Origin of the sequence: Pseudonocardia sp. MH-G8 (assembly GCF_002262885.1) — a bacterium.
Classification (GTDB): domain Bacteria; phylum Actinomycetota; class Actinomycetes; order Mycobacteriales; family Pseudonocardiaceae; genus Pseudonocardia.
This window is the reverse complement of the sequence record NZ_NKYF01000023.1, coordinates 1-55,692: the sequence shown is the minus strand read 5'-3', so window position 1 is coordinate 55,692 and position 55,692 is coordinate 1. Positions and strand designations below refer to the sequence as shown.

The 55,692-nt window shown below is 73.6% G+C and carries 59 protein-coding genes (1 of these 59 only partly in view); 30 read left to right on the top strand and 29 right to left on the bottom strand.

All coding sequences use genetic code 11. From position 1 onward, the window contains the following. On the top strand, positions 1-264 hold the 3' portion of the coding sequence (locus tag CFP66_RS34755) for an amidohydrolase (RefSeq protein WP_094929577.1). The gene continues 975 nt to the left of window position 1, outside the view; 264 of the gene's 1,239 nt are visible here — the last part of the coding sequence; the start codon falls outside the window, past its left edge; its stop codon occupies positions 262-264. A gap of 106 nt (positions 265-370) precedes the next feature. Here the strand turns inward: CFP66_RS34755 and CFP66_RS34750 are convergent, their stop codons facing one another. Next, positions 371-1,774 carry an NAD(P)H-quinone dehydrogenase gene (locus CFP66_RS34750; protein WP_094929576.1) on the bottom strand — a complete coding sequence of 468 codons (1,404 nt, stop codon included), beginning with the start codon at positions 1,772-1,774 and terminating at the stop codon, positions 371-373. A gap of 74 nt (positions 1,775-1,848) precedes the next feature. Here CFP66_RS34750 and CFP66_RS34745 point away from each other — a divergent pair, with 74 nt between their 5' ends. Continuing rightward, positions 1,849-2,298 carry a gamma-glutamylcyclotransferase gene (locus CFP66_RS34745; protein WP_094929668.1) on the top strand — a complete coding sequence of 150 codons (450 nt, stop codon included), beginning with the start codon at positions 1,849-1,851 and terminating at the stop codon, positions 2,296-2,298. Between the two features lie 63 nt (positions 2,299-2,361). Here the strand turns inward: CFP66_RS34745 and CFP66_RS34740 are convergent, their stop codons facing one another. After that, positions 2,362-3,372 carry a hypothetical protein gene (locus tag CFP66_RS34740; RefSeq protein ID WP_094929575.1) on the bottom strand — a complete coding sequence of 337 codons (1,011 nt, stop codon included), beginning with the start codon at positions 3,370-3,372 and terminating at the stop codon, positions 2,362-2,364. A gap of 303 nt (positions 3,373-3,675) precedes the next feature. On the opposite strand from CFP66_RS34740, the gene CFP66_RS34735 reads away from it, so the two are divergent. Then, positions 3,676-4,035 (top strand): hypothetical protein, encoded by a 360-nt coding sequence (locus CFP66_RS34735; RefSeq protein ID WP_143517461.1) that lies wholly within the window; start codon positions 3,676-3,678, stop codon positions 4,033-4,035. Positions 4,036-4,039: 4 nt separating this feature from the next. Here the strand turns inward: CFP66_RS34735 and CFP66_RS34730 are convergent, their stop codons facing one another. From CFP66_RS34730 to CFP66_RS34685, 10 genes are all read right to left on the bottom strand, one after another. Further along, the gene (locus tag CFP66_RS34730) at positions 4,040-4,822 is read right to left on the bottom strand and encodes an ESX secretion-associated protein EspG (RefSeq protein ID WP_158228322.1); all 783 of its coding nucleotides are present in this window, start codon (positions 4,820-4,822) and stop codon (positions 4,040-4,042) included. 131 nt (positions 4,823-4,953) lie between these two features. After that, positions 4,954-5,433: a hypothetical protein gene (locus CFP66_RS34725; RefSeq protein ID WP_143517460.1), complete on the bottom strand. Its 480-nt coding sequence runs from the start codon at positions 5,431-5,433 to the stop codon at positions 4,954-4,956. A gap of 268 nt (positions 5,434-5,701) precedes the next feature. Next, positions 5,702-6,184, bottom strand: a complete 483-nt coding sequence (locus CFP66_RS34720; RefSeq protein ID WP_369805238.1) for a GNAT family N-acetyltransferase — start codon at positions 6,182-6,184, stop codon at positions 5,702-5,704. 64 nt (positions 6,185-6,248) lie between these two features. Further along, positions 6,249-8,021 (bottom strand): acetyl/propionyl/methylcrotonyl-CoA carboxylase subunit alpha, encoded by a 1,773-nt coding sequence (locus CFP66_RS34715; RefSeq protein ID WP_094929570.1) that lies wholly within the window; start codon positions 8,019-8,021, stop codon positions 6,249-6,251. Between the two features lie 206 nt (positions 8,022-8,227). Next, on the bottom strand, positions 8,228-9,079 hold the full coding sequence (locus CFP66_RS34710) for a TIGR04222 domain-containing membrane protein (RefSeq protein ID WP_094929569.1): 852 nt from the start codon (positions 9,077-9,079) through the stop codon (positions 8,228-8,230). Between the two features lie 103 nt (positions 9,080-9,182). Then, positions 9,183-9,644, bottom strand: coding sequence for a SufE family protein (locus CFP66_RS34705; protein ID WP_094929568.1), 462 nt, complete (start codon positions 9,642-9,644; stop codon positions 9,183-9,185). Then, entirely contained in the window at positions 9,641-10,531 is an 891-nt protein-coding gene (locus CFP66_RS34700) for a sulfurtransferase (RefSeq protein WP_094929667.1), read from the bottom strand. Before CFP66_RS34700 ends, CFP66_RS34705 begins: the two co-directional genes overlap by 4 nt. A gap of 85 nt (positions 10,532-10,616) precedes the next feature. Beyond that, positions 10,617-12,197 carry a Na+/H+ antiporter gene (locus CFP66_RS34695; protein WP_094929567.1) on the bottom strand — a complete coding sequence of 527 codons (1,581 nt, stop codon included), beginning with the start codon at positions 12,195-12,197 and terminating at the stop codon, positions 10,617-10,619. A 145-nt stretch (positions 12,198-12,342) separates the two neighbouring features. Continuing rightward, entirely contained in the window at positions 12,343-12,975 is a 633-nt protein-coding gene (locus CFP66_RS34690) for a nucleoside triphosphate pyrophosphatase (protein ID WP_094929566.1), read from the bottom strand. Positions 12,976-13,302: 327 nt separating this feature from the next. Then, entirely contained in the window at positions 13,303-15,051 is a 1,749-nt protein-coding gene (locus CFP66_RS34685) for a hydrogenase maturation protein (RefSeq protein WP_094929565.1), read from the bottom strand. 552 nt (positions 15,052-15,603) lie between these two features. On the opposite strand from CFP66_RS34685, the gene CFP66_RS34680 reads away from it, so the two are divergent. The 4 genes from CFP66_RS34680 to CFP66_RS34665 are packed head-to-tail and all read left to right on the top strand — an operon-like array spanning position 15,604 to position 18,959. Beyond that, on the top strand, positions 15,604-17,604 hold the full coding sequence (locus CFP66_RS34680; protein ID WP_094929564.1) for an ATP-binding protein: 2,001 nt from the start codon (positions 15,604-15,606) through the stop codon (positions 17,602-17,604). Beyond that, the gene (locus CFP66_RS34675; protein ID WP_094929563.1) at positions 17,601-17,999 is read left to right on the top strand and encodes a roadblock/LC7 domain-containing protein; all 399 of its coding nucleotides are present in this window, start codon (positions 17,601-17,603) and stop codon (positions 17,997-17,999) included. Before CFP66_RS34680 ends, CFP66_RS34675 begins: the two co-directional genes overlap by 4 nt. Positions 18,000-18,001: 2 nt before the next feature. Continuing rightward, positions 18,002-18,361, top strand: a complete 360-nt coding sequence (locus tag CFP66_RS34670) for a DUF742 domain-containing protein (RefSeq protein WP_094929562.1) — start codon at positions 18,002-18,004, stop codon at positions 18,359-18,361. Next, entirely contained in the window at positions 18,351-18,959 is a 609-nt protein-coding gene (locus CFP66_RS34665) for an ATP/GTP-binding protein (protein WP_369805237.1), read from the top strand. The genes CFP66_RS34670 and CFP66_RS34665 overlap by 11 nt, the downstream gene beginning before the upstream one ends. A gap of 38 nt (positions 18,960-18,997) precedes the next feature. Here the strand turns inward: CFP66_RS34665 and CFP66_RS48155 are convergent, their stop codons facing one another. The 3 genes from CFP66_RS48155 to CFP66_RS34650 form a co-directional block, all read right to left on the bottom strand. Then, entirely contained in the window at positions 18,998-19,237 is a 240-nt protein-coding gene (locus CFP66_RS48155) for a hypothetical protein (RefSeq protein ID WP_094929561.1), read from the bottom strand. Between the two features lie 136 nt (positions 19,238-19,373). Next, the gene (locus CFP66_RS34655) at positions 19,374-19,637 is read right to left on the bottom strand and encodes an acyl-CoA carboxylase subunit epsilon (protein WP_369805236.1); all 264 of its coding nucleotides are present in this window, start codon (positions 19,635-19,637) and stop codon (positions 19,374-19,376) included. A 29-nt stretch (positions 19,638-19,666) separates the two neighbouring features. Further along, entirely contained in the window at positions 19,667-21,304 is a 1,638-nt protein-coding gene (locus CFP66_RS34650) for an acyl-CoA carboxylase subunit beta (protein ID WP_094929560.1), read from the bottom strand. Between the two features lie 279 nt (positions 21,305-21,583). Between CFP66_RS34650 and CFP66_RS34645 the strand changes: the two genes are divergently transcribed. The 4 genes from CFP66_RS34645 (at position 21,584) to CFP66_RS48150 (ending at position 24,173) form a co-directional block, all read left to right on the top strand. Beyond that, positions 21,584-22,390 (top strand): biotin--[acetyl-CoA-carboxylase] ligase, encoded by an 807-nt coding sequence (locus tag CFP66_RS34645; protein ID WP_094929559.1) that lies wholly within the window; start codon positions 21,584-21,586, stop codon positions 22,388-22,390. A gap of 54 nt (positions 22,391-22,444) precedes the next feature. After that, positions 22,445-22,924, top strand: a complete 480-nt coding sequence (locus tag CFP66_RS34640; protein ID WP_094929558.1) for a PH domain-containing protein — start codon at positions 22,445-22,447, stop codon at positions 22,922-22,924. A gap of 14 nt (positions 22,925-22,938) precedes the next feature. After that, positions 22,939-23,856, top strand: coding sequence for a hydroxymethylglutaryl-CoA lyase (locus tag CFP66_RS34635; RefSeq protein WP_094929664.1), 918 nt, complete (start codon positions 22,939-22,941; stop codon positions 23,854-23,856). Positions 23,857-24,023: 167 nt separating this feature from the next. Then, positions 24,024-24,173 carry a hypothetical protein gene (locus CFP66_RS48150; RefSeq protein WP_158228321.1) on the top strand — a complete coding sequence of 50 codons (150 nt, stop codon included), beginning with the start codon at positions 24,024-24,026 and terminating at the stop codon, positions 24,171-24,173. 21 nt (positions 24,174-24,194) lie between these two features. Here the strand turns inward: CFP66_RS48150 and CFP66_RS34630 are convergent, their stop codons facing one another. Together CFP66_RS34630 and CFP66_RS34625 are read right to left on the bottom strand one after the other, a co-directional pair. Next, a complete protein-coding gene (locus tag CFP66_RS34630; RefSeq protein WP_233159961.1) occupies positions 24,195-24,632 on the bottom strand; it encodes a ribonuclease domain-containing protein in 438 nt (145 codons plus the stop codon). Further along, complete coding sequence (locus tag CFP66_RS34625) at positions 24,629-25,099, bottom strand: barstar family protein (protein WP_198961863.1); 471 nt, start codon at positions 25,097-25,099, stop codon at positions 24,629-24,631. The genes CFP66_RS34630 and CFP66_RS34625 overlap by 4 nt, the downstream gene beginning before the upstream one ends. A gap of 319 nt (positions 25,100-25,418) precedes the next feature. Between CFP66_RS34625 and CFP66_RS34620 the strand changes: the two genes are divergently transcribed. Together CFP66_RS34620 and CFP66_RS34615 are read left to right on the top strand one after the other, a co-directional pair. Further along, positions 25,419-25,601 (top strand): hypothetical protein, encoded by a 183-nt coding sequence (locus CFP66_RS34620; protein WP_094929556.1) that lies wholly within the window; start codon positions 25,419-25,421, stop codon positions 25,599-25,601. Positions 25,602-25,661: 60 nt separating this feature from the next. Then, positions 25,662-26,825, top strand: a complete 1,164-nt coding sequence (locus CFP66_RS34615; protein ID WP_094929555.1) for an LLM class flavin-dependent oxidoreductase — start codon at positions 25,662-25,664, stop codon at positions 26,823-26,825. Positions 26,826-26,828: 3 nt separating this feature from the next. Here CFP66_RS34615 and CFP66_RS34610 read toward each other — a convergent pair whose 3' ends face one another. Both CFP66_RS34610 and hisN read right to left on the bottom strand, forming a co-directional pair. Next, the gene (locus CFP66_RS34610; RefSeq protein ID WP_094929662.1) at positions 26,829-27,275 is read right to left on the bottom strand and encodes a MaoC family dehydratase; all 447 of its coding nucleotides are present in this window, start codon (positions 27,273-27,275) and stop codon (positions 26,829-26,831) included. A 5-nt stretch (positions 27,276-27,280) separates the two neighbouring features. After that, positions 27,281-28,072: a histidinol-phosphatase gene (gene hisN, locus CFP66_RS34605; RefSeq protein ID WP_255413914.1), complete on the bottom strand. Its 792-nt coding sequence runs from the start codon at positions 28,070-28,072 to the stop codon at positions 27,281-27,283. A gap of 21 nt (positions 28,073-28,093) precedes the next feature. On the opposite strand from hisN, the gene CFP66_RS34600 reads away from it, so the two are divergent. The 3 genes from CFP66_RS34600 to CFP66_RS34590 all read left to right on the top strand — a co-directional run bounded on the left by CFP66_RS34600 (position 28,094) and on the right by CFP66_RS34590 (position 31,018). Continuing rightward, positions 28,094-28,750, top strand: a complete 657-nt coding sequence (locus CFP66_RS34600; protein WP_094929554.1) for a response regulator transcription factor — start codon at positions 28,094-28,096, stop codon at positions 28,748-28,750. Positions 28,751-28,765: 15 nt separating this feature from the next. After that, entirely contained in the window at positions 28,766-30,034 is a 1,269-nt protein-coding gene (locus CFP66_RS34595) for an ATP-binding protein (RefSeq protein ID WP_094929553.1), read from the top strand. Positions 30,035-30,103: 69 nt separating this feature from the next. Beyond that, entirely contained in the window at positions 30,104-31,018 is a 915-nt protein-coding gene (locus CFP66_RS34590) for an alpha/beta fold hydrolase (RefSeq protein ID WP_094929552.1), read from the top strand. A gap of 13 nt (positions 31,019-31,031) precedes the next feature. Here CFP66_RS34590 and CFP66_RS34585 read toward each other — a convergent pair whose 3' ends face one another. After that, entirely contained in the window at positions 31,032-31,541 is a 510-nt protein-coding gene (locus tag CFP66_RS34585) for a GtrA family protein (RefSeq protein ID WP_094929551.1), read from the bottom strand. A gap of 57 nt (positions 31,542-31,598) precedes the next feature. Here CFP66_RS34585 and CFP66_RS34580 point away from each other — a divergent pair, with 57 nt between their 5' ends. The 3 genes from CFP66_RS34580 to CFP66_RS34570 all read left to right on the top strand — a co-directional run bounded on the left by CFP66_RS34580 (position 31,599) and on the right by CFP66_RS34570 (position 34,705). Continuing rightward, positions 31,599-32,837, top strand: a complete 1,239-nt coding sequence (locus CFP66_RS34580; RefSeq protein ID WP_255413913.1) for a 5-(carboxyamino)imidazole ribonucleotide synthase — start codon at positions 31,599-31,601, stop codon at positions 32,835-32,837. Further along, positions 32,830-33,333 (top strand): 5-(carboxyamino)imidazole ribonucleotide mutase, encoded by a 504-nt coding sequence (gene purE, locus CFP66_RS34575; protein ID WP_198961862.1) that lies wholly within the window; start codon positions 32,830-32,832, stop codon positions 33,331-33,333. The genes CFP66_RS34580 and purE overlap by 8 nt, the downstream gene beginning before the upstream one ends. 379 nt (positions 33,334-33,712) lie before the next feature. Further along, complete coding sequence (locus CFP66_RS34570) at positions 33,713-34,705, top strand: hypothetical protein (protein ID WP_198961861.1); 993 nt, start codon at positions 33,713-33,715, stop codon at positions 34,703-34,705. Positions 34,706-34,788: 83 nt separating this feature from the next. Here CFP66_RS34570 and CFP66_RS34565 read toward each other — a convergent pair whose 3' ends face one another. Then, a complete protein-coding gene (locus tag CFP66_RS34565) occupies positions 34,789-35,466 on the bottom strand; it encodes a TetR family transcriptional regulator (RefSeq protein WP_094929549.1) in 678 nt (225 codons plus the stop codon). Positions 35,467-35,525: 59 nt separating this feature from the next. Here CFP66_RS34565 and CFP66_RS34560 point away from each other — a divergent pair, with 59 nt between their 5' ends. After that, entirely contained in the window at positions 35,526-36,683 is a 1,158-nt protein-coding gene (locus tag CFP66_RS34560) for an acyl-CoA dehydrogenase (protein WP_094929548.1), read from the top strand. A gap of 19 nt (positions 36,684-36,702) precedes the next feature. On the opposite strand, the gene CFP66_RS34555 is transcribed toward CFP66_RS34560, so the two are convergent. Both CFP66_RS34555 and CFP66_RS34550 read right to left on the bottom strand, forming a co-directional pair. Further along, positions 36,703-37,422, bottom strand: a complete 720-nt coding sequence (locus CFP66_RS34555) for a TIGR03089 family protein (RefSeq protein ID WP_094929547.1) — start codon at positions 37,420-37,422, stop codon at positions 36,703-36,705. Positions 37,423-37,452: 30 nt separating this feature from the next. Further along, positions 37,453-39,150, bottom strand: coding sequence for an LCP family protein (locus tag CFP66_RS34550; protein WP_094929546.1), 1,698 nt, complete (start codon positions 39,148-39,150; stop codon positions 37,453-37,455). Between the two features lie 165 nt (positions 39,151-39,315). Here CFP66_RS34550 and CFP66_RS34545 point away from each other — a divergent pair, with 165 nt between their 5' ends. The 5 genes from CFP66_RS34545 (at position 39,316) to CFP66_RS34525 (ending at position 43,931) form a co-directional block, all read left to right on the top strand. Beyond that, the gene (locus CFP66_RS34545) at positions 39,316-40,143 is read left to right on the top strand and encodes a glycosyltransferase (protein ID WP_094929545.1); all 828 of its coding nucleotides are present in this window, start codon (positions 39,316-39,318) and stop codon (positions 40,141-40,143) included. Between the two features lie 51 nt (positions 40,144-40,194). Next, positions 40,195-41,046: a lipopolysaccharide assembly protein LapB gene (locus CFP66_RS34540; RefSeq protein WP_094929544.1), complete on the top strand. Its 852-nt coding sequence runs from the start codon at positions 40,195-40,197 to the stop codon at positions 41,044-41,046. A gap of 106 nt (positions 41,047-41,152) precedes the next feature. After that, positions 41,153-41,929: a glycosyltransferase family 2 protein gene (locus CFP66_RS34535; protein ID WP_094929543.1), complete on the top strand. Its 777-nt coding sequence runs from the start codon at positions 41,153-41,155 to the stop codon at positions 41,927-41,929. Between the two features lie 14 nt (positions 41,930-41,943). Further along, complete coding sequence (locus CFP66_RS34530) at positions 41,944-43,014, top strand: sugar phosphate nucleotidyltransferase (protein WP_094929658.1); 1,071 nt, start codon at positions 41,944-41,946, stop codon at positions 43,012-43,014. Positions 43,015-43,019: 5 nt separating this feature from the next. Next, positions 43,020-43,931 carry a DNA-3-methyladenine glycosylase gene (locus CFP66_RS34525; RefSeq protein WP_094929542.1) on the top strand — a complete coding sequence of 304 codons (912 nt, stop codon included), beginning with the start codon at positions 43,020-43,022 and terminating at the stop codon, positions 43,929-43,931. A gap of 48 nt (positions 43,932-43,979) precedes the next feature. On the opposite strand, the gene CFP66_RS34520 is transcribed toward CFP66_RS34525, so the two are convergent. Genes CFP66_RS34520 through CFP66_RS34505 form a run of 4 tightly spaced genes read right to left on the bottom strand, consistent with a single transcriptional unit; the run spans position 43,980 to position 48,960 of the window. After that, positions 43,980-44,876, bottom strand: coding sequence for a carbohydrate ABC transporter permease (locus CFP66_RS34520; RefSeq protein WP_094929541.1), 897 nt, complete (start codon positions 44,874-44,876; stop codon positions 43,980-43,982). A gap of 4 nt (positions 44,877-44,880) precedes the next feature. Beyond that, positions 44,881-45,816: a carbohydrate ABC transporter permease gene (locus CFP66_RS34515; RefSeq protein ID WP_094929540.1), complete on the bottom strand. Its 936-nt coding sequence runs from the start codon at positions 45,814-45,816 to the stop codon at positions 44,881-44,883. Next, positions 45,813-47,126: a sugar ABC transporter substrate-binding protein gene (locus CFP66_RS34510; RefSeq protein ID WP_094929539.1), complete on the bottom strand. Its 1,314-nt coding sequence runs from the start codon at positions 47,124-47,126 to the stop codon at positions 45,813-45,815. Before CFP66_RS34510 ends, CFP66_RS34515 begins: the two co-directional genes overlap by 4 nt. A gap of 19 nt (positions 47,127-47,145) precedes the next feature. Continuing rightward, positions 47,146-48,960 (bottom strand): glycoside hydrolase family 127 protein, encoded by a 1,815-nt coding sequence (locus CFP66_RS34505; RefSeq protein ID WP_094929538.1) that lies wholly within the window; start codon positions 48,958-48,960, stop codon positions 47,146-47,148. A gap of 128 nt (positions 48,961-49,088) precedes the next feature. Between CFP66_RS34505 and CFP66_RS34500 the strand changes: the two genes are divergently transcribed. The 4 genes from CFP66_RS34500 (at position 49,089) to CFP66_RS34485 (ending at position 53,218) form a co-directional block, all read left to right on the top strand. Beyond that, positions 49,089-50,096 (top strand): LacI family DNA-binding transcriptional regulator, encoded by a 1,008-nt coding sequence (locus CFP66_RS34500; RefSeq protein WP_233159960.1) that lies wholly within the window; start codon positions 49,089-49,091, stop codon positions 50,094-50,096. Positions 50,097-50,365: 269 nt separating this feature from the next. Then, positions 50,366-51,358 (top strand): 2-phospho-L-lactate transferase, encoded by a 993-nt coding sequence (cofD, locus tag CFP66_RS34495; RefSeq protein WP_094929536.1) that lies wholly within the window; start codon positions 50,366-50,368, stop codon positions 51,356-51,358. After that, complete coding sequence (locus tag CFP66_RS34490; RefSeq protein ID WP_094929535.1) at positions 51,351-52,685, top strand: coenzyme F420-0:L-glutamate ligase; 1,335 nt, start codon at positions 51,351-51,353, stop codon at positions 52,683-52,685. The genes cofD and CFP66_RS34490 overlap by 8 nt, the downstream gene beginning before the upstream one ends. Next, entirely contained in the window at positions 52,679-53,218 is a 540-nt protein-coding gene (locus CFP66_RS34485; protein WP_233159959.1) for an NUDIX hydrolase, read from the top strand. The genes CFP66_RS34490 and CFP66_RS34485 overlap by 7 nt, the downstream gene beginning before the upstream one ends. A gap of 318 nt (positions 53,219-53,536) precedes the next feature. Here the strand turns inward: CFP66_RS34485 and CFP66_RS34480 are convergent, their stop codons facing one another. After that, the gene (locus CFP66_RS34480) at positions 53,537-54,310 is read right to left on the bottom strand and encodes a site-2 protease family protein (RefSeq protein WP_198961860.1); all 774 of its coding nucleotides are present in this window, start codon (positions 54,308-54,310) and stop codon (positions 53,537-53,539) included. A gap of 165 nt (positions 54,311-54,475) precedes the next feature. On the opposite strand from CFP66_RS34480, the gene CFP66_RS34475 reads away from it, so the two are divergent. Further along, positions 54,476-54,808, top strand: coding sequence for a WhiB family transcriptional regulator (locus CFP66_RS34475; RefSeq protein ID WP_233159958.1), 333 nt, complete (start codon positions 54,476-54,478; stop codon positions 54,806-54,808). A gap of 16 nt (positions 54,809-54,824) precedes the next feature. Here the strand turns inward: CFP66_RS34475 and CFP66_RS34470 are convergent, their stop codons facing one another. Beyond that, a complete protein-coding gene (locus tag CFP66_RS34470) occupies positions 54,825-55,307 on the bottom strand; it encodes a metallopeptidase family protein (RefSeq protein WP_094929534.1) in 483 nt (160 codons plus the stop codon). Positions 55,308-55,692 lie beyond the last annotated feature (385 nt).

The following is a 55,692-nucleotide window of genomic DNA, read 5'->3' as shown; positions in this document are numbered from 1 at the left end:
GAGCTCAGCGCCGGCATGCTCGCCGACGCCGCCGTCACCGTCCGCGGCCCCGACGCCTCGGCGAGCACCGAGCAGTCCAGCGGGGGCGAGGACTTCGCCTGGTACCTCGAGCACGTCCCCGGCTCGATGGCCCGCCTCGGCGTCTGGTCCGGCCACGGCCCGATGCGTGACATCCACCAGCCCACGTTCGACCTCGACGAACGCGCCCTCCCCTTCGGGGTCCGCGTCCTCACCCAGGCCGCCCTCACCGCCCTGACCAGCTGACCCCTGCTCCCCGACCCCGCGAGTCGGGGTCTGCCCCGCGCGAGTCGGGCTCCCCATCCCGCGAGTCGGGGCTTGGGTGCGTACGTGTTGCGGCGGGATGTGGCAGTCAGTCCAGGTCGCCGTGGCGCATGAGCTGCCGCCCGGCCTCGGTGATCGAGCCCGACAGCGACGGGTAGACCGAGAAGGTGTGGGCGAGGTCTGCGACCGTCAGCCCGTTCTGCACCGCGAGGGCGATCGGCAGGATCAGCTCGCTCGCGACCGGTGCCACCACCACACCGCCGACCACCACTCCTGTGGCCGGGCGGCAGAACAGCTTCACGAACCCCCGCCGCAGGGCCTGCATCTTGGCCCTGGGGTTCGTGGAGAGCGGGAGCATGATCGTGCGCGCCGGCACCTCGCCTGCGTCGATCGCGCGCTGGCTGATACCGACGGTCGCGATCTCCGGCCGGGTGAACACCGCCGCCGCCACGGTCTTCAGCTTGATCGGTGCGACCCCCTCGCCGAGGGCGTGCCACATCGCGATCCGTCCCTGCATCGCGGCGACCGAGGCGAGCATCAGCACTCCGGTGCAGTCGCCCGCCGCGTAGACACCGGGCACGGAGGTGCGCGACACCCGGTCGACCGGGATGAACCCGCCCCGCCCGGTCTCGACACCGATCTTCTCGAGCGCGAGGTCGCTGGTGTTGGGTACCGAGCCGACCGTCATGAGCGCGTGCGAGCCCGTGATCGTGCGGCCGTCGGAGAGCGTGACGACCACGCCGTCACCGTCACGCTTCACCGAGTCGGCGCGAGACTGCGAGAGGATCTCCACGCCGCGATCGGTGAAGACGTCCTGCAGGACGGCTGCGGCATCGGCATCCTCGCCGGGCAGGACGCGGTCGCGGCTGGACACGAGGGTCACCCGCGCGCCCAACTCGACGTACGCCGACACGAACTCGGCGCCGGTGACACCCGATCCCACCACCACGAGGTGCTCGGGAAGCTCCTCCAGGTCGTAGAGCTGACGCCAGGTGAGCACGCGCTCCCCGTCGGGTTCCGCATCGGGCAGCACCCGGGGCGTGGCGCCGGTCGCGATCAGGACGACGTCGGCGGGCAGCTCCTCGCGGCCGCCGTCGGGTGTACGGGCCACGACGAGGTGGGGCGCGCGGGCAGCAGGCTCGTCGGTGAACTCGGCCGTGCCCCGCACGATCCGCACGCCTTCCCGCTCGACGCGCGCCCGCACGTCAGCGGACTGCGCCAGCGCAAGTCCCTTGACCCGGGCGTGCACGGTGGGCAGGTCGACCCCGATCGCGTACGGATCGGCGGTGACACCGAGGTCCGGTGCCTGGTTCATCTCGACGCGGATCCCGGCCGACGAGATGAACGTCTTCGACGGCACGCAGTCGTCGAGGACGCAGGCGCCGCCCATGCCGTCACGCTCGACGACGGTGACATCACTTCCGTGCTGGGCCGCTACGAGGGCGGCCTCGTAGCCCGCCGGTCCGCCACCCATGATCACGATCCGCGTCACCGGGCTACGCCCCCTTCGTGTCCGATCCGTTCCCCGAGCACGGTACGCGGCGGAGCTCGCTCTACTCTGTTCCGGTGCCGCTCTACGCCGCCTACGGGTCGAACATGGATCCCGCCCAGATGAAGGAGCGCGCTCCGCACTCGCCGATGGCGGGTACCGGGTGGCTCATGGGCTGGCGCCTCACCTTCGGGGGTGAGGACTACGGCTGGGAGGGCGCGCTCTCCACGGTGGTCGAAGAGGCGGGCTCGCAGGTGTTCGTCGTGCTCTACGACGTGTCCGAGCTCGACGCCCCGCAGCTCGACCGCTGGGAGGGCGGGGAGCTCGGCCTGCACAAGAAGCTGCGCCTGCGGGTGCACACGCTCGACGGCGACGTGCTCGCCTGGATCTACGTGCTCGATGCCTACGAAGGTGGCGTGCCGAGCGCGCGCTACCTCGGCGTACTCGCAGATGCCGCAGAGCAGGCGGGCGCCCCCGATGACTACGTCGCGGCGCTCCGCAGCCGTCCCAGCCGCAAGTCCCTCTGACGCCGCGGTTCTCGCGCCGTCCGTCCCGGTGTGGGCGCCCGACGCGGATTCGACTGACGGAGATCAGCCCGGGCGCAGTACCGGAGCTGTGGATGCCGGGGCGGCGCGCCGCGGGCGCTTCCGCTCACGTAGGTCGCGGTGCGGGCGGCCCTGGAGGACGCGGGGTGTCCGCCTGCCCATGTCCACACCGCGCCGGCGGAACGCGTCTTCGAGCAATCCCTCGAAGTGGCCCGGATGAGCGAGGTCGTCGACCGCCACGGTGATGACGATCCAGCCTCGGCGCCGGAGGTCCTCGGCACGTGCCGCGTCTTCGGCCTCCCGCCCGACGTGGTAGGCGTAGCCGTTGTACTCGATGGCGATGCGCAGCTGGGGCCATGCGTAGTCGAGCCGGAAGAGCTCGTGCCCGTCCGGGCCCACCAGCGACCAGTTGACCTCGGGTGGAGGAAACCCGTTGTCGACGACCGTCCAGAAGAACCAGCTCTCGGCCGGCGATGCGGCCTTGCCGGTGGCGACAGCGAGGAGCCGGGCGGCACGCCGCGTCCCCCGGCGGTCCAGCCGACGCTCCACCCTTCGCGTGATCGCAGCGCGGCAGGCAGCACGCTCACCGGGTTGTGTCCTGGCGAGGACCTCATCGATCAGCGCCAGAGCATCAGACGGTCTGCTACGGCACAGCATGTCGGCGAGCACGCGGTGGAGGCAGAGCACCGGCAGCTCCTCGCGGACCTCCCGATCCGCACGAAGCTCCGCACCGTTGTGCACGACGAGCCCGGGGCGGGTGCGCAACCAGTGCCCGTACGGGACGATCAGGTGCACGGGAAGGGGCTCGACGGAGCGGCACCCGTGCAGATGGGCGGCTGTGGGACCGGCCAGCAGCGCGTCGTCGCCGCCGAGGAGCACCGCTGCCGAGGCGATCGTGAGCGGGTCCGTCGTCCGCGCCGCCTCGACCAGCAGGCCCGGCCAGAGGGCGTGCCACCTGCCCGACTCCTGCCGGCGCCGCACCTCCTGCTCGCCGAAGCGGGTGATGGCGTCCTTGCGGGAGAAGGCGCCATGCCGCCCGGCGCTCGTCGTGTCCATCCATTCACGATCCGGGCGTCCCGCGGCCGGGAACAGATCGACCGCGAACTTGTGGATGGACCGATCGTGAGGTGGACAACCACGCGCGATCGTGCCGCGCGCCGACCTGGGGCATGATCTCGCGACTCGCGCGCGGGAGCGCCCGACTGGCGGGGAGGGGGCCCCGATTCGTGGGGAGGGGGGCGCGATTCGCGGGGAGGTGGGTGCGACTCGTGCGCGCCCAGAGCTCGACTCGCGGGATCGGGGGCCGGGTCGGGGGGAACCCTGATGGCTGCGGGGCTGCTCGCGCGGACGATCGGTGCCATGACGATCCTGCCTGCCACCTCGCGTGTGCCCACGAGCGCCGTCCTGCTCGCCGGGCTCGGCGCGCAGTTCGTGGACGACGTCGCGTACTTCGTGCTGCCGCCCACTGCGGTGATCGCTCCGCTGAGCGGGTTGCTCGCGATCCTGCTGACGGCGGCGGCCGCCCGTTACGTCTCGCGGAACCGGACCGGGGCCGCGGTGGCGCGCACCGGCCTCGCGATCGGCGCGACCTCGGCGGCGCTCGGCCTGCTCGCCGCCGGCCTCGGGTGGTTGACGATCCTGCTCGCCGGGCTCACGGTGCTCGCCGGCGTGGCCGGTGCCGTGGCGGGGCGCGGGCTGACCGCGCGCGTGGACCGGTAGCCGGTCACCCCGCGGCGGTCGCGTTCGCGGTGGCCAGCAGCTGCGTGATCCGGTGCCGGAGCTCGCGCGTATCGGCGGGGGCCACCGTCACCCACTCGGTGCCGTCGTCGCCGGCGCTGCGTGTGAGCAGGTAGCGCCCGCGCGCGCCGTCCAGTACGCCGAGGACGCCTCCGGCGCGCCGCAGCACGCCCCAGCGGTCGGCGGCGAGCGCCACGACCTGGGCGCGCCGGTCGGTGTCGGTGAGCATGCGGACGAGCAGGCTCGCCTCTGCGGCCGGGACCCCGTGCCGCAGCAGCGCCGGGCGGGCGTCGGCCACGGGCACACCGGCGAGCGCGGCGGTGGGCGCGGTACAGGCGCGGCCGGCACCGCGGCTCGCGGGCGGGAACGCCGAGACCAGCGCGGCCGGCAGCGAGCCGCAGGCCGTGACCGTGACCGTGCCTTCGGTCCGGTGCCCGAGCGCGGCGACCCCGGCGCGCCCGGATCCCAGCACCCGGACCTCCCGTCCCCACACGGCGCGCAGTTCGAGCTGCTCGGTGGGCCGGGCGAGCAGGTGCAGGAGCCGCACGAGCTCGGCCTCCGGACCGTCGGACCCGGCGAGCCCGCGTGCCCGAAGCCCGCGCCAGGCGTCGGCCTGCACGGCGCGTCGTTCGAGATGGCTGCGGCCGGGTGAGGCGATCTGCAACACGACCGGGGTGGGCCCGAGGCCCAGCCACTCCCACAGCACGTCGAACTCGACCGCGGTGAGGACGTGGCGGGGCGTGTCGAGGACGGAAGCGGGTTCGGTCACGGGCCGGACGGTAGGCGTCGCGCTCCGCCTCGTGGGCCGGTTCGGTGAGAACGTGTGCAGGTGTGAACGGTGCGGACACACCGGTGGCCGGTGCTGCTGCAGTCAGCACCGGCCACCGGTGAGGCACCTGGTCAGCTCGTGTGGGCCAGCGTCGTGTTCGGCGTCCGGCACCCCGAGAGCGAGCAGAGGGTCGTGCAGGTCATCCGGGAGTGCAGCGCGGCGTCGCCGAGGGTGCTGGCGAACGGCCAGTCCCCGGTGAAGCGCTGCAGGTACCAGTAGAGGAACAGGTAGTCCGGATCGGCGGTGTCGGCGACGAACACCGGACGTCCTGGCAGCCGCTCGAGCCACCGGACGTAGGAGTTCATCGCGAGGGCGGGTGGACGGCTGGCCCGGCGGGTGGAGAGCCAGTCCTCCGCCCGTCGCCTCCAGGACTGGAGGGCGACCGGGTGCAGGGTGGCGCCGGGCAGCTCGCGGACGTTGACGGTGAACACGGATGTCGGTCGTCCGCCGCCGCCCGGGTGGGCCGCGGAGACGAGGGTGAGCAGGGAGTGTGGGCCGGGTATCGGCCCGTCGGTGTGGATGTGGCTGGTCACGTGAATATCGGGGGGCATGACGGATCCTGGGTCGCCGATGGATGGTGGCGTGTTCGCGGCGCGGCTGGGCCGGCGTGGCGAACGGATCCGCGGCGCGGTGTTCCGCGTGGCGGGATCACCGGGCCCCGTGGACGGGTGGACACACGGGTCTTCACTGCTATCCGCTATGCACTTGTCCAGCACGGTGCGGGTCGCTGTGGATTCACCTGGCGTGATGACGTTAATTCGGTGTGTGGTCGACCGTCAACGATCTGTCGCCAGGTGGTGCATCGGGCACTCGGATCTCTCAGCTGTCGGTCGCCAGCCGTGCGGCGATGTGCACGTCCACCCGCCGCCCGTCGACCACCCACGCCGCGCGCTGCCGGCCCTCGAGCGCGAAGCCGCACTTCTGCGCCACCCGTCCGGACGCGTCGTTGCCGTCCGCCCAGGCGTACGTCACGCGGTGCAGGTCGAGCCCGCCGAACGCGAAGCGCAGCACGGCGGCGAGCGCGGTGCTCGTCATCCCGCGCCCGCGCGCGGCCGGGAGCGCCCAGCACGCGACGTCGGCCGTGCCGTGGCAGAGGTCGAGCTGGGCGAGCTCGACCTCGCCGAGCATCTCCCCGGTGGTGGGCTCGCACACCGCCCACGTGCACCGCTCGTCGCGGTCCCAGTCGCCGGCGCGGCGGCGGACGTAGGCCTGCGCCTCGGCCGGGTCGGCGGGCGGCCGGTGTCGCCACCGCAGGATCTCCGGGTCGAGGCTGGAGGCGACCACCGCAGGCCGGTCGTCCACCCGCTCGTCGCAGCGCAGGGCGCGCAGGTACCAGAGACCTGCGTTGATCTCGACGGGTTCCAGGTCAGTCCTTGATCTCGCAGAGGACGGTGCCTTGCGACACCGGATCGCCCTGACCCGCGGCCAGTCCGGTGACGGTGCCGGCCTTGTGGGCGGTGACCGGGTTCTCCATCTTCATGGCCTCGAGGACGACGACGAGGTCGCCCACAGCGACCGAATCGCCGTCGGACACCGCGACCTTGATGATGGTGCCCTGCATCGGCGCGGTGACCGCGTCACCCGACACCGTCGCGCCGCCCTTGCCGCCACCTCGCTTCCGGGGCGGCGCCTTCGCCGCTGCCGCCGGCCCGCCGCCGCCGAGGGCGAGGTCGCCGGGGAGCGAGACCTCCAAGCGGCGGCCGCCGACCTCGACCACGACGTTGTGCCGCGGCGCATCGTCGGTGTCGGCGCCCTCGCCGCCGGTGAAGGGCTCGACGGTGTTGTCCCACTCCGTCTCGATCCACCGGGTGTGGACGGTGAAGCCGTCGACCTCGGTGGCCGCGAACGCGGGATCCGCGACGACGAGCCGGTGGAACTCCAGCACCGTGGCCATGCCCTCGACCTGGAACTCGGCGAGTGCCCTGCGGGAGCGTTCCAGCGCCTGTGCGCGGTCGGAACCGGTGACGATCAGCTTGGCGAGCAGCGAGTCGAACTGCCCGCCGACGACGGAGCCGGCCTCGACGCCTGCGTCGACCCGTACGCCCGGGCCGGCCGGGAACGAGATCGCGCTGACGGTGCCGGGGGCGGGCAGGAAGCCGCGCCCGGCGTCCTCGCCGTTGATGCGGAACTCGATGGAGTGGCCCCGCGGCTGCGGGTCCTCCAGGAGGTTGAGCACCTCGCCCTCGGCGATGCGGAACTGCTCGCGCACCAGGTCGAGCCCGGAGGTCTCCTCGGAGACCGGGTGTTCGACCTGCAGTCGGGTGTTGACCTCGAGGAACGAGATGAGCCCGTCCTGCCCGACGAGGAACTCCACGGTGCCGGCCCCGTGGTAGCCCGCTTCCTTGCAGATGGCCTTCGCCGACTCGTGGATCGTGGCGCGCTGCTCGTCGGAGAGGAACGGCGCGGGGGCCTCCTCCACGAGCTTCTGGAACCGGCGCTGCAGGGAGCAGTCGCGGGTGCCGACGACGATGACGTTGCCGTGGGTGTCGGCGAGCACCTGCGCCTCGACGTGGCGCGGCTTGTCCAGGTAGCGCTCCACGAAGCACTCACCACGGCCGAACGCGGCGGTGGCCTCGCGCACCGCCGACTCGTAGAGCTCCCGGATCTCCTTGCGCTCCCGCGCGACCTTCATGCCACGCCCGCCGCCGCCGAACGCGGCCTTGATGGCGATCGGCAGGCCGTGCTCGTCGGCAAACGCCTCGACCTCCTCCGGCCCGGACACCGGGTCCGGTGTGCCGGGGACGAGCGGGGCACCCGCACGGGTGGCGATGTGGCGGGCGGTGACCTTGTCCCCGAGGTCGCGGATGGCCTGGGGAGTGGGACCGATCCACGTGACACCCGCGTCGATCACCGCCTGCGCGAACTCGGCGTTCTCGGACAGGAATCCGTACCCGGGGTGGATCCCGTCCGCGCCTGCCTGCCGCGCCGCCCCGATCACCTTCTCGACGTCGAGGTAGGACTCCGCCGCGGTGCTGCCGCCCAAGGCGAACGCCTCGTCGGCCAGCCGGACGAACGGCGCGTCGCGATCGGGGTCGGCGTAGACCGCGACACTCGCGATCCCGGCGTCACGGCAGGCACGGACGACGCGGACGGCGATCTCCCCGCGGTTGGCGACGAGGACCTTGCTCAAGCGCGGCACGGTCGGCCTCCTGGAGTGGCGTCCCGGGGACCGTGCCCCGGTGCAGTGGTTACCCGGGAGTTTAGGGCCGCACGCCAGGCCCGGCGGTGTGGCATGAGCGACGCTGGTCACTGTGCGACGCGCTCCGCCTACACCTCGCTCCCGCAGCTCCGCCACCCCTCGAGGCGGCCCTGCGGGAGCGAGGGACTCCGGCCGGCGTGGCCTGATCAGCCCCCGTCGCCCCCACCGCCGACGGCGGCGGCGCCCCCGCCACCCGCGATCGCGCGCGGCGCAGCGATCGTCTCGGCGAAACCGGGGTCGGATGCCCACACCGCGCGGGTACCGAAGATCCCGATCCCGAGCGCCGCGGCGGCCGGGCCCTGCACATGCCAGTCCGGCTCCGTCTCCGGCGCGAGGCCCTCGTGCTCGGCGCGCAGCCCTCGCAGCACGCGGTCCCCGTGGCGGCTGCGCCGCGGGGCGCGGTGGAACTGGACCACCGCCACTGCTGTGACCACCAGCAGCGCGACGACCAGGAGCCCCACCGGCCGGGCCTGCGCCACGACGGCCAGTACCCGTACCAGCCCGAGCAGGGCGACGGCGAGCATCCACGCGCCCACCCTGCGGATGTGTCGCCGTCGCTCCTCGGAGAGGAGGAAGCCACCGACGACCAGCCGGTCCTCCGCCACGGTCAACGCGGTCTGCACGGGCCGGTGGAACAGCAGCCGCCTGCGGGCGACGCCTCCCGCGGCGGTGGTGTGGATCGCCCGCTCGAGCGCGTCGGCGTCGGGGCCGAGGCGCCCGACCGCCCGCACGCTCCCGCGCGCCGTGGTGATCGCGCCGCGCAGGTGCATCGCGCAGAGCGCCCCGTAGACGGCCAGCTCGCCGCCGCCGTGCAGGTAGGCGACGTCATGGGGATGCTCGAGGAGGTCGTCCACCGGTCTCGGGGTCTTCGGTTCGGCGAGCGCGCGTCTCTCCCGCGCAGCTGCCACGCCGACCGCGGTCGCGATCAGCAGGTAGGCCAGCAGGAACGTCGGTCCGCTGATGCCCCAGGTGTCAGCGGTCGCTGCTGCTCGGGCCATCGAACACCTCCTGAGCCGTCCTCATGAGACGGCTCACAGTGTCGCGGCCCACACCCGGTAGGGGGAACGTTCTTCACCAGGACTTGAGGTTGTGCACTCTGCGTCAGGTGGTAGTGGCCGTGGCCGCCCGCACCTGCTTCTTGATCCGCGCGAGCATGGCGGCCATGCCGCGCAGGCGCAGCGGGCTGACCGCCTCGCCGAGCCCCAGCGCGGTGTAGAAGTCGTTGGGCACGGCCAGCACGTCAGCGGCCGGCTCACCGTCGAGGCCGGTGTGCATGATCGAGGCGAAGCCGCGGGTGGTGGGGGCCTCCGGCGGGGCGGAGAAGTACAGGTGCACGCTCCGCTGCGCGTCGGGGTCGACCTCGACCGCCAGGAACAGCGGCGACTGGCACTCGTGCACCTGCTCCATCGAGTCGGCCGCGTCGGCGTAGCGCTCGGGGAGCTCGGGCAGCTCCCGCGAGAGCTCGAGCAGCAGCTGCAGACGCTCCTTCGGGCCGACGTCGGCGAAATCCTCGACGAGCTCCGCGAGCTGCGGGGGCAACGTGCCCGCTGTCGGTTCGGTCATGCCGACCCGCGCTCCGATCCCTGCACGATCGGCACGCGCACCGCGTTGCCCCACTCCGTCCAGCTGCCGTCGTAGTTGCGGACGCGGCCGAAGCCGAGCAGGTGGGTGAGCACGAACCAGGTGTGGCTCGAGCGCTCGCCGATGCGGCAGTAGGCGACCACGTCGTCGTCGGGGGACAGACCCTGCTCCTGCAGGTAGATCGCCTCGAGGTCGGCGCGCGACTTGAACGTGGCGTCCTCGGCGGCGGCCCGCGCCCACGGGACGCTCGCCGCGCCCGGGATGTGCCCGCCGCGAACGGCGCCCTCCTGTGGGTAGTCGGGCATGTGCAGCAGCTCGCCGGAGTACTCGCCGGGCGAGCGGACGTCGACGAGGGGCCGGCCGAGGTGAGCGAGCACGTCCTCCTTGAAGGCCCGGATCGTGGCGTCGTCGCGCTCCACGACCGGGTACTCGACGGGCGTGGGCTTGGGCTGCTCGCTGGTGAGCTCGCGGCCCTCGGCCACCCACTTCGCGCGCCCGCCGTCGAGGATCCGCACGTCCGGGTGCTCGAACAGGGAGAACACCCAGAGCGCGTACGTGGCCCACCAGTTGTTGCGGTCGCCGTAGAAGACGACGGTGGTGTCGCGGGTGATGCCGCGCTCGCCGCAGAGCTGCGCAAAGCGTTCGCCAGCGACGTAGTCGCGGGTGACGGGGTCGTTCAGCTCCGTGTGCCAGTCGACCTTCACCGCGCCGGGGATGTGGCCGGTGTCGTAGAGCAGCACGTCCTCGTCGGACTCCACGACGACGAGACCGCCGGTGTCCAGGTTCTGGGCGAGCCACTCGGTGGTGACCAGACGCTCGGGGTGCGCGTACTCGCTCAGCTTCGGGTCGGTGTCGTTCGGCAGGGCCATGCTCGCGAGGTTAGTCGCGGCCTCCGACAGCTGCAGCGGTGCCGTCGTGCCGCTCGCCAGGGTCGGCGTGATTTGTTCGCTCCGCTCAGTCCAGGAGGACCGCGCGCAGGTCCAGGCGCCGCAGCACACGGTCCGCCGCCTCCGGGTCGACGCCTGGCTCGCGGCGCGCCGCCAGTACCTCCTCGCGGGCGGCGGCGAGCGCGTCGGCCTGCACCTGCACCGCGATCCGCCGGCCCCGCCGCAACGCCTCGAACCGGTCCCGCTCGTCGGACGTGGCCGGTTCACCGCGCAGCACCGCCTCCAGCCGGCCCATGCGCTCGTGCAGCGCGGCGACCGCCTCCTCGGGCAGGTCGTAGCTGCGCTCCTCCGCCGTCATGCGCGCCAGCGCGGCCTGCCGGGCGCGCTGTGTGAGCGCCTTCTCGGCCCTGTGCTCGGTGTCTGCGTCGGCCTGCACGCCCAGCGCCCTGACGAGGAAGGGAAGCGTGAGTCCCGGCCCGATCAGCGTCACCACCAGCACCGAGCACGCGATCACGACCAGCTCGGCGCGCGCAGGGAACGCGCCGTCGAGCGTGGTGGTCGGGAGGGCGAGCGCCAGCGCCAGCGTCGCGAGCCCGCGCATCCCGCACCAGGTCATGACGACCGTCTCCCGGCCGGTGCGCGGGGCCGCGGAGGCGTCGGTGGAATGCCGCATCAGCAACCACGCGCCCGTCAGCCAGAGCGCCCGCACCCCGATCACCACGCCGCAGACGACGGCGGCGTGCGCGAGCATCCGCGGCAGGTCGGGCCCGGCCGCGTCGAGGACCTGGCGCAGGTCCAGCCCGATCAGGCCGAACGCCACACCCGTGACGAGCAGCTCGACGACGTCCCAGAACGAGCGCTGCACGATCCGGTCGGCGGCCTCGTCGACGGCGCTGGCCGAGCGCAGCTGCAGGGCCACCACCACGACGGCGACCACACCGGACGCGTGCAACTCCTCGGCGGCGAGGTAGACCGCGAACGGCAGGACCAGGGTGAGCGCGCTGCGGCCGGCCGCCTCGGTGACGCGGTCGCTGACCCAGCGGGCCGCGCGGGCGAACACGATCCCCAACGCCACGGCCGCGGCTGCCCCGACCACGAACCGCAGTACCAGGCCGGGGGCGGACAGCTCGTGGCCCTGCACGGTCGCGAGCACGGCGGTCTGGAAGACCACCAGGGCGGTGGCGTCGTTGAACAGGCCCTCGCTCTGCAGCACCGACAGCAACCGGCGTGGCATGCGGACCGGCCCCGCGACGGCCTCGACGGCCACCGGGTCCGGAGGCGCGACCATCGCCCCGAGCGCGACGGCCGCGGTGAGGGTGAGGCCGGGGACCAGCGCGAGCGCGGTGCCGGCGACCGCTGCGATCGTCACGGCGACCAGCGCGACGGCCAGCAGCGCGATGCTGCGCCAACGCGCCCGGAACAGCGCCCACGACGTGCGTTGCGCCGTCGCGAACAGCAGGGGCGGCAGGAACAGCGGGAGGATCAGCTCGGGATCGAGCTCGAACGCGTCCGGGAGGCCGGGGACGGCGGCGACCGCCACGCCGAGCAGCACCATCAGCGCGGGCCACGGGAGCCGAAGCCGATCGCCGATCCCGACCAGAACGACGGCCGCGAGCATCAGCCCGACGACGAGCAGCAGGACCTCCACCGTCCCAGGGTGCCCTGCCCCTCCACCGCGCCCACCACGACCCGCGGGTGCTGGGGCGCGACTCGCGGGTGGGCGCCTCCCGTCCGCGAGTCGGGGTCTGAGTGCACGCGTGTCGCGACCTGGGGTGGTTGTGTCGCGGGGCGGGTCAGCCTCCGGCCGGGGTGCCCCAGAGGTCGGTGACCTGGATGTCGACGCTCCTGAACAGCGTGCGTACGAGCGGGAGGCTGATCCCGATGACGTTCGACGGGTCGCCGTCGATGCCCTCGACGAACCAGCCGCCCAGCCCGTCGAGCGTGAACGCGCCGGCGACGACGAGCGGTTCGCGCGTGGCCAGGTAGGCCTCCAGCTCCGCCTCCGACGGATCGGCGAACCGCACGGTGGTGACCGCGTGGCCCTCCGCGACGCGGTCGATCTCGCCGTCGGCGAGGCGGAGCACCGCGTGGCCGGTGACGAGCTCGCCGGTGCCGCCCGCCATCGCCTTCCAGCGGCGGCGTGCGGTGTCCGGGTCGCCGGGCTTGCCGACCAGCTCGCCGCCGATGTGCAGCATCGAATCGCAGCCGATCAGCACGGCGTCGGGGTGAGCTTCGCCGATCCGCCGGGCCACGGTGGTGGCCTTCGCCGCGGCGAGGTGCGTGACCTTCTCGGCGGGCGTCGCCTGCGGCATCGCCGCCAGCAGCGCCTCCTCGTCGACGTCGGCGACCTCGACGAGCGGGTCGACGCCCGCGGCGCGGAGCACGGCCAGGCGGGCGGGGGAGGCGGAAGCCAGCACGACGCGCACGACCGGTCAGCCTACGAGATGCCGCCCTGTGCACGCGGAACCCTACGACGAGCCCGCGCCGGGGCGTGCGGTGATCGATCTGATCAGTACCTGGCGGCGGGCGCTGTGACGGTGGCGTACTTGCCGGAGTGATCACGGCCTGGTGATCGGTCCGAGCAGTGCGTGGGTGTTGTCGCGGCGACGGTCAGGTGCTTCTCGCTGCGATCACCGTCCGGCGGCCCGATCCGGCACACACGCTCGATCCGTCGCACCCGCACCACTCTCGGCGGTCATGACGGCGGTTCAGGCCGCCGCGTGTCGCAGCCGGCAACGCGTGTGGCCAACGCGCTAGAAGCCCGCGCTGCGGGTGAGCAGGGCGGCGTGGCGCCCCGGCCCGGCGGCGTGGCGCGCGGGCGGCGCGGCGGGTGAGGGCTGCTTGGTGACGAAGGCGTGGCGTGCGGCCGCGAACCCGTGGCGGTCGTCGAAGATGTCGCGGCTCATCTCGGCCAGTTCCCGGACGCGGTAGGTCTCGAGCGGCCGGCGCTGCTCGTCGGCGGCCCGGGCGGCCGCCTTCGCGGCGAGCTGCTGTGCCAGGCCGGCGTCCGTGGCGAGCCGGGCGGCGCGCTCCAGGACGGCGGCGTCGAACTCGTCGGGGGCGGCGGGCAGCACGGCGTCGGCGAGGCCGATGGCGAGCGCCTCGGCGGCGCCGATCGGCAGGCACTCCCCGGTGATCCGTTCGGCCTGGGCGGCGCCGACGCGGCGCGGCAGCACGTAGGTCCAGTACTCCGAGCCGGTGAGGCCCATCGTCCGGTAGTGCGGGTTGAGCACCGCGCCGTCGCGCAGCAGCACCTGGTCGGCGCCCAGGCCGAGCATCACCCCGCCGGCGCCGGCGTTGCCGCCCACCGCCGCGACGACGAGCTGGTGCGTGCAGGTGATGATCTCGCGGCAGACGTCGTTGATCGCGTTGATGTTCCGCCACGCCTCCGTGGACGCGTCGGGTCGTGCGTCGATGACGTTGAGGTGGATGCCGTTGGAGAAGAACTGCCCGCCTCGCAGCACCAGCACCGACGTGTCCTGGGCCGCGGCGGCCCGCAGCGCGGCCGCGAGCCGCTGGCACTGGGCCGTGGACATCGCGCCGTTGTAGAAGTCGAAGCCGACGACCCCGACGGGGCCGTGCCGCTGGTAGGAGATCTCGTGGTGGGCGGCGTCCGGGCGGTCGTGCGCCGTGGGGTGCCCGAGCGGCTCGAGGGCCTCCGGGACGCCGGCGACCCGGTCGCCGAGCAGCGTCGTGGCAGGCAGCTTGATCCGCGGCCCGCCGTCGGCGTCGACGCGGCGCAGGTGACCGATCCACAGCGCGCCGTCGCCGGTGCGGACGAGCACCGCGCCCTGCCTGCGCAAGGCGATCGTGCCGGGATCCCCGGGTGTGGCGGTGCCGCGGTGCGCGTCGAACACCGAGACCGGCACGCCGGCCAGCTCGGTGCGGACGCCGGGTGAACCGTCCGAGGCCCGGATCCGCCGCAGCACGTGCTCGGTGGGGTCCGACCACGAGAAGGCCCGGTCCGCCTGCCGCATCGTGGGGCGGAGGCGCCCGTGGACACCGGGACGGGAGTAGTCGAGCGGGCGCGGGACGAACCTCGGGTCAGCCACCTTCGCCACCACCTCGCGCGCCAGCGCGGCGGCGGCGTCGGTGACCGGCCCGGCGTAGAGCGCGCTCTTGCGGGGCGGGTCGACCGGCATCCGGAACGTCCGCGTGCCCCAGATCGGGCCCGCGTCCATCTCGTCGATCGCGCTGAGCGCCGTGACCCCCCACTCCGGCTCCGCTTCGCGGATCGCCCAGTCCAGCGAGGACGGGCCGCGGTCGCCCTCCGGCCCGGGATGGATGATCACCGTGGGCCGGGAGCGCCACACGTCCTCGGGGACGCGTTCCTTGAGGAACGGGCAGAGGACCACGTCCGGGTCGGCGGCGGCCACGGCGCCCCGGACCGCGGCGTCGGAATCGGCCGTCTGCATGGTGACGTCGTGACCGTCCGCCCGCAGGTCGGTCCAGATCCGCTGGGTGAGGCCGTTGAACGACGAGCACAGCAGCAGGATTCTCACGCAGATCTCCGTTGTCGGAATTTCCTCGGACGCGCTCGATTAGCGGGCCGCCGGAAACGGCCCGTTCGAATGCGCGCCCGCGATCGGCTCGACCCTGACGGTCGCGGTTTCGGGCGCACCTCCCCGGCGCGTCGGTCGTTGAGGGGACGGGGAGCGGTGCGTGATTGAACTGTAACCGCTCTCGGCGGCAGCCTGCACCATCTAACGGCCGCTCTGCGGCGGCCGTTTGCCGTACCTTAGTTACTCCGTTTGGCCGCAAACACGCACGGTTGCCCGCGTGGCGCCCAGTGGCCGTCCTCCGGCGCTCAGGGGCCCGTCGTCGTGACTCTCTGCGCTCAATCGCCTTCGAGGCGTAGTTGATCCTGGACTTCTCCAGTCAATTCCCCTGGTGGTTGAGGAGCCGAGCGGGGGAGTGTCGGAGGCGAGCGGCCAAGTGGTTACGCCGTTTCCCGTATCGCCACCATGATGGTTTCCGTGGAGCCCCTGCCGCCTTGTACTGTCCGCCCACTACAAGTACGGAACGGTGACGGCGACCGGACGGAGCAGACCTCCATGCAGATCAGTACGCCGATCGGTCCTCCCGTGGAGGGGGTCGACGGAGAGGGCCGGGCGGTGAGCCGCCTGCTGGCCTACCTGCCGCGCGGCAACACGCTCGACGACCGGTCGTGGCAGCGCAGGCACCGGCTCCTGCAGTGGGTCCTGCTGCTACACCTGCCCGGCATGGCAGCGCTGGGGCTGTTCCTCGGGAACACGCCGCTGGTCGTCGGCTACACGCTGATCGCGCCGGCCGTCTTCCTCGTGCTCGGCCACGTGCTGCGCACCAGGAGGCTTGCGTCGTTCAGCGTGACGGGCGGCCTGGTGTTCTGCTCCGCGGGCCTGGTGGTCCTCACCTCGGGCACGATCGAGGCGCACTTCCACTTCTTCATCATCATCGGGTTCATCGCGCTCTACCAGGACTGGGTGCCGTTCCTCTGGAACGGCACGTTCACCTTCGTCAGCCACGGCATCGGCACGATCTGGCTGGGTGACCTGATCTTCGCCCACGCGGCGGGCCAGGCGAACCCGTGGCTGTGGTCGGCCATCCACGGCATCGCGGTGATCTTCGCCTGCGCCGGCATGGTGATCTTCTGGCGCATCACCGAGGACGAGCAGACCGAGAAGGAGGCCCTGGGCCGCCGCCTGGTGACCGCCGACGCGGAGATCAACCGCCGCCGGTTCACCTCGGACATGCTGGTGAACCTCGCCCGGCGCAACCAGAGCATGCTCTACCGCCAGCTGGACATCATCAACCAGCTCGAGGAGAAGGAGCGCGACCCCGACACGCTCTCCGACCTGTTCACCCTCGACCACCTCGCCACCCGCGTCCGGCGCAACGCCGAGAGCCTGCTGGTGCTCGCAGGCGAGCAGCCGCCGCGCACCTGGACGGCACCGGTGCCGCTGCGCGACGTCGTGCGGGCCGCGATCGCCGAGACCGAGGACCTGGACCGCGTCGTGTTCGCCATCGACGACCGCGTGGCGGTGTCCGGGCAGGCCGTTGCCGACTTCACCCACCTGCTCGCCGAGCTCACCGAGAACGCGGTGCGCTTCTCGCCACCGGACACCGCGGTGACGATCCGCGCCCGCCCCGACCGGCGCGACGACGGCGGGTACCTGCTGACGATCGAGGACTGGGGCGTCGGGATGCCGCCCGACGACCTCGACGCGGCCAACGAGCTGCTCGCGGTCCCCCGCGAGGTCGACCTCGCGGTCGCGCAGCGTCTCGGCTTCCACGTCGTGGCGCGGCTCGCCGCCCGGCACGGCATCGGCGTCTCGCTTGGCAACACCCCGGGTTCGGGCGTCACGGCGATCATCACGCTCCCCGCGGCGCTCTTCGCCGGCTCGACGGTCGACGTCGCGCCGCCGCAGGCGACGCAGGCCGAGGCGCGCCCGTACGTCACCGGTCAGGTCAGCCGCCGCGAGGCGCGCGTCGAGCAGCCGGCCGACGGCACGGGCTGGGTCGAGCCGATGTCCACCGCGGCGCCGGCACCGGCCACGAACGGAGCGGAGCACGCTGCCGCCCCGGCAGGCCACCCCCACCGGGCCGAGGCCGGCGGGTGGCGCGGGTGGTGGAACCCCGAGTCCGCGGCTGCCGGATCCCGCCCGCCGGACGGTGTGCCGCACGACGGTGTGCCACACGACGGTGAGCAGCCCGAGGCGCCCTTCGAACCCGCCCGGCGCCGGCCGCTGCCGGACGCGACCGAACCCGCCCCCGCACCGCAGGCGAGCCCGTCGCCCAGCCCGTCGCCGCGACCGCGGCCTGCGGAGTCCGACATCCCGGCGCCCCGGCACGGCGCCGAGCAGCCGGCGCCCTCCGGGGAGGGCCGGCCGGGCCTGCGCCGTCGCGTGCCGCAGGCGCACCTGGCGCCCGAGCTGCGGCACCCGACGGCCGAAGAGCCCGACTTCTCGATGCCGGCCGACGGCGGTGCGGCGAGCGCGTTGTCGCGCTACCAGGCCAGCAGGCAGGCCGCGCAGGCCGTCGTCGAAGGCGCCGGGCCGGACGGGGCGAGGTCGTGACGCGTTCGGGACAGCTGGACTGGCTGCTCGCGGAGTTCGTCCGCGACGTGCCGGGCGTCGTGCACGGTGTCGTCGTCTCCGGCGACGGGCTGCGCCTGGCGACGTCGCCGGACGTCGGCGTCTCCCTCGGCGACCAGCTCGCCGCGGCCGCGTCCGGGATCGTCAGCCTCGCGCGGGGCACGGCGCACCTGCTCGCTGCCGGCGCCGTCAGCCAGACGATCCTCGAGATGGCGGGCGGCTACCTGTTCGTCACCTCGATCAGCCAGGGAGCCACCCTGGCGGTGTTCGCGCAGCGCACCTGCGACATCGGCATGGTGGGCTACGAGATGACCATGCTCGCGTCCCGGGTGGGGCATGCCCTCACCCCCGCGCCGCGGTCGAGCGCGGGAGGCTAGAGGTGAGCAGCCCAGATCCGGGCGGGCGGGTGGTACCGGTCTACGCGCTCACCGGTGGGCGCACCCGCTCCAGCACGGGCTCCGACATGCCCGTGGAGACCCTGGTGACGGTCACGCCGGCCGGCGGTCGCGCCACGGACCTGCACCTGGAGTACCGCGCCACCGTCGAGCTCGCGGCGCGCCCGATCTCGGTGGTCGAGATCGGTGCGGCGTTGAGGGTGCCGGTCGGCGTGGCCAGGGTGCTGGTCAGCGACCTCGTCGACGGGGGATACCTGACCGTGCACCTGCCCCCGTCCTCGAACGGTGAGGGGCCGGGCCCCGAGATCCTGGAACGGTTGTTGGAGGGACTACGTGCACGCTGAGCGGAGCTCTGCGGAGCGGGCGGACGACTCCGAGGCGGACGAGCTGATCCCGCTGAAGGTGCTGATCGCCGGCGGGTTCGGGGTGGGCAAGACGACACTCGTGCGTTCGCTGTCGGAGATCCCGCCGCTGCTCACCGAGCAGGCGATGACGGCGGCCTCGATCGGTGTCGACGAGGCGGGCGCGGTGCCCGACAAGCAGACGACCACGGTGGCGATGGACTTCGGCCGCCTGACCGTCGACGACTCGCTGATCCTCTACCTGTTCGGGACCCCGGGGCAGTCCCGGTTCTGGTTCATGTGGGACGAGCTCGCCCGTGGGTCCGTGGGTGCGGTCGTGCTGGTGGACCTGCGCCGGATCGACGACTGCTTCCCCGCGATCGACTACTTCGAGAACCGGCGGCTCCCGTTCGTCGTCGGGGTCAACCGCTTCCCCGGTGCCGACGACTACGACGAGGAGACGGTGCGCGACGCGCTGGCCCTGCCCGCGGACTGCCCTCTGGTCTGGATGGACGCGCGTGATCCGGCGTCGAGCCAGGACGCGCTGGTGGCGCTGGTCGAGCACGCGCTCGCGCGCACCACGATGGCCCGGGCGGGCTGAAGGGCCGGCGACACCACGGTGCCGCCGGCCCGCTCCGGCTAGCCGCAGCCGCCGCCGCCCCCGCCGCCGCCGCCGTCTCCGCAACCACCGGAGCCGCCGCCATCACCTCCGAAACCGGCCGCGAAGATGCCGGAGTCGGGGCTGCCGGAGTTGCCGGAGTGGTGGCGTGCGCCGACGCCCGTGCCCTTCCTGCTGCCGCCGCCGCCCGAGCGGTCGATGGCCACGAGTGTCGCGATCACGGCGAGTACGGTGATACCGACCCAGACGATGTTCTCCATCTCGATCGCCTCCTCTCGGCCGCGGCGCACCGTCCCCCCTGGACGCCGATCACCACGGCCTCGCGTCGAGTGTGAGGGGCGCCACGCGTCGGCGGCCAGGCTTTTGAGGAGGACTTGAGGTGCCTCCGAGCGCGGCTCAGCGGGGCCAGGCGGAGGCGCGCCAGGCCCCGGGACCCGGGTGCAGCGGGGCCCGGAACCGGGCAGCCGGGTCCGACCAGCGGTCCTGCGTGACGGGCGGTGCGGGCGCGGGGCCTGCGGTCGCCGCGGCGAGCACCGCGGTCAGCGCGGCGAGCTCCTCGTCGGTCGGTGCACCGCGGACGACCCGGAACGCCGCCCGCCGCTCCTCGGGGGTGCCCGTCCCGGTCACGGCGCCGACGGTGTCTCCGCTCCGCTCCGTCACAGCGCCGAGGGTGCCTCCGCTCCGCTCCGTCACAGCGGGATGTTCCCGTGCTTGCGCGCCGGTACGGCCTCGCGCTTGGTGGCCAGCATCCGCAGCGCGCGCCCGACGTAGCCGCGGGTGTGCGAGGGCGGGATGACGCCGTCGATGTAGCCGCGGTCGGCCGCGATGTAGGGGTTGGCGAGCGTGTCCTCGTACTCCTGCTGCAGCTCCGCGCGGCGGGCGGCCAGCTCGTCGCCCTCCAGGCCGCGCAGCTCCTTGCGGTAGAGGATGCTCACCGCGCCTGCGGCACCGGTGACGGCGATCTGGGCGGTCGGCCAGGCCACGTTGACGTCGGCGCCGAGATGCTTGGACCCCATCACGTCGTACGCGCCACCGTAGGCCTTGCGGGTGATCACCGTGATCTTCGGGACGGTGGCCTCGGCGTAGGCGTAGATCAGCTTCGCGCCGCGGCGGATGATCCCGTTCCACTCCTGCTCCGTGCCCGGCAGGAAGCCCGGGACGTCGACGAACGTCACCACCGGCACGTTGAACGCGTCGCAGGTGCGCACGAACCGCGCGGCCTTCTCGGAGGCGTCGATGTCGAGGCACCCGGCGAACTGGGTGGGCTGGTTGGCCACGACGCCGACCGACCGGCCCTCGATCCGGCCGAACCCGACCACGATGTTGGGCGCGAACAGCTCGTGCACCTCGAGGAACTCGCCCTCGTCGAGCACGCGGTTCACGACCTCGTGGATGTCGTAGGGCGTGTTCGGGGAGTCGGGGACGATCGCGTCCAGCTCGAGGTCGGTGTCGGTGAGGCCCTCGGCGATCGCGCCCGCCGTCGGCTCGGGCGCCGGGTAGGCGGGCGGCTCGGACAGGTTGTTGGACGGCAGGAACGACAGCAGCTCCTTGACGTAGGAGAACGCGTCCTCCTCGTCGCCGGCCAGGTAGTGCGCAACCCCGGACTTCGTGTTGTGGGCCCGGCCGCCGCCCAGGTCCTCGAAGTCGACGTCCTCGCCCGTGACGGTCTTGATGATGTCCGGGCCGGTGATGAACATGTGGCTGGTGCCGTCGACCATCACGGTGAAGTCGGTGATCGCGGGCGAGTACACCGCGCCCCCTGCGCAGGGGCCCATGACCAGCGAGATCTGCGGGACGACGCCGGAGCTGCGCACGTTGCGCACGAAGATCTCGCCGTAGAGCCCGAGCGCGACGACACCCTCCTGGATGCGCGCGCCGCCGCCGTCGTTGATGCCGATGACGGGGCAACCGATCTTGGTGGCGAGGTCCATCACCTTGACGATCTTCTCGCCGTACACCTCGCCGAGCGCCCCGCCGAACACCGTGGCGTCCTGGCTGAAGATCGCTACCGGACGGCCGTCGATGGTGCCGGTGCCGGTGACGACGCCGTCCCCGAACGGGCGCTTGTCCTGCATGCCGAAGTTGGTGGACCGGTGGCGCGTCAGCGCGTCGAGCTCGACGAACGATCCGGGGTCGAGCAGCTGGTCCACGCGCTCGCGGGCGGTCTGGCGTCCCTTCGCGTGCTGGCGCTCGACGGCGGCCTCGCTGCCCGCGTGCACCGCGCCCTCGATGCGCAGGTGCAGGTCGGCCAGTTTGCCCGCGGTCGTGTGGATGTCGGGCTCGGGCTCGTCGGCACCGGACGCGAACGGCTCCGTTGCAGCGCTCATGGGCCGGAGCCTAACGCCGTCGGCGCGACCCGCACCGCGACGATCGTCACCCCGGAGCGCGACACCCGTGCGCCCAGGCCACGACTCGCGGGGGTGGGGGCGCGACTCGCGGGAGTGGGGGCGTTCTTCCGCGAGTCGGGGTTTGAGTGCACGGGTGTCGCGGTCCGGGGGTGCGCTCGGCGCGGTCGTGCGCGCGTCCGGCGACCGCAGGGCTCCGTCCGTCGCGAGCCGTGCGCGAGGTGGGCGGCGGGGGAGGGCGCGCCGGTAGCGTGCCGAGACATGAACCGGACCGTCCAGCCGCTGGACGCCGACGCGCTGCGCGCGGCGCTCGGCGGTAGATGGGCCCAGGTCGACGTCGTGGAACGCACCGGATCCACCAACGCCGACCTGCTCGCGGCCGCGGCCGACGGTGCCCCGGACCGTTCGGTACTCGTGGCCGATCACCAGGAGGCGGGCCGCGGGCGGCTCGCGCGCAGCTGGGTCGCTCCCCCCGGCTCCGGCCTCGCGGTGAGCGTGCTCCTGCGGCCCACGGGCGTGCCCCCGTCGCGGTTCGGCTGGCTCCCGCTGCTGGCCGGGCTCGCCCTGCTCGACACCATCCGCGCCGTGACCGACGTCCCCGCCGGTCTGAAGTGGCCCAACGACCTCCTGCTGGGCGCCGGGCAGCGCAAGGCCGCCGGCATCCTCGCCGAGGTGGGCGACGCGCTGCGCCCCGCGGTCGTGATCGGGATCGGGCTCAACGTCGCCGCCTCGCCGCCGGACCACCCCGGCGCCACCTCGCTCGCCGCGGAGGGTGCCACCGTCGACCGCGGCCAGGTGCTCACCACCCTGCTGGGCTGCCTCGCCGAGCGGGAGTCGGCGTGGCGGGAGAGCCGCGGCGACCCGGAGGCCACCCGCCTGCGCGCCGACTACCGCGCGGGCTGCGCCACCCTGGGCTCGGAGGTGAAGGTCGAGCTGCCCGGTGGCGCCGCGCTGCACGGCATCGCGGAGGACGTCGACCGGGACGGGCGGCTGCTGCTGCTCGAGCCGGCGGGCCGCCGCCGGGCCGTCGCCGCGGGCGACGTGGTGCACCTTCGCCCGTCCCCGTAGGCGTCCCCCGGTCGGGACCGGACGCGGCGCGGATCGAGCGCTTACCGTGGTGACGTGGCCTTCCCGGACGAGCTGCTCGTGGAGGACGAGCAGGTGGTCGTGCACAAGCACCCGCACTGGAAGATGCTGCTCGGGCCCGTGTTCGTGCTGCTCCTCGTGGTCGGTGTAGCCAGCTTCCTGGCCGCGCTGGTGCGCACCCAGGCCTGGGCGCCGTGGGGGTGGGCCGGGCTCGCCGCCGCCGGGCTCGCGCTGGTCGGCCGGTTCACGGTGTTCCCCGTCGTGCGGTGGCGCACCACCCACTTCGTGGTCACGGACCGACGCGTGCTCGTGCGGGAAGGCGTGTTCAGCCGCCACGGCATGGACATCCCGCTGCGCCGGATCAGCAGCGTGCGGGTTCGCCACACCCTGTGGGAACGGATGCTCGGCTCGGGCACGCTGGTCGTCGAGTCGGACTCCGACGAGTCGCTCGAGTTCGACGACGTCCCCGGCGTGCAACGCGTGCACGCCCTGCTCTACCTGGAGGCCGCCCCGTGACGCGAGACCTGCCGATGTCCGTGCCCGCTCCCGGGCTGCCCGAGCGCGTGACGATCTACGAGGTCGGCGCGCGGGACGGCCTGCAGAACGAGGACGCCGTCGTCCCGGTGGAGGTGAAGGCCGAGTTCCTGCAGCGGCTCGCGGCCGCCGGGCTGACCGTGCTGGAGGCCACGAGCTTCGTGCACCCGAAGTGGGTGCCCCAGCTCGCCGACGCCGCCGACCTGCTGAACCGGCTCGTGCGGGCCGAGGGCGTCGACTACCCGGTGCTGGTGCCCAACGAGCGCGGGCTCGACCGCGCGCTGGAGGCCGGCGTCTCGCACGTGGCGATCTTCGGCAGCGCCACCGAGACGTTCGCGAAGCGCAACCTCAACCGCACCCTCGACGAGCAGTTCGCCATGTTCGCCCCCGTGGTGCAGCGCGCGCTCGACGCGGGCTTGCGGGTGCGCGGCTACGTGTCCATGTGCTTCGGCGACCCGTGGGAGGGGGCGGTGGCACCCGAGCAGGTGGCCTCGGTGGCGCGACGGCTGGTGGAGATGGGCTGCCACCAGCTCTCGCTGGGCGACACGATCGGCACCGGTACCCCGGGGCACGTCGAGGCGGTGCTGGACGCCTGCGTCGCGGCGGGCGTGCCCGTCCGGCAGCTCGCCGTGCACTTCCACGACACCTACGGCCAGGCGCTCGCCAACACCCTCGCGGCGCTGCGCCGCGGTGTCGCCACGGTGGACGCGAGTGCGGGCGGCCTGGGTGGGTGCCCCTACGCCGAGTCGGCCACCGGCAACCTCGCCACCGAGGACCTCGTCTGGATGCTCGACGGGCTGGGCATCGGGCACGGCGTGGACCTCGATGCGCTGGTGGGCACGAGCGTGTGGATGGCCGAGCAGCTCGGGCGGCCGTCGCCGTCGCGGGTGGTGCGGGCGCTGGGCGGCGCGTGAACGCGGGTTTGTCGGCGGAGGCCAATGATGTTGCCGTTCCCACGGGAGCTGATGACTCTCGACGAGTGGGACGCCCTGCCCGAGGACAACTCGGCGCACTACGAGCTGCAGGAGGGCGTGCTCGTCGTGTCGCCGAAACCAGCAAGGAGAGACATCAGCGCGCGCTCGTGGATCCGCCGGCCGCCTCGATCACCGTCTACGGCCTCGGCGCCCCGGGTGACGGCTACGAGGAGAGTCGGACGGCCACGGGTGAGCTCGTCGTGCCGGAACCGTTCGGGATGCGGATCGACATCGTGGTGCGCAGGGACGGCTCCTGACGGGCTCGCCCGCCGCGCGGATCAGGGCGCGAACTCGCAGAAGCTCTCGTAGTGGTCGCCGGTGTAGAACCAGTGTTCGGGCGCGCGCTCGTCCGGGCCGCCGGTGACGATCCGGCGGGCGCCGCGGTGGTCCAGCCCCGGCGTCTCCACGGTGAACTCGCGGTAGTAGCCAGGGTCCTCGTCGGGGAGGATGCCCTCGCGGTTCTCGAACTCCACCCCGTCGTTGCGCGGGTACTCGTAGGGGCCACCCGCCTCGATGTCCGCGACCACCTCGTCGGCCTCGGCGGGCAGCGCCTCGACGCATGCCGGGATGGCGCCGGCGGACGCGGGGGTCGCTGCCGGGGATGCCGTCGACGCCGGGGCGGCGGGAGCCGGTGCGGCCTGGCAGCCCGCCAGCACGAGCCCGGCCAGCAGCAGCCCGACGACCGTCCGCGCGCGGTTCAGGACGGCGCGCTTCACGATGAGGCCTCCGCGATCGTGCGCACCCCGTGACGCTCCACGAAGGCCACAGTCTCGAACTGGCGGTCGCCGATCCGGCCGCCGGGGCCGAGCTCGGATGTGGCGGTTCGCAGGATCTCGGTCAGGATCAGGAAGCCCGGCAGGTCGGCGTCGACCAACCGGCCGGCGTCGTGCCAGAGCAGGACCACGCGCTCGTCCTCGGGCCACCAGACGGCCAGGTCGCGCAGCGCGTCGACCAGCGCGTCGAGGTTGCGACCCCCGCTCTCGGGTAGCCGCAGCGCCCGGGCGATCGCGGCCTGCGCCGTGCGCATCGCGTCGGTTGCGCCCTCCACCTCGGCCAGGGCGACGCCGTCGGCGGCCAGGTTCGTGCGCACCGCCTCGACGTCGGCCGGGCTGGCGAGCAGCACACCTCGACCGGTCAGGCCGGGGACGAGCCGGCTGACCGGCGTTCGTTGCCTCCCACTCACCGGGCCATCGAACCACCGCTCGGTGACCGGGCCGGTACGGGGCGTGGAACTCGCCGCTCCCGCCCGGTTGCGCCAGGCTGTCGGAGGCACCTACCACCCCTGCAGCGATCGGACAGGAGGACGTGCGACGGCCATGCCGCTGCACCGAGATCTGATGACGCTCGAGGAGTTCGTCGCGCTGCCCGAGGACAACTCGGGCGCGCTACGAGCTGCAGGAGGGGGTGCTCGTCGTCGGAATCGTCTCGCCCGGCTCCCGCAACGTCGGCCTGCACCCGAAGCCCTTCGAGTACGCCGATGCCGGCATCCCGCACTACTGGGGGTGGTCGACCTCGATCCGCCGGCGCCCACGATCACCGTGTACGAGCCGGGTGCTCCGGGTGACGGTTACGTCGAGAGCCGGACGGTCGCGGGCGAGCTCGTCGTCCAGGAGCCGTTCGCCATGCGGATCGACATCGCCGCCCTGGTCGCGCGCCGGGGCGGTGCCAGCCGAACGGAGGGGTGACCGGGAGCACCGGTCGTGCTTACTGTCGAAGCTCCCCGTCGACGACGACTGGAGCTCCGCATGACGCGTCTGAGGTTCGGCATCTTCCTGGCTCCCTTCCACCCGGCGGGTGAGAACCCGACTTCGGCGCTGCAGCGCGACCTGCAGCTCGTCGAGCACCTCGACGTGCTCGGGTACGACGAAGCGTGGATCGGGGAGCACCACTCCGCGGGATCGGAGATCATCGCGTCGCCCGAGATCTTCATCGCGGCCGCGGCGGAGCGCACGCGACGCATCCGCCTGGGCACCGGCGTGACCTCGTTGAGCTACCACAACCCGCTCTGGGTGGCCGAGCGCATGGTGCTGCTCGACCACCTGACCAGGGGCCGGGTGATGCTGGGGGTCGGGCCAGGGTCACTGCCCACCGACTCGGCCATGATCGGGCTGAACCCCACCGACACCCGCGAGCTGCTCGACGAGAACCTCGAGATCGTCATGCGGCTGCTGCGCGGCGACGAGCCGGTCACGGCCACCACCCGCACCCACCGGTTGATCGACGCCCGCCTGCACCTGCGCCCCTACTCGGACCCGCTGTTCGACGTCGCGGTCGCCGCGGTGGCCTCGCCCACCGGGCCCCGGCTCGCGGGCCGGCACGGCGTCGGCCTGCTCTCCATCGGCGCCACGCTCACCCAGGCGGGTTTCGACGCGCTGGCCCACCACTGGGACGTGGTGCAGGAACGGGCCGTGGCGCACCAGCGGGGTGTGGACCGGGCCTCGTGGCGGCTGGTCGGTCTGATGCACGTGGCGGAGACCCGGGAGCAGGCCTACCGGGAGGTCGAGCACGGCATCGAGCAGTGGTTCCGCTACTTCCAGAAGGTCGCCGCGTTCCCGCAGATGGCCGTGGAGGGCGGCGACGTCCGGGAGATGATCGAGTTCATCAACGAGGCGGGCATCGGCGCGATCGGCACGCCGGACGACGCGGCCGCGCAGGTGCAGCGCCTCGTCGACCAGTCCGGCGGGTTCGGCGCCATGCTGCTGCTCGCCCACGAGTGGGCCGACCCGCAGGCCACACGCCGGTCCTACGAGCTGATCGCGCAGCACGTCATGCCGCGCTTCCAGGGGCACGCGCAGCCCACGCTCGACGCGAAGGCGCGGGCCACGCAGACCCGCTCCGGCCACGCGGAGCAGCAGCTGGCGGCCGTCGCGCACATGACCGAGAAGTACGAGAAGGAGCGCGGCGCCTGACCCTCAGCCGCGCGCGCCGAACATGCCGGTGAAGCTCGCGCGGTAGACCTCCACGTCGGCGCGGTGCAGCCGGCCGCGCAGCCGCACCAGGCCCAGGCCCGGGCGGCTGCGCGAACGGCGCGCCTCGAGCACCTCCATCGAGGCGGCCAGTTCGTCGTCTGCGAACACGGGAGCGGGCCACGCGATCTCGTCGCCGCCGGGGGAGCCGAGCGACGTGGCCCGCGCCAGCACGCCGTCGGCGTAGGCGCGCATCCACAGGCTCGCGGTGAACCATCCCGACGCGGCGAGCGCGCCGAAGATCGAGGCCTTGCCGGCCTCCTCGTCGACGTGGAAGGGCTGGGGGTCGAAGCGGCGGGCGAAGGCGAGCATCTCGTCGCGGTCGACGACGGTGGTGCCGAGGTCGAAGACACGGCCGACGGTGAGGTCCTCGAAGGCGAGTTCCGGGGTCATGTCGCTCACCGCCCCACCATCGCCAGCGCGGCCTTGTGGACCAGGCCGTTGGAGGCGAGCCCGTCCCCGCCGGTGAACGTCGCCGCGCCGGAGAGGTCGGTGAGCGCGCCGCCGGCCTCGGTGAGCAGGGGGACGAGGGCGGCGAGGTCCCACGGGTTCGCGGCGGCGTCCACGGCGAGGTCGAGCACGCCCTCGGCCACCAGGCAGTACTGCCAGAAGTCACCGAAGGCGCGCGTCTCCCAGCAGGCGTCGACCAGCCGCAGGTAGTCCTCGCGACGGCCGAGCTCGGCGAAGGTCTTGACGTCGGTGGTGGACAGGTAGGCGTCGGCGAGCTCGCTCACGCCGGAGACGGCGATCCGCCGCGTGCCCTGCGCATCGGAGGTCCACGCGCCCTCGCCGCGCGCGGCCCACCAGCGCCGGCCCAGCGCGGGCGCGCTCGCCACGCCCACGACCGGTTCGCCGTCCACGGCCAGCGCGATCAGGGTGGCCCAGACCGGGACGCCGCGGGAGAAGTTCTTGGTGCCGTCGATCGGGTCGATCACCCAGCCGCGCTCCGCGTCGGTGACGGCGCCGCCGCGCTCCTCGCCGAGTACGGCGTCGGCCGGGCGCTCCGCGGCGATCAGCTCGCGCAGCGCGTCCTCGGCGGCCGTGTCCGCGTCGGTGACGGGCGTGCGGTCCGGCTTGCGGCTCACCCGCAGGTCGGCGGCCCGGAAGCGGGCGAGGGTGATCGTGTCGGCCGCGTCGGCCATGCGCAGGGCGAGCTCCAGGTCGGGGTCCACGATCACAGAGCCTGTCACCCCCGCGACTAGACTTGTCCGGTGACCACCGTCCTGCTCGCCGAGGACGACGCCGCGATCGCCGAACCGCTGTCGCGCGCGTTGCAGCGCGAGGGCTACGCCGTCGACGTCGCCACCGACGGCGCCGCGGCCCTCGAGCGCGTCCGGCGCGGCCAGGTCGACCTGCTGGTGCTCGATCTCGGCCTGCCCGGGATGGACGGGCTCGAGGTCTGCCGCCGCGTGCGGCTCGGCGACCCGGACCTGCCGGTCCTGATGCTCACCGCCCGCACGGACGAGGTCGACTTCGTCGTCGGCCTGGACGCGGGCGCGGACGACTACGTCGGCAAGCCGTTCCGGCTGGCGGAGCTGCTCGCGCGGGTGCGGGCCCTCCTGCGCCGGCTCACGCCCGAAGCCGTCGAGGTCGGCGGGGTGCGGATGGAGCTGTCCGGGCGCCGGGTGCTGGTGGACGGCACCGAGGTGGGGCTGGCCAACAAGGAGTTCGAGCTGCTGCGCGTGCTGCTGCTGCGCGCGGGCCAGGTCGTCACGCGCGAGGAGATCCTGCGCGAGGTGTGGAACGACCCGGAGATGAAGACGTCCAAGACACTGGACATGCACATGTCCTGGTTGCGTCGCAAGATCGGTGGCGAGCGCCGCATCGCGACGGTGCGCGGCGTCGGCTTCCGCTTCAACCACGACTGACGGAGGCCGGGAGCGGTGCGCCGACGGATCCTGCAGTCCACGTTGCTCGTGGTCGCGATCACGGCGCTCGTGCTGGGCGGGCCGCTCGGGATCACCACCTGGCAGCTCGTCGAGGACATCCACCGCGCCGACCTCCTGTCGCGCCTGGAGCAGGTGGCCGCGCGGCTGGACACGCCGGGAGCGCAGATCGACCGCGCGTCGATCGAGCTCGCCGTACCGGTCGGCGGGCGGCTGCTCCTGCAGCGGGCCGGGGAGCGGGAGCAGGTGATCGGGGCGGAGGTCGGCGCCGACCCGGTGTCGGAGTCGCTGCCGTTCGGCCCGGGCGACGTGCTGACGCTCCAGGAGCCGCTGTCGCTGATGCGCACGGAGCAGGTGCAGGTCACGCTGGTCGTGCTGCTGCTCGTGGTGCTGTCGGTCGGCACGGGCGCCGTGGTGGCCACGGTCACCGCACGGCGGTTGGCGGAGCCGCTGCGCGGTGTGGCCGACCGTGCCGCCCGGCTCGGTGCCGGCGACTTCCGCGCCGTGCCCGACCGGCACGGGATCCCCGAGCTGGACCGGGTGTCGGACGTCCTCGACACCTCCGCCATCGCACTCGCCGACCTGCTGCAGCGGGAGCGCGCGCTCGTGGGTGACGTCTCCCACCAGCTCCGCAGCCGGCTCACGGCGCTGCAGCTGCGGCTCGACGAGCTCGCCGCGCACCCCGATCCGACGGCGCGTTCGGAGGCGCTCGCCGCCCTGGAGCAGGCCGAGCGGCTCGGCGAGGTGCTCGACGAGCTGCTGGAGGCCGCGCGTGCGGCGCGGGCCGCCGGTGCCGAGCTGCAGGACCTGCGCGAGGGGCTCACCGCGGCGGCCGACGAGTGGCGGCCCACCCTGCGCGCCGCAGGCCGGTCGCTGAAGGTGCGGGTGCCGGAGGGGCTGCTGGCCCGGGTCACGCCGGCCCGCATCCGCGAAGCCGTCGGCGCCTTGGTCGACAACGCCATCCAGCACGGTGCCGGCACCGTCACGCTCAGCGCCCGGGCCGCCGAGGGCAGCCTCCTGATCGAGGTCGCGGACGCGGGAGCCGGGGTGCCGGAGGAGCTCGTGCCGCACGTGTTCGACCGCGGGGTGTCGGTCGGCGCGTCCACCGGCATCGGGCTCGCACTCGCCCGCGCGCTGGTCGAGGCCGACGGCGGGCGGCTGGAGCTGTCCCGGGCGCGCCCGCCGGTGTTCACGATCTTCCTGCCCGCCGCCCGCGCCGACGACATGGTGGGCGTCCCGCCCCGCCGAGGGGCCACCCCGCGCTGACCGGGTTTGCGAACGCTGGCCGCATACGCATATGCTGACTTTGCAAACGCTGTTCGCAAAGGAGGCGTCATGGGGACCCGGTACGTGCGCAACGGTGAGGTGTCGATCGCGTTCGAGGACCTGGGAGGCGCAGGCGGGCGCCCGTTGCTGCTGGTGATGGGCCTCGGGGTCTCACGGTTCTGGTGGCAGCCCGGGATGGTCGCCGAACTCGTCGAGCGCGGGTTCCACGTCGTGGCCTACGACCAGCGCGACGCGGGGGAGTCCACCCGCTTCGACGCCCACGTCGCGGGTCACCCGCTCGTGACCCTGCTGCGCGGCCGGCGCGTGGCCTACACGGCCGAGGACATGGCCGACGACGCCGTCGCGGTGCTCGACGCCCTCGGGTGGAGCTCCGCATACCTGTTCGGCCACTCCATGGGTGGCGCCCTGGTGCAACGCATCGCGCTGCGCCACCCCGACCGGGTGCGGGGCGTCGCGGTGTCGGGGGCGGTGCCGAGCGACGCCGGCCCGCTGCAGGTCCTGCGCTACGTCCGGCTGGGCTTCGTGGCGCGCATGTCGCGGCTGCGCTTCCCGGAAGGACCCGAGGGTGATCTGGCCGCGGGTCTGGCGCTGGCCCGGGCGGTGGCCTCCCCGGCCTACCCCTTCGACGAGGACGCGGCGCGTGGCGTCGTCGATCGGGAGCGGGCCGCAGGGGTGCGCAGCGGGGTGCGGGACGCCACGGCGCAGGGCCGGCAGACGGGTGCGCCGTGGAGCGGCGCCCGGCTGGCGGCGCTGCGCGTGCCGGTGGTCGTCCTGCACGGGGACGCCGACCAGGTGGTGCGCCCGAGCGCGGCCCGCGCGACGGCTGCGGCCGTCCGCGGCGCGCGGCTCGTGATTTTCCCCGGCGTCGGCCACGACCTGCCCCGGGAGCTGTGGCCGCGGGTGGCGGACGAGGTGCGTGCCCTCGCCGAGCGCGTGGAGGGCCGGCAGGCGGAGCGGAGCTGAGGTTCGCCCGAACTCAGCCGGTGGGGACCTGGCGCCGCACGTCCTGGTCGGGGAAGACGAACCGGCGGAACGCCCACCAGCGGAACACCATCCCGGCGAGCACGCCGATGATCTGGCCGCTGACGAAATCGGCGATCCCCTCGGTGAGGGGGGTGACCTCGGGGACCTCGAGGTGGAACACGTAGCGCGAGAGCGCCAGGGGTGCCGTGTACACGGCGACGCCGATCCCGCTCACGAGGAAGAACAGCGCGGCCTCGTGGTGGCGCTCCCGGCCGCCGCGGGTGCGAAAGGACCACTCGCGGTTGAGGACGTAGGACGCGATGGTGGCCACGAGCACCGCCATGATCTTGGCGGTGAGCGGCTTCTCGTCCAGAACGGTGGCCTTGAGCAGCAGGAACACTGCCGTGTCGATCACCCACGTGGTGCCGCCGACGAGGGCGAACTTCACCAGTTCGCGGTGTTTGATGGCGACGTCGCGATAGGGCTGGGGGATGATCGCCAGCGCCGACTCGACAACGGACACCTGCTCGATCGTGCCAGACGTCGGTGCCGAGCTCCCCGCCGGTAGGCTCCCTCCACCGTGGACGCCTCCCGATCACACCCCTCCGGGGGCCTTCCCGTCGTCGGAATGGTCGGCGCCGGACAGCTCGCCCGCATGACGCACCAGGCCGCCGTCGCGCTCGGCCAGTCGTTGCGGGTGCTCGCCGCCGATCCCGCCGACCCCGCCGCGCTGGTCTGCGCCGACGTGCACGCCGGCCAGGCCTCGGACCTGCCTGCCCTGCGCTCGTTCGCGCGCGGTTGCTCGGCCGTCACCTTCGACCACGAGCAGGTCCCGCAGGAGCACCTGCGCGCGCTCGTCGCGGCGGGCGTCCCGGTGCACCCGCACCCGGACGCGCTGCTGCACGCGCAGGACAAGCTCGTGATGCGCCGCAAGCTCGCCGGGATGGGGCTGGCGGTGCCCGCCTTCGCCGAGGTGCGCGAGCCCGATGACGTCGCGACGTTCGGGGCCGAGCACGGCTGGCCCGTGGTGCTCAAGGCCGCGCGGGGCGGCTACGACGGGCGTGGCGTGTGGATGCTGCCCGCGCCGCAGCCCGACCTGGTCGTCGAGCTGCTGGCCGCGGGCACCCCGCTGCTCGTGGAACAGGCCGTGCCGATGCGCCGCGAGCTCGCCGCGCTCGTCGCCCGCTCGCCCTACGGCCAGGCGGCCGCGTGGCCGGTCGTGGAGACCGTGCAGGAGGACGGCCAGTGCGTGCAGGTGCTCGCGCCCGCTCCCGGCCTGCACGAGGACGTGGCCGCGGGCGCCCAGGAGACGGCGTTGCGGGTGGCCGCCGAGCTGGGGGTGACCGGGCTGCTCGCGGTGGAGCTGTTCGAGCGGACCGACGGCGTCATGGTCGTCAACGAGCTCGCGATGCGCCCGCACAACTCGGGGCACTGGACGATCGAGGGCGCGCGCACCTCGCAGTTCGAGCAGCACCTGCGCGCCGTCCTCGACTACCCGCTCGGCGCCACCACGCCCACCGCCCCGGCCGTCGTCATGGCCAACGTGCTGGGAGCCGCGTCGGCGCCCGCGATGTCGGTCGACGAGCGGGTGCACCACCTGTTCGCGCGGTTCCCCGACGTCAAGGTGCACCTCTACGGCAAGGCCGAGCGCCCGGCGCGCAAGGTCGGGCACGTCACCGCGCTCGGCGCCGACATGGCCGTGGTGCGGGAGCGGGCGGCGCTGGCTGCGGTGTGGCTGTCCACGGCGCAGTGGCCCGACGGGTGGTCGGTGCACGAGAACGAGGGGCACGAGAACGCACAGGAGGCGCAGGGTGTCTGACCCGCGAGTCGGCGTGATCATGGGCAGCGACTCGGACTGGCGCGTGATGCACGCCGCCGCCGAGGCGCTCGCCGAGTTCGAGGTGCCCTACGAGGTGGGTGTCTACTCGGCCCACCGCACCCCGCAACGCATGCTCGACTACGCGACGAGCGCCACCGCGCGCGGCCTGCAGGTGGTGATCGCGGGCGCCGGGGGTGCGGCGCACCTGCCCGGCATGGTCGCCGCGGCCACCCCGCTGCCGGTGATCGGGGTGCCGGTGCCGCTCGCGCAGCTCGACGGGATGGACTCGCTGCTGTCCATCGCCCAGATGCCGGCCGGGGTGCCGGTGGCCACCGTCGCCGTCGGCGGGGCGCGCAACGCGGGCCTGCTCGCCGTGCGGATGCTCGCGACGGGCGACACGGCGCTGCGGGAGCGCATGGTGGCATTCCAGGCCGAGCTCGCGGAGTCCGTGCTGGTCAAGGACGCGGCACTGCGCGAGACCGCCGCCGGGAAGTGATCTGCGGAATTCTCGTGGCGCGCCCGCGCGTCCCGGACGTAGGGTGGTTCTACACGTGAGAGGAGGTGGTCCAGCGTTGAATAGCTACAGGACTCGTGAGGTGGCTGTCCGCTAGCACCACAGGATTCGTTCCGACCGCCTAGTGGAAGCCGGTTGTGGTGCCGGCCAATTCCAGGCAGTCACCCGTGATCCCCGGGCCCGAGCCCGTCCAGCTCGGCTTGCGCAGCATCCGCTGCGGCCCGGGGATCACGCATGTCCGCACCCCGCACTGACAGCGGGGGTTCTCCCTACCTGCATGAGGGGCGTTCGCTCCAGCGCCGTGCGGCGCCGATCGCACGAGCATGGTCTCCCGTCGCACCACGAGGCAGCAGGGGGAACCGTGTCCATCTCCGTCTCCGAGTTCCGGTCGTGGCACCGGCCTCTCATGATCATGGTCGTGGCGATGGCCGGGCTGGTCGTCGCCGCCGGCATCGGGCTCGTCGTGGACGACCGCCAGCTCCTGACCGAGTCGATCTGGTCGAAGCCGTTCAAGTTCGCGGTCTCGTTCGTGATCTACGGCGCGACGCTCGCGTGGATGCTCCCGCAGCTGCGCCGGGCGCGGCGCACGATGTGGACGCTGGGCACGGCCTTCGCCGTCACCGGGATCGTCGACGTGGGGTTCATCGCGCTGCAGGCCGCGCGCGGCACGTTCAGCCACTTCAACCTGAACGCCGACCCGGTCAACGTCATCGGCCAGCAGATCTTCATGTCGGGCGTGATGGGGTTGTTCGGGGTGAGCCTGATCATCGCCGTCATGCTGCTGTTCCAGCGCGTCGGCGAGACGGCGCTCACCTGGGCGCTGCGGGCCGGGATCGGGCTGGCCGCCCTCGGCATGGTCGTGGCGTTCTTCATCGCCGGGTCGAGCGAGGGGAAGCGGACCGTCGAGGACGCGTACGGCAACCCGGTCGCGCTCGGGGGCGCGCACGGCGTCGGCGTGCCGGACGGCAGTGGCATGCCGATCACCAACTGGAGCGCGGTGGGCGGCGACCTGCGGGTCCCGCACTTCATCGGCCTGCACGCCATCCAGGTCTTCGTGCTCGCCGTGCTGGTCCTCACCGCCCTCGCGGGCCGCGTGAGCTGGTTGCGCAGCGAGCGCGTGCGCGCGCAGCTGACGGGCCTGGTGATCCTGGGCTACACCGGGCTGTTCGTCATCACCGCGTGGCAGGCGCTGCGCGGCCAGTCGTTGATCCACCCCGACGCCGCCACCTGGACGGCCGCGGGCGCGACGCTGGCCGGAACCCTCCTACCGGCGGCCATGGTGGTGGCAGCGGCGCGGCGTCGACGGCCGCAAGGCCGGCACCGTGCGCCGAGCGAGGAACTCGCCCGCGCATGATCGCCCCTCCACCCCGCACCTTGGAGCCAGGATGCGATCTGTGGGCGCTCACATCGCGCAGCAAGGCTCCAAGGTGCGGCAGGTCATGGTGTGGTCGTGCGCTCCAGGCGCACCACGGCCTTCTCCAGGCGCTCGGTCATGGCGTGCAGGCCGTCGCGCTCGCCGGGCAGCATGCCCGCCACCTTGCGGAACCGCTCCTTGCCGGCCTCCAGGCCGTCGGCGGGGGCGCCGTCGGCGAGCCAGGCGCGCAGCGCGAAGTTGTGCGCGGCCACCACGGCGGCCCCTACGACCGCCGCGCGCAGCTCCCCGTCGGGCTCGCCGGCGAAGCGGTGGCGCAGGTGGCGGGTGAACAGCCGCCGGTAGTGGTCCACGCGGGCCGACTCGCGGTCGCGCAGCACCGGCACCTCGTGCGTCAACGCGAAGCGCTCCACCGACAGCGCGGGGTCCTCGGCGTAGAGGTCGAACACCGTCTCGCCCGCCCGCAGCACCAGCGCCGCGGCCGCCTCGGTGGGGTGCGCGGCCTCGAAGATCTCCGCGATCCGGGCGAGGGCGGCCTCGTGGTCGGGGGAGACCGCGTCCTCCTTGCTCGGGAAGTAGCGGAAGAACGTCCGCCGCCCGACGCCGGCCGCGGCCGCGATCTCGTCGACCGTCGTCTCCTCGTAGCCGTGGCTGCGGAACAGGCGGACGGCAGCGGCCACCAGCTCGCGACGGACCTCCGCGCGCCCCTCGGGCGAGCGGCCGCGACGGGTGGCGCCGGTCATGGCACACAGGGTAGCAAGCATCTTGAGTAGCGGCACGCAGTGCCGTTAGAGTGTCGGGCATGAACCCCGACTTCGACACGTACCGGCTCAGCGACGAGCACGAGGCGCTGCGCGAGGCGGTGCGGGCACTCGCCGAGAAGGAGATCGCCCCGTACGCCGCGGAGGTCGACGAGCAGGGGCGCTATCCCATCGAGGCGCAGAAGGCCCTGGTCAAGGCCGGGTTCCACGCCGTCGTCATCCCCGAGGAGTACGGCGGCCAGGGTGCCGACGAGCTGTCGGGCTGCATCGTGATCGAGGAGGTGGCACGCGTGTGCGCGTCGTCCTCGTTGATCCCGGCCGTCAACGGGTTGGGGCTCACGCCCATCCTGCTGTCCGCGTCCGACGAGCTGAAGCGGCAGGTGCTGCCCTCCATCGCCGCGGGCGAGGCGATGATCAGCTACGCGCTGTCGGAGCGCGAGGCGGGATCGGACGCCGCGTCGATGACGACCCGCGCGCGCCGCGACGGCGACTCCTGGGTGCTGAACGGCACCAAGTGCTGGATCACCAACGCGGGCGAGTCCACCTGGTACACGGTCATGGCCGTGACCGACCCGGAGAAGAAGGCCAACGGGATCTCCGCGTTCGTGGTGCACCGCGACGACCCGGGCTTCGAGGTCGGCCCGAAGGAGCGCAAGCTCGGCATCAACGGCTCGCCCACCCGGGAGATCTACTTCACCGACTGCACGATCCCCGCGGACCGGATGATCGGCGCCGAGGGCACCGGCTTCAAGACCGCGCTCGCCACACTCGACCACACCCGCCCGACGATCGGCGCCCAGGCGGTCGGCATCGCGCAGGGCGCGCTCGACGTCGCCACCGCCTACATCAAGGAGCGCAAGCAGTTCGGCAAGCGCCTGGCCGAGTTCCAGGGACTGCAGTTCATGCTGGCCGACATGGCGATGAAGGTGGAGGCCGCGCGCCAACTCGTCTACGTCGCCACCGCGCGCGCCGAGCGCGGGGAGCCGAAGCTCGGGTTCATCTCCAGCGCGGCGAAGTGCTTCGCCTCCGACACGGCGATGAGCGTCACCACCGACGCCGTGCAGCTGCTCGGCGGCGCCGGCTACACGCGCGACTTCCCCGTGGAGCGGATGATGCGCGACGCGAAGATCACCCAGATCTACGAGGGCACCAACCAGATCCAGCGGTTGGTGATGGCCCGGGCGCTGCTCAAGGGCTGATCCGCCGCGTTGCCCGGGGTCAGCCGAGCCGGACCGTCGTGCGCTCGGTGGCGGCCCGGCGGGCCATCGCCTCCTCGTCGGGGTGGCGCACCTGCACCAGCGACGCCTCCGCGGCCAGCACCGCGAGCAGGCCGTCCCGCAGCCCGTCGACGGTGCTCCAGTCGAGGGTGGACAGGACCCGGTCGCCCCGGGAGATCCCGAGTGCGCCCGCCCGCGCCCGCGCGGCCGCGAGCACCTCGCCCACCGTGGCGCCGGCGAGCGCGGGAGCGTCGTCGGGCACCGGGCTCCACGGCACGAACTCGTCGCCCTGCAGCCGGACCTCGGTGGCGAAGTCGACGACCCCGGCGGGCAGGCCGGGCACGCCGGCGCCGAACGCGTCGAGCGACAGCGCCACCACGCCGCCCGCGGGCTCGGCCCCGAGCGCGAGGTCGACGCGGTCGGCGTCGCACAGCACCCACTCGGCCTCGGCGGGCTCGGTGACGACGGCGCCGCACCACCACGCGGCGAGCAGCACGGCGGCCGTCTGCCAGTGCGCGGGCAGCAGGACGGCGACGGGTGTGCCCGGCTCGACGTCGCACTCCTCACGCAGCAGGTTGGCGGCCTTCGCGGCCCAGTTGGCGGCGGTGGTCGCCGAGAGCTCGACGCGCTCACCGGTCGCGTCGTCGTAGAAGGTGATCAGTGGGCGGGCGGCGGCCGCGCCGGAGCGCAGCGGGCCCAGGAGGGCGGCGGTGAGCGTCACGGGGCCACGCTATCGACCCGTGCGAGGTGCTCAGTCCACGCAGGGGACGCCGGCCGCCGTGATCGGGGCGTTCGGCGGCGGGGCGGGGGCCGCGGAGGAGGGCTGGGCGGCAGTGGCGGGAGGTGCGTCGTCGGGGGGATCGGGTACGACGGTGGGGTTGAAGTCGGCGCCGAGCACGACCTGCAGGTGCCCGCGGGCGACCCCGCTGTCGCTCTCGATCTCGATGCCGCCCAGCTGGTCGGCCACCGACTGCGCGGCCTCGGCGTCCGGATCGGTGTAGCGCACCACGGACGTCGCGGCAGGGTCGGTGTTGTCCACGATCCCGGGGACGAAGCCGAGGCCGTCCAGGTGCTCGGAGACGTCGCCCGCCATCCCTCCGAGGTTCGAGCCGTTGCCCACGTCCACCACGTAGCGCGACGCGATCACCTCGACGGGTGGGGGCGGCGGGGGCGGGGTGTCGGTGGCCTCGACGGCCGCAGCTTCCGCCGCGGCAGCGGCGGCCGCCTGCTGGGCGGCGATCCGCTCCTCGACGAAGGCCTCGACCGCGAACGGCTCGACCAGCACGACGTCGCCACGCGTGTTCGTGTCGCGCCCGTTCGTCGGGATCGTGAGGAACTGGATGTTCCCGGCCGCGATGTCGGCGGCCTGCTGGACGAACGCGAGGAGGTCCCAGCCCTCGTCGATGACGAGCGCCTGCTGCGCCACCCCGACGAGCGCGGCGAGCCGCGCGGGATCGGTGAGGGTGCCGCCGGCGAGAACCTTGTCGGCGACGGCGGCGAGGAACACCTGCTGGCGGCGGATGCGGGACAGGTCGCCGTCGGGGAGCCCGTGCCGCTGCCGGACGAAGGCGAGCGCGTCCGTCCCCGAGATCGTCTGCGGGCCGGCGGGGAAGTGGGCGCCGGAGAGCGCGTCGTCCACCGGCTTGCGCAGGCAGACGTCCACACCCCCGACGGCCTGGGTGAGGTTGTGGAACCCGAGCAGGTTGATCTCGGCGTAGTGGTCGACGGTCTGTCCCGTCAGCCGCTCGACGGCGCCGATCAGGGCGCTGCGCCCCTCCTGTGCCGCTGTGGCGTCGCGGCTCTTCCCGGCGCGGACGCCCTGCGCCGCGAGCCGTTCCTGCGCGCGGGCCGCGGTGGCCGGGTAGGCCGCATTGATCTTGTCGCGGCGGTAGCCGGGGATATCGACGTAGGCGTCGCGGGGGATCGAGAACGCCGTTGCGGCCCCACCGCCCTCCGGCACGTGCAGCAGGATGATCGTGTCCGAGTTCAGCACCCCGGTGTCCGGGCCGCTGTTGAGCATCTGCTGCACCTCGGGCGGCAACGGGTTGCCCTGCGCGTCGGTCCGGCTGTCCACGCCGACGAGCAGGATGTTCTGCGCGCCGCCGTCACCGCCGCCCGCGATGACGTCGGTGGTCGTGATGCCCGCCGTGATGTCGCGGTAGAGACCCCATGCAGTCCCCGTGAGCGCCAGGACGAGCACCGATGCCACGACCAGCACGACGCGCAGGCGCCGGCGCAGAGTGCGCCCCCGTGGCGGCGGGGCCGCCTGCGTGCGTGCGGCGGCGCCGGGGCGTGACCCGCGGGTGGGAGCCGGGCGCCCGGACGGTTCGCGGGACGGCCAGCGCCGGGACGCCTCCCGCGGGCCGCGCGGGTCCCCGGACGTGCGGGCCGGGTGGACCCTCAGTGCGGAGCGCTGCGTGGCCGAGCCCCCGGTCACCCGTCCGTCCATCGATGACCACCTCCGCTCGCTCTCGGCACCCGCTCTTCTAGGGTGCAACACCGGACGCGCTCGTCCGGATCTCCGCGGTGCGTGTCGCGGGTGACCCGTGACGCGTCCGAACTCGTTACGCACCGTGACTCCGGTGGATTGCTCCGGAGCAGAGGGGAGCCCGCGATGTCCGAGCGACTGTCGCTGTTGCTGCCGGTCTGGGCAGGCGACCGCCCCGATTTCCTGACCGATGCGTTCCGCTCCTCCGTGGACGCGCAGACCCGGCGACCCGACCAGGTCGTCATCGTGCGTGACGGGCCGGTGCCCGCAGCGCTGGCCGAGCGGATCGCCGAGCTCGCCGCGTCCAGCCCGGTGCCGGTGGACGTCGTGGAGCTGGAGCACAACGTCGGGCTCGGCCCCGCGCTGGACGCCGGGCTCGCCGCCTGCCGCCACGACGTGGTGGCGCGGATGGACGCCGACGACATCTCGCTGCCCCAGCGGTTCGCCGTGCAGATGCCCGTCATCGAGTCCGGTGTCGACGTGGTCGGCTCCGGCCTGCTGGAGTTCGGCGACGACCCGGACGAGGTGGTCGGCGCGCGCACGGTGCCGACCGACCCCACCGAGATCATCCGGCGGGCCCGCTTCGCGACCCCGTTCAACCATCCGACGGTCGTGTACCGGCGTCCCCTCGTCACCGGCGTCGGGGGCTACGGCGACTTCGCGAAGATGGAGGACTACCTGCTCTGGGCGAAGTTGATCCTCGCCGACGCGCGGGTGGCGAACGTCGCCGAACCGCTCGTGAAGTACCGCGTGGGCGCGGGCGCCTACGCCCGGCGCGGCGGGTTCGCGCTGCTGCGCGCCGAGGTGGCCCTCCAGGGCCGGTTCCGCGCGCTCGGGTTCACGACGCGCGCCCAGTACGTGCGCAACGTGGTCGTACGCGGTGGCTACCGGTTGGTCCCGGAAGGGCTACGCCGGTCGGCGTACCGGAGAGTGATAGCCCCCTACCGACGGTGATCTCCAGGCGGTCGAGTGGCAGCATCGCGCCACCCGACCGAGCGGAGAGTGATGAGCGAGCCACCCGTTCCGTCCCCCGAGGACATGGCGGTCCAGGGCGCCGCGCTGCTGGCCCAGGGCCGTTCGCTCGAGGCCGTCGACGTCCTGCGCCAGGCCGTCGCGGGCGGGGAACCCTCGGCCCCGGACCTGCTGGTCCGCGCCTACCTCGACAGCGGCAGCTTCCGCGCCGCCGCCGACTGGCTGGGCACGCTCGTCGAGCAGGGGCACGTGCGCTTCGCCGGCCGGCTCGGCGTCGCGCTGGTGCAGCTGGGCGAGCGGGACCGCGCCGAGGCCGCGCTGCGGCTCGCGGTCGAGTCCGGCGAGATCAGCGCGGCGAACGACCTCGCGATCCTGCTGCGCGACGAGGGTCGGTTGCAGGAGGCGTTGCGCCTGCTGGCCGACGCCGTGGACGCGGGGGACCAGCTGGCCGCGGCCAACCTCGTCGAGCTGCAGCTCGAGGCGGGCGACCTGCCCGCGGCGGCCGAGACCGCCGAGGCCTACGCGAGCGACGGCAGGCCGGACACCCTCGTCGCGCTGGCCGACGTCCGCGCGCTGCAGGGGCGGCAGACCGACGCCGACGCGCTCTACCGGCGGGCGGGCGAGCTCGGCGCGCTGCGGGCGCACACCGCGCACGCGCAGTTCCTGCTCGGGGTCCGCGGCGACCCGGTGGCCGCGGAGCGCGCGTTCCGCGAGGCGGAGCGGCGCGCCGAACCCGGCTGGGCCTTCGCGCTGGGCCGGTTCCTCTTCGACGAGGGCCGGCGGGACGAGGCACGGCACTACCTGCAGCTCGCGGTCGACGAGGGCGACGAGACGGCGGTGGAGACCCTGGCAGAGCTGGACGGAGTGGACCTGGACGAGTACTGACAGCGAGCCCCCCAGGGAAGGTCAGGAAAGCCACATTCCTGCCCCCCCACGTTCGTGAATGTGGCTTTCCTGAACCCCGGGGCGGGCCTGCGGCTACCGTGCGTGGGTGTTCACCGATCCCGTCCGGGACTACGGCGACGCGATCGCCGTCGTCACCGTCACGCGGCGGGGCCTGCCCGGCCTCGACGGCTTTCGGGCCGCGCTGCCCGCCGGCACCGGACGGCCCGTGCGCCTGCTCGTCGTCGACACCGCGGGCGGGTCCTCCGCGCGTGATGCGGACGTGCTGCGCCTCGCCGAGGACGTCGGACGGGCCGCCGCGCTCAACCGCGCCGTGGCCGGGCTGGAGCCGTCCGTGGGCTGGATCCTGCTCAGCGATCCGCGGGTGCGATGGCGGCCGGGGGCGGTCGACGCGCTCCTCGACGCGGCCGCTCGCCACCCGCGCGCCGGCCTGCTGGGGCCGCGCACGCACGCGGGGGGATCCGTGATCCCGACCGGTGGAGCCCTGCCGGGGGTGCTCGCCGCGGCGGGCGGACGGATCCCGCGCGGCGCGGTGACCGGGCCGACCGGATGGCTGTCCACGGCAGCCGTGCTCGTGCGCCGCACCGCCTGGGACTCCGTGGACGGTCTCGACGGCCGCTACCTGGGTGGGCCCGGCGAGATCGGCGACGTCGACCTGGGGGACCGGCTGGGCCGGGCCGGTTGGCTGGTCGTCGCGGTGGCGGACGCGGGCGTGGATGTCGAGCCCGATGACACGTTCGTGAACGGACACGGCATCCTGGAGCCGCACGCGGCCGGACTGCACCGGTACGTGCGCGACCGCGCCTCCGTACCGGTGCGGGCGCTGGCGGCGCTCGCGCGCCGCCTACCCGATCCGAGAACGTAGGAGGAGAACGCGTGCTGGACGACGTCGAGGCCGTGGTGCTGGTCGGCGGCAAGGGGACACGGCTGCGGCCGCTCACGCTGTCGGCCCCCAAGCCCATGCTGCCGACGGCCGGCGTGCCGTTCCTGGCGCACCTGCTCTCCCGGATCCGGGCGGCGGGTGTGCGCCGGGTCGTGCTCGGCACGAGCTACCTCGCCGAGACCTTCTCCGAGTACTTCGGTGACGGCTCGGAGATGGGGCTGGAGCTCGAGTACGTGGTCGAGACCGAGCCGCTGGGCACCGGGGGCGGCATCCGCAACGTCCTCAAGTACCTGACCGCCCCCGACGTGCTGGTGTTCAACGGTGACGTCCTGTGCGGCACCGATCTGAACGCCGTGGTCGACACCCACCGCCGCACGAAGGCCGATGCCACGCTGCACCTGGTGCGCGTGCAGGACCCGCGCGCGTTCGGTTGCGTGCCCACCGACGACGACGGCCGGGTCACCGCGTTCCTCGAGAAGACCGAGGACCCGCCCACCGATCAGATCAACGCCGGGTGCTACGTGTTCCGCCGCGAGGTGATCGAGTCGATCCCGGAGGGTCGCCCGGTCTCGGTGGAGCGCGAGACGTTCCCCGGGCTGCTGGAGGCCGGCGCACGGGTGTCGGGCCACGTCGACACGGCCTACTGGCGTGACCTGGGCACCCCGCTCGACCTGGTGCACGGCTCGGCCGACCTGGTCCGCGGCGTGGCGCCCTCGGCCGCCCTGCCCGGGCCGGCCGGTGAGGCGCTGCTGCTCGACGGTGCGCAGGTCGACGACACCGCGCGCGTGTTCGGCGGCACGATCGTCGGGCGCGGCGTCACGATCGGCAAGGGCGCCCGCGTCGATGCCTCGATGCTGTTCGACGGCGCCGTCGTCGAGGACAACGCCCGCGTCGTGAACTCGGTCGTCGGCAACGGTGCGCGGATCGAGGAGAGCGCCGCTCTGTTCGACGCCGTCGTGGGCGACCGCGCGGTCGTGGGTGCGGGCTGCGAGCTGCGGTTCGGCATGCGCGTCTGGCCCGACGTGACGCTGCCCCCGCACGGGCTGCGCTTCTCCCCGGACGTCTGACGGTCGTGGCCGGCGCGAGCACCCGCGAGTGGCGGCCGGACTTCCGGCTGGACGTCGCCGGTGTGCTCGCGCCGCTGCGCCGGGGCCCCGGTGACCCCAGCTGGCGCGCCGACGGCTCGGCGGTCTGGCGCACCGGCAGCACGCCGGACGGCCCGGCCACCCTGCGGCTGCACCGCCAGCCGGACGGCACCGTCGCCGCGCAGGCGTGGGGGCCGGGTGCGCAGTGGTCGCTCGACGGGATCCCGGCGCTGCTGGGCGCCGCGGACCGGCCCGAGGAGTTCGTGGCCCACCACCCGCTCGTCGCCGACGCGCACCGGCGGATGCCCGGGCTGCGCCTCGGCGCGTCGATGCGCGTGTGGGACATGCTGGTGCCCTCGGTGCTGGAGCAGAAGGTCACCGGCACCGAGGCGCGGCGGTCGTGGCGGGAGCTGTGCCGGCGCTTCGGCGACCCGCCGCCCGGACCCGCTCCCGACGGCATGCGGGTGCCGCCGTCCCCGGCGCAGGTGCGGGCGATCCCGGACTGGGAGTGGCACCGCGCCGGCGTCGACCTCGCCCGCAGGCGCGCCATCCTGGCCTGCGCCGCGGTGGCCCACCGGCTGGAGGCGGCCTGCGAGCTGGGCGGCGAGCGCGGCCGGGAGCTGCTGCGCAAGGTCCCGGGCATCGGCGTGTGGACCGCGGCCGAGATCGCGCAGCGCGCCTGGGGCGACCCGGACGCCGTGAGCGTCGGCGACTTCCACATCCCCACCCTGGTGGGCTGGGCGCTCGTGGGCCGCCCGCTCGACGACGCCGGGATGCTGGGCGTCCTGGCCCCCTACGCGCCACAGCGCCAGCGGGCGGTGCGCTACGTGGAGCTGTCGGGCTTCAAGCGCCCGCGATTCGGCCCCCGCTACAGCCCGAGGGACTACCGGGCGATCTGACGAGCGCCCACTCCAAGGTGCGGGCATGGGGAGCGGGGTGCGGGACCTTCAGCCCTTCACCGCTCCGCTGGCCAGGCCTGCCACGTAGAAGCGTTGGAGTCCCACGTAGAGGATCACGCAGGGGATCATCGCGATCACCGAGCCGGCCGCGATGAAGCCGAAGTCGATCTGCCCGTAGGCGCCCTGCTGCAGGTTCACCATGGCCACCGGCAGCGTGTAGAGGTCGCTGTCGGTGAGGAACGTCAGCGCGCCGAGGAACTCTGTCCACGCGGCGAGGAACGCGTAGAGGGCGACGGTCGCGGCGCCCGGCGTGATCAGCGGGCGCAGCACCGAGGTGACGATCCGGACGGTCCCCGCGCCGTCGATGTGCGCGGAGTCCTCCAGCTCGCCGGGGATCGAGGAGAACGCGTTGCGCATCACCAGCACCCCGAACGGCAGGTTCAGCGTGGTGGTGAACAGCACGAGCCCGAGCAGGCTGTCGGTGAGCCGCATGAGGTTCATCTGCAGGTACAGCGGCGTGAGGATGGCCTGGAACGGCACCATCATCGATGCCACCACCAGCGCGAACAGGAGAGGACCGGCCCGGAAGCGGAACCGGGCGAACCCGTAGCCGGCCGCGGTGGCCAGCACCGTGGTCAGAACCGCGCACGACAGGGCCACGACGAGGCTGTTGCCCACCGAGCGGATGAGGTTGCCCGGGCCGGTCACGAGCGCCGCGAAGTTCTCGCCGGTCAGGTCGAAGAAGGTGGCCGGGTCCGGGGCCGCCACGATGACGTCGCCCGGCTGCAGCGACCGGAACAGGGCCCAGGCCAGCGGCACGGCGAAGACCAGGAACGCGCCGGTGCCCCCGACGGTGTAGAGCAGGCGCTTCATCCGGGTCTCACGCCTGCCGGTGCTCGTGCGGCCGGTGCCCGTGCTGCGTGCTGCGGGTGCGACGACGGTCATCGGTTCACTCCTCGCCTCGGACGAGCCACATCTGCAGGGCCGTCACCAGCGCGACCACGACCACCAGCACGACAGACAGGGCCGTGGCCGCGCCGAGCTGGAGCTGCACGAAGGCGCGCTTGTAGATGTAGAGCACCACGGTGGCCGTCGCCGAGCCCGGCCCGCCCTGGGTGAGGATGTAGAACTGCGTGAACGCGAGCAGCGAGCCGATCACCGAGATCACCAGCGACATCGCGATCGTGCGGCGCAGCATCGGGATCGTGATCCGCCACTCCTGCTGCCACCAGCTCGCGCCGTCCAGGTCGGCCGACTCGTAGACCTCGCGCGGGATCGCCTGCATCCCGCCCATCAGCAGCAGCATGGTCAGCCCGGACACGCCCCAGATCACCAGCGCGGAGACGAGTACCGTGGCCAGCGGCCCGTCCACCAGCCAGGCCGTGCTGCCGTCGGTGATGCCGAGCGCCGCGAGCACCAGGTTGATCGCGCCGCTGTTCGGCTGCGCCTCGAGCAGGGTGATGAACGACAGCGTGGTCAGGCCCACCACGAACGGCAGGAAGAACACGGTGCGCAGCAGGGTGGCCCCGCGGCGCCTGCTGCGCACGAGCACCGCGAGCGCGTAGCCGAGCACGAGGATCGGCAGCGTGACGATGCCGGTGTAGAGCAGCGTGTAGAGCACCGCGTGCAGGAAGCCGAGGTCGCTGCCGATGCTCACGTAGTTGGTGAGGCCGGTGAACCCGACATCGCCGATCAGCGGCCAGTTCGTGAAGGAGATCCCCAGGGCGAACAGCAGTGGCGCGAGGACGAACACCGCGATCAGCGCCAGCGCGGGCGTGACGAGCAGGAGCCCGACGCGCGGGGGGTGGGTCAGTGAACGCCGCGCTCCGCGGGCGCCGGACGGCGCGGGCGGCGCGGGCCGCTCGGCGGTGGACACGGCGGTCATGCCTGGGCCTGCCGGAGGATGCGGTCGTAGCCGATCTGCGCTTCTGCCATGGCCGCCTCGATCTCGCCGTCGAAGACCGCGCGGCGGAGCATCGTGAGCCACGGGCCGTCGGGCTGGTTGTAGATCTGGTTGTATGACAGCGTCTGCGGCGCGTAGCCCTCGTCCTGGTTCAGCAGGGGCGGGAGCACGAGCGGGTGCCGCGCCGCGAACTCCGGTGTCGCGACGTCGGAGCGCACCGGCGTGAAACCGCCCTCGGGCAGCGCCGACTGCTGCGGCAGGTCGAGCGCGAACCGCGCGAACTCCCAGGCTCCGGACGCGTTGGCGGCGCCGCGGGGGATGCACATGTTGTCGCCGCCGTCGAAGAAGGCGCGCCCGCCGTCGGGACCGGGCAGCAGCCGCACCGTGGTGGCCGCCACGAGCTCGGGGTCCGTGTCCGTGGTGACCGTGCTGTAGTTGGAGGGGATCATGCCGATCCGCCCGGCCTTGTAGTCCGAGCCCCAGCGGGAGGCGTCGTCGGCGAAGTTCTCCGGCGGCACGAGCCCGTCCACCCAGAGGGCGCGGTAGAACTCCAGCAGCCGGGCCACGGCGTCGTTGCCTGCCACGTTGCCGCTCTGGGCGCCGACCTCGCCGCGGATGAGGTCGGTGTCGGCCGCCCACACGTGCGGCTGCACCACGAACCCGAGCGAGCCCTGGTTGTTGCCGGGGAAGGTCCAGCCGCGCACGTCGCCGCCGAGCGCGGTGATCCGCCGCGCGGCGTCGAGCAGGGAGTCCAGGTCGGTCGTGGCCTCGTCGACGTCGAGGCCGGCCCGCTCGAACAGCCGCGTGTTGCAGAACAGCGCGGAGTTGTCGGCCAGGTACGGCACGGCGTAGCGGCGGCCGCCGACCGTCGCCAGTGCCAGGTGACCGGGGCTGAGCCGGTCGGCGAAATCGAGATCCGCGATCAGGTCGGTCAGGTCGGTGAACGCGTCCCGGTAGACGAACAGCAGCGAGTTGATGTCGTCGATGTCCACCAGGTCCGGCACGTCCCGCGCCCGAATCGCGGTCGCGAGCTTCGTGACGTACTGGACGTCCGGGATCGGCGTCAGCTCGACGGCCAGCCGGTCCTGGCTCGCGTTGAACGACTCCACCAGCGCGGTGAGGCCCTCCTGGGTGTTCGCCCGGCACCAGACCCGGACGAGGCCCGTGGCCGAGGTGCCGAAGCCGGGCGCCGAGGTGTCCGGCGCCGGCAGCACGGAACTGCAGGCGGGCAGTCCCGCCGCGAGCGCGCCGAGGCCGGCGAGCCGGAGGAAACCGCGTCGTGAGGTCGTCATTGCCCTCTTTTCCGGGTCCTCAGGTGGTGGTCGGGATCCAGACCCGCATCGGTGCGGGTCCGCGGTTGGCCCAGGCGAAGTACGGCACGAGGGTCAGCTCGCCCGCGGTGACGACGGTGACGCCGCCCAGCAGGTCCGGGCGGTGCGCGCTCGCACACGGAGCAGCCGGGTCGATGTGCAGGTCGTCCACCGGGGTGTCGTGATCGGCCTGCTCGGCCGCGTAGACCAGCGGTCCGCGCTCCAGCGCGACGCAGCCGCGCACGGCGTCGACGCGCGGGTGCGCGGTGGTGGTGCGGACCTCCATCGGCAGGTTCAGCTCGACCACGTCACCCCGGGCGACCTGAACACGGGCGTAGCCGGATCCCACCGGTGCGCCGTCGAGGGTGGCTCCCGTCGCCCAGGCCGGCACCCGCAGGGACAGGGTGAGGGGGGCGTCTGCGGCGTCGACGCGCACCCGCACCAGCCCGTCCCAGGGGTACTCGGTCTCGACGGTCAGCGTGGTCGCGCCGGCCGTGACGGTCCCCGGTGCGTACTGGTGCAGCTGGACGCCGCCGCCGTCGTGGGTGGCGAGGTAGCCCTCCAGCCCGGACAGCGTGCGCATCACGTTGGGCGGGCAGCAGGCGCAGTCGAACCAGCCGCGCCGGCCGTGGGCGGGGGAGCGGTCGCCGTCGGCGTGGGCGTCGCTGCGGTGCTGCAGCGGGTTGACGTAGAAGTACTCGGAGCCCGACAGCGAGAGCCCGGCCAGGAAGCCGTTGAACAGCATGCGCTCGATCGCGTCGGCGTAGCGGGCGTCGCCGGTGGCCAGCAGCATCCGCCACGCCCACTGGACGCCGCCGATCGCCGCGCAGGTCTCGGCGTAGGCGCGGTCGGTGGGCAGCTCGTAGGGGTCGCCGAAGGCCTCCCGGTCCCACCGCGCGCCGAGGCCACCGGTGAGGTAGGTCTTGGTGGCGAGCATGTGGTCGAACTGCGTGGCGAGGGCGTCGAGCAGGGCGGTGTCGCCCCGTTCCGCCGCGACGTCGGCGGCGCCGGCGGCCAGGTAGACCGCGCGCACCGCGTGGCCCTCCACCGTGGTGGCCTCCCGCACCGGGACGCGGTCGGAGAAGTAGGTCGGGTCGTGGCCGTAGGCGCTGATCAGACCGTGGCCGCGGGCCTCGACGAAGTAGCGGGCGAGCTCCAGGTGGCGGGGGTCGCCGGTCTCGCGGTGCAGCTCGACGAGCGCCATCTCGATCACCGGGTGGCCGTCGACGTCGTGGCGGCGGTCCTCCCCGAACGTGTCGGCAAGGTGGTCGGCGACCTTCACGGCCACGTCGAGCAGTGCCGTGTCGCCGGTGCAGCGCACCTGGGCGACGGCGGCCTGGATGAGGTGGCCCGCGCAGTAGTGCTCGTGGCTCCACGGCAGGTCGGTGTAGCGCTCGTCGGCGTGGCGGACCTGCACCACGGAGTTCAGGTAGCCGTCGCCGGCCTGCGCCTCGGCGACGATCGCGGTGGCCTCCCGCTGCATCGCCAGCAGCTCGTCGGCGGGCTGCCGGGCGTACTCCCACGCCACGGCCTCGAGCCACTTGTAGACGTCGGAGTCGGCGAAGATCGGGCCGATCGCCTCGCCCTCCGCGCGGCCCGCGGCGATCCTCAGGTTGGTGAGGTTGCCCGCCTCCTCGAGGCGCCGGCGCCCGAGCGGGATGGCGGTGGTGTTCGCCTGCTGGCGGTCGGCCCAGAAACCACCGGTGATCGTCGCTTCGCCGAGACCGAGCGGGTGCAGCGCCACCTGCGCCGCGGTCGTCGGGGCGGCGGGTCCACGAGTGCTGGTGGTGCCGGTCCGGGGCGAGGTCGCCGTCATGCCACTCCTGCGTGTCACGGAAACAAGGAATTCGATTTCCGGCCCGACGGTAGAGTGGGTGCCCCGGGCAGTCAAGGCCTTGTGCCGCTACGATGCGACGAGGCCGGAACGTACGGAAAGGGGTGCCGGTGGCGAGCAGTGCGTCGAGCCGCGCCGGCGTCGTCCGCATCACCGACGTCGCGGCGCTGGCCGGGGTCTCGCCGGGAACCGCGTCCAAAGCCCTGAACGACACGGGCCAGCTGCGCAGCGAGACCCGCGAGCGAGTCCGCCGTGCCGCCGAGCAGTTGGGCTTCACGCCCGACGGGCGTGCCCGTGCCCTGTCGTCTGGGCGCAGCTACACGGTGGGGCTGGTCACGACCGACAGCTCCGGCCGCTTCAGCATCCCGATCATGCTGGGCGCCGAGGACGCGCTGTCCGCGGGGGAGATGGCCCTGCTGCTGTGCGACACCCGCGACGACCCGTTGCGCGAGCAGCACTACGTGCGCACCCTGCTCGCCCGCCGCGTGGACGGGATCATCGTCACCGGGCGGCGCACCGAGCCGCGCCCGCCGATCGACGTGCCCATCCCCGTCGTCTACGCGTTCTCTAGCTCGACCGACCCGGCCGACGCCTCGGTCGTCGTCGACGACCGGGGCGGCGCCACCGCGGCCGTCGGGCACCTGTTGGACATCGGGCGCACCGCGATCGCCCACGTCACCGGCCCGCAGCGGCATCGCAGCGCCGTGCAGCGGGCGTCCGCGGCCGTCGATGCGGCCGGAGAGGCGTTCCGCGGCCCGCCGCTCTACGGCGAGTGGAGCGAGCGCTGGGGTCGCCATGCCGTGGACCTGCTGATGCGCGCCCACCCCGATCTCGACGCGATCTCCTGCGGCAGTGACCAGATCGCGCGCGGTGTCTGCGAACGGCTGCGCGAGCTGGGCAGGCGCATCCCCGAGGACGTCGCCGTCACCGGCTACGACAACTGGGACGTGATGGCGCTGGCCAGCCGTCCGCCGCTCACGACGGTCGACCTGGAGCTGGAGGAGCTGGGCCGCCACGCCGCCCGGCTGCTGCTGGACGCGGTGGCCGGCCGTGCGCACCGCGGAACGGTGGAGCTCCCGGCCCGGCTCGTGGTCCGCGCCTCGACCCTGCCCGACTGACCCCGCGAGTCGGGGTCTGGCTGCCCGCGAGTCGGGGTCTCCTGCCCGCGAGTCGGGGTCTGCCTGCGCGGGTGTCGCGCTATGGGCGGCGCGAGCCGGAACCTTGGGTGCGTGATCGTCGATCGGGTGCAACAGCGGCGACGTGATGCCGCCCCTGCACCCGTCCGGTGATCACAGGCCGCGTGAGCGCCGATGGTGCGTACGGCGTCGGGGAGTCGCGTGCCGGGCGAGCCCCAGCGCGCGGATCACGCGCGCGTAGGCTCGCGCGCGTGAGAGTCACGGTGCTGGTCGGTGGCGTCGGTGGGGCCCGGTTCCTGCTCGGGGTGAAGGCGGCGCTCGGGTTGCCGGCCACTGGTGAGGGGGAGTCGGAGCACCAGGTCACGGCCGTGGTGAACGTCGGTGACGACGTCTGGATGCACGGCCTGCGGATCACCCCGGACCTCGACACCTGCATGTACACCCTCGGCGGTGGGATCGACACCGAGCGCGGCTGGGGCCGGGTCGGCGAGTCCTGGACGGTGCGCGACGAGCTCGCCGCCTACGGAGCCGAGCCCACCTGGTTCGGCCTCGGCGACCGCGACCTCGCCACCCACCTCGTCCGCAGCCGGATGCTGCGCGCGGGGTACGGGCTCGCCGACGTCGTCACCGCGCTGTGCGACCGGTGGCGCCCGGGCGTCCGGCTGCTGCCGGCCACCGACGACCGGGTCGAGACCCACGTGGTCGTCGACGACCCGGAGACCGGCCCGAAGGCGCGCAAGGCGATCCACTTCCAGGAGTGGTGGGTGCGGCACCGGGCCGAGCTGCCCGCCTACGACATCGTCTCGGTCGGTGCCGAGCAGGCGAGCGTGCTGCCGGCGGCGCGCGACGCGATCCGCGACGCCGACGCAGTGCTGCTCGCGCCGTCCAACCCGGTCGTCAGCATCGGCACGATCCTCGCCGTGCCGGGCGTGCGCGAGGCGCTGCGCGAGACGACGGCGAAGGTCGTGGGGCTGTCGCCGATCGTGGGCGGCAAGCCGGTGCGCGGGATGGCCGACGCCTGCCTCACCACGATCGGCGTGGAGACCAGCGCCGAGGCGGTCGGGCGGCACCTCGGTGCCCGCGCCGACGGCGGGGTGCTCGACGGCTGGCTCGTGCACACCGGCGACGCCGCCGACGTCCCGGGCGTCGAGGTCCAGGCGGTCCCGCTGCTGATGTCCGACGTGGACGCCACCGCCGAGATGGTGCGCCGGGCGCTGGAGCTGGCGGGGACGACCGTTGCGTGACCACGCCGCCCCCGAGGGGCTGACGGTCCTGCCGGTCCGCGGGCTGCCCGACTTCCGTCCCGGCGACGACTTCGCGGGTGCTCTCGCCGAGGCCGCACCCTGGATCGCCGACGGCGACGTCGTGGTCGTCACCTCGAAGGTGTTCTCCAAGGTGGAGGGCAGGCTCGTGCCCGCCCCGACCGACCCCGAGGCGCGCGACGCCCTGCGCCGCGAGCTCGTCGACGCCGAGACCGAGAGGGTGCTGGCGCGGCGGGGCCGCACGCTGATCGTCGCGGGCAAGCTGGGCATCGTGCAGGCGGCGGCGGGCGTCGACGGTTCCAACGTGCGTCGTGACGAGCTGGCCCTGCTCCCGGCCGATCCGGACGCCAGCGCCGCCCGCCTGCGCGACGAGCTGCGGCGCCTGCGCGGGGTCGAGGTGGCCGTGGTCGTCACCGACACGCTGGGCCGCACCTGGCGCGTCGGGCAGACCGACGTCGCGATCGGCGCGGTCGGCCTGCCCGTGCTGCACCGCTACGAAGGGCAGCAGGACGCCGAGGGCAACGAGCTGCTGGTCACCGAAGTGGCGCTGGCCGACGAGCTGGCCGCGGCCGCCGACCTCGTCAAGGGCAAGCTCGGCGGCCTGCCGGTGGCGGTGGTGCGCGGGCTGCACCCGGTGGACGACGGGTCCACCGCGCGTGACCTCGTGCGCCCGATCGACGAGGACATGTTCTGGCTCGGCACCGACGAGGCCATCGCCCGCGGCCGTCGCGAGGCCGTGCTGCTGCGGCGCAGCACCCGTGCCTTCACCGACGACGCGGTCGACGCGGCGGCGTTGCGCCGCGCCGCCGGCGTGGCGCTCACCGCGCCCGCGCCGCACCACAGCACGCCGATCCGGTTCGCATGGGTGCGTGAACGGCGCGGGGCGCTCCTGGACGCGATGGCGGCCCGCTGGCGCGAGCACCTCGAATCCGACGGTCGCCCCGCGGACGAGGTGGAGCGCCGGATGCGGCGCGGCGACCTGCTGCGCCGTGCCCCCGAGCTGGTGCTCGCCTTCCGCACCGGCGACGGCATGCACACCTATCCCGACGACGCGCGCCGCACGGGTGAGCGCACGATGTTCACCGTGGCCGGGGGTGCGGCCGTGCAGTCGTTCCTCGTGGCGCTGGCGGCCGAGGGGCTCGGCTCCTGCTGGGTGGGCTCGACGATCTTCGCGCCGGACGTCGTGCGCCGGGTGCTGGACCTGCCGCCGGACTGGCAGCCGCTCGGTGCCGTGGCCGTCGGGGTGCCGGTCGAGCCGCTCGCACCGCGTCCGCCGCGCGATCCGGGTCAGGGGTTCCTCGAGTGGTAGCCCCCGCCGCAGCGGTCGCCGAGCTCACGGCCTGGCACCCGCCCGATCCGGCTCAGAAGGGCATGCGGCACGCGCTGCTCGCCTTCCTCGACGCCCGCCCCGACGATGCCTGCTCGCGCTCGTGCGAGCCGGGCCACCTCACCGCCTCCGCGCTCGTCGTCGACGCCGCGGCCGAGCACACGCTGCTCACCCTGCACCCGCGCGTCGGGCGGTGGTTGCAGCTGGGCGGGCACTGCGAGGACGGCGACGCCTCCCTCGCGGACGCCGCGCTGCGGGAGGCCACCGAGGAGTCCGGCATCGACGGCCTCAGGATCGACCCGGCGCCGCTGCACGTGGACGTCCACCCGATCACCTGCTCGCTGGGCCTGCCGACCCGCCACCTCGACGTCCGGTTCCTCGTGCGGGCCCCGCAGGGCGCGGTCCCGCGGATCAGCGCCGAGTCCGACGACCTGCGCTGGTGGCCCCTCGACGCGCTGCCCGACGACACCGACGTCCCCACGATGGTCGCCGCCGCGCGGACCCGCCTGGGCTGAGGCCCGCGAGTCGCGTGAGCCCCGCGAGTCGTGCTGTGGGGCCCGCGAGTCGTGCTGTGCGGCCCGCGAGTCGACGCGTCCGGGAGGCACCAGCGCGTCAGGTTCCGCCGTGCGGTCAGGTCCGGTGCACGGGCGGGGCGGGCGGGAGCGGTGGCTCCGGTGGGTCCGGCGGTTTCGGCGGCGACGGAGGGAAGGGCTCGGGTCCTGGCGGCTCCGGCTCGGGGCCGGGCCCGGCGGGGCCGGTGGCGTGGACGCGCATGGTTTCCCCTTGTTCGCGAGGATCGCCCTACCCGACAGCCGTACCCGCTGTGCCTCGCCTCACTCCCAGAAGCGCAGCTCGTCGTAGCCGACGAATGCGAGCTCCGTGTTGCCGCCGACTGCCGCGAAGAGGTTGCCCGTCGCCTGGAAGAACGCCGAGGAGACGCCCGGCACTGCGATGATCAGCAGGAACAGCACGAGCGGCGCCCAGGGCCGCACTCGTGCCGCCAGCCGGCGCGCGGACAGCGACAGGAACGGCTCGAGGATGCCGAACCCGTCGAGCCCGGGGATCGGGATGATGTTGAGCACGAACGCGATCACCTGGATGAACGCCAGGCAGGAGAGCCCGACGGCGAGTCCGATCGGCATCGGCACCAGCGCGACGGCCGCGGTGAGCAGAGCGCCGAGCACCAGGTTCGTCGCCGGGCCTGCGAGCGACACGAGGCTCCGCGCGCCTCGGGAGCGGATCGCGGCGTGGTTGATCCACACAGCGCCACCGGGCAGCGGGATCCCGCCTACGAGGAGGATCACGATCGGGAGCACGAACGACAGCCCCACGTCGGTGTAGCGCCGGATGTCGAGGGTGAGGTAGCCCTTCGACCGCACCGACCGGTCGCCCGCGCGGTAGGCGACGGCGGCGTGCCCGAACTCGTGCAGGCACAGCGAGACCGCCCAGCCGCCCAGCACCAGCAGCACCACACCTGCCGTGAGCAGCGGTGACGTTCCCGAGGCGACCGCGGCCGGCGTTCCGACGACGGCGAACAGCGCTCCGGCGGCCGTGATCGCGACGAGGAGGAGGAACCAGGGACTGATCCGATCAGAGGTCGCGCGCACCCGCTCATTGTGCTGATCGGGGGACCGACCGGGTGGACTGCGTCACCCGGTCGGCAGCTTCAACTTGCAAACCTGGAACCGACAGCGCTGTACTTACATCGCTGTCATTCCCAGCCCGTAGGGTTGGTGGCGGCCACGCCGGGGGCGCGCGGGGAGGTGGGCAAGGTGAACGTCATCACAGCCACGATGGAGCTGGTCGAAACCACAGCGGGGGTTCCGTATCCGGCCGCCGACCCGTTCGGGGAGGCGGTCGCGGTACTGGGCGAGGACGAATCCGAGGAGCAGGACTGGCAGGAGCGCGCGCTCTGCGCGCAGACCGATCCGGAGGCGTTCTTCCCCGAGAAGGGCGGCTCCACGCGCGAGGCCAAGCGCATCTGCTCCGGGTGCGAGGTGCGCGCCGAGTGCCTCGACTACGCGCTCGCCCACGACGAGCGTTTCGGCATCTGGGGTGGGCTCTCCGAACGGGAGCGCCGCCGGCTGCGCCGCGCCGCCTCCTGACCGGGCGCGCCGTCGGCTACTGGCCCTCGCCGCCGTCGACGGCGTCCGGCTCGATGTTCAGGTACTCCGCCACCTGCTCCACGAGCACCTCGTGCAGCAGGTCGGCGAGGTCGGCGCCCACGCGGGCGCGGGCCTCGAGCGGCCGCCGGTAGATCACGATCCGGGCCCGCGACGGCAAACCTTCGGGGTCGACTCCGGCCGGCACGAGCTGGGCGAGGGGCACTCCGACGTCGGCGAGCACGCCCTGCCCCCACACCACCTCGTCCGGCGAGGTCTCCTCGACCTCGGGGACCTCGTCCACGGCGAGGTCGAGCTCGGCGAGCTCGGAGCCCCAGCGCAGCTCGATCGGCTCCAGCGCTTCCAGCACCAGGGCGTCGAACCTCTCCGCCCGCGTGCGCGAGGCCGGCGTGGTGGCCGGGTACATCAATCCGCGCAGGCCCCGCCCCCGGCGGTCCCGCCTGCGGGGCGAGCGGCGCAGAGTCCGGCGCGCGGTCGTCACCCCGCGAATCCTACGGCCCCCCGGCACCCGCTCCCACTCCCCGACGCGGCGGCGCGCGAGGACACCACCCACCCCGGCGACCCTCCGAGCTCGGTGCCGCCGCCGGAGATCGCTCCGAGCCGCTCGCGGTGGTCCCCGCGCGGGCGCCAGGGTGCTGGTCGGAACGATCACCATGCGCGAGCAGCACACCAGCGCCGTCCGCGCGACCACGGCGTGCGGCTCGCGCCGATCTGCACCGTCAGAGCGCACCTGGGACTCGCAGACACGCGGATGGCGACGCGACTCGCGTGGGTGGGGCAGCGACTCGCGTGGGTGGGGCAGCGACTCGCGTGGGTGGGGCAGCGACTCGCGTGGGTGGGGCAGCGACTCGCGTGGGTGGGGCAGC

Bases quoted from the DNA above. Each gene is read 5' to 3' on its own strand.
- CFP66_RS34565 (WP_094929549.1), bottom strand. From the start codon at position 35,466: ATGACCGGCGCCACCCGTCGCGGCCGCTCGCCCGAGGGGCGCGCGGAG.
- CFP66_RS34610 (WP_094929662.1), bottom strand. From the start codon at position 27,275: ATGACCCCGGAACTCGCCTTCGAGGACCTCACCGTCGGCCGTGTCTTC.
- CFP66_RS34505 (WP_094929538.1), bottom strand. From the start codon at position 48,960: ATGACGGCGACCTCGCCCCGGACCGGCACCACCAGCACTCGTGGACCC.
- CFP66_RS34550 (WP_094929546.1), bottom strand. From the start codon at position 39,150: ATGGACGGACGGGTGACCGGGGGCTCGGCCACGCAGCGCTCCGCACTG.
- CFP66_RS34635 (WP_094929664.1), top strand. From the start codon at position 22,939: ATGTCCGTGCCCGCTCCCGGGCTGCCCGAGCGCGTGACGATCTACGAG.
- CFP66_RS34645 (WP_094929559.1), top strand. From the start codon at position 21,584: ATGAACCGGACCGTCCAGCCGCTGGACGCCGACGCGCTGCGCGCGGCG.
- CFP66_RS34560 (WP_094929548.1), top strand. From the start codon at position 35,526: ATGAACCCCGACTTCGACACGTACCGGCTCAGCGACGAGCACGAGGCG.
- CFP66_RS34725 (WP_143517460.1), bottom strand. From the start codon at position 5,433: ATGCCCCCCGATATTCACGTGACCAGCCACATCCACACCGACGGGCCG.
- CFP66_RS34615 (WP_094929555.1), top strand. From the start codon at position 25,662: ATGACGCGTCTGAGGTTCGGCATCTTCCTGGCTCCCTTCCACCCGGCG.
- CFP66_RS34590 (WP_094929552.1), top strand. From the start codon at position 30,104: ATGGGGACCCGGTACGTGCGCAACGGTGAGGTGTCGATCGCGTTCGAG.
- CFP66_RS34740 (WP_094929575.1), bottom strand. From the start codon at position 3,372: ATGGACACGACGAGCGCCGGGCGGCATGGCGCCTTCTCCCGCAAGGAC.
- CFP66_RS34705 (WP_094929568.1), bottom strand. From the start codon at position 9,644: ATGACCGAACCGACAGCGGGCACGTTGCCCCCGCAGCTCGCGGAGCTC.
- CFP66_RS48155 (WP_094929561.1), bottom strand. From the start codon at position 19,237: ATGGAGAACATCGTCTGGGTCGGTATCACCGTACTCGCCGTGATCGCG.
- CFP66_RS34510 (WP_094929539.1), bottom strand. From the start codon at position 47,126: ATGACGACCTCACGACGCGGTTTCCTCCGGCTCGCCGGCCTCGGCGCG.
- CFP66_RS34680 (WP_094929564.1), top strand. From the start codon at position 15,604: ATGCAGATCAGTACGCCGATCGGTCCTCCCGTGGAGGGGGTCGACGGA.
- CFP66_RS34540 (WP_094929544.1), top strand. From the start codon at position 40,195: ATGAGCGAGCCACCCGTTCCGTCCCCCGAGGACATGGCGGTCCAGGGC.
- CFP66_RS34650 (WP_094929560.1), bottom strand. From the start codon at position 21,304: ATGAGCGCTGCAACGGAGCCGTTCGCGTCCGGTGCCGACGAGCCCGAG.
- CFP66_RS34700 (WP_094929667.1), bottom strand. From the start codon at position 10,531: ATGGCCCTGCCGAACGACACCGACCCGAAGCTGAGCGAGTACGCGCAC.
- CFP66_RS34515 (WP_094929540.1), bottom strand. From the start codon at position 45,816: ATGACCGCCGTGTCCACCGCCGAGCGGCCCGCGCCGCCCGCGCCGTCC.
- CFP66_RS34735 (WP_143517461.1), top strand. From the start codon at position 3,676: ATGACGATCCTGCCTGCCACCTCGCGTGTGCCCACGAGCGCCGTCCTG.
- CFP66_RS34545 (WP_094929545.1), top strand. From the start codon at position 39,316: ATGTCCGAGCGACTGTCGCTGTTGCTGCCGGTCTGGGCAGGCGACCGC.
- CFP66_RS34520 (WP_094929541.1), bottom strand. From the start codon at position 44,876: ATGACCGTCGTCGCACCCGCAGCACGCAGCACGGGCACCGGCCGCACG.
- CFP66_RS34710 (WP_094929569.1), bottom strand. From the start codon at position 9,079: ATGGCCCGAGCAGCAGCGACCGCTGACACCTGGGGCATCAGCGGACCG.